This is a genomic window from Brachybacterium sp. Marseille-Q7125 (assembly GCF_023062615.1).
Taxonomy (GTDB): Bacteria; Actinomycetota; Actinomycetes; order Actinomycetales; family Dermabacteraceae; genus Brachybacterium.
In genome coordinates this window covers 1-53,054 of sequence record NZ_JALLAL010000017.1, presented here as the reverse complement: position 1 = coordinate 53,054, position 53,054 = coordinate 1, and the positions used below count along the sequence as shown (strand labels likewise).

The following is a 53,054-nucleotide window of genomic DNA, read 5'->3' as shown; positions in this document are numbered from 1 at the left end:
CACCACAACACGGCCGATTGGAAGCAACACCCATCGCACATGCTCTCAGAGCATGTGCAACCCACTATCCCCGCAGGTCAGGACGAGGAAAGCGGCCTCTCCGTACACACATTTTGTCCTATAACCCACCCTTGACGCCCTCATCTGTGAAGAGCCCCCATAGCCGTGCACCGAGACGAGCGTGCCCTTGCCCAGCAGATCCTGGATCAGTCCCCTCCTCATCGGGGATCGCCCACAGGGTGCCGAGATCCGGGATCAGCACGGCGTAGCCCCGCTCAGCAAGAGCCTCCCCGAGATAGGTCATGCCCTGGTCGTAGCGGATCTCCTCGGTGCCCTCGGGGCATGTCGAGGGGCCGGCGCACGAGGCCAGCGCGGAAGAGGAGAGCAGGGTGAGCATGAGGGTCCGTCGACGCATACCCCGAGTGTGTGACCCGCAGGTAACCACAGGCGTCCGCCGATGGTCGGGTCCTCGATGCGCGCTCGATCACAGCGCGGGGTGCACCAGTTGCCCGGGCAGCTCGCTCACGCGGTCCCGAGCGCTGCATCGACCAGCGGCGCCCCCAGCAATCCCAGGAACGGCCCGGCCAGCAGCACGGGCCCGACGGCAAAGCGCACCCCCGCACGCCGCGTGGCGACCAGGACCACCGTCCCCGCGAGCCCGGCCAGCAGCATGATCCCCAGCATCCCGGCGATGAGCTGCTGCCCGCCGAACGCCGCGGTCATCGCCACCACGGCCGGGAGAGTCTTCGCATCCCCCATGCCCAGCAGAGGCGGAGCCACGAGCGCGATGAGGATCGCCCCGGCCCCCACCAGCAGCGCAAGCACCGCCGCGACCTTCAGGTCCTGCCGCACAGATGGGACCAGCAGCGCGAGCAGCCCCAGGCACACGGTGAGGCTCAGCGTGAGCGAGGCGACCAGCGGATTGGGCAGGCGATGCTCGCGCCCGTCGGCCCATGCGAGCAGTACGGCATGCGGCAGGTACACCACCAGCAGCACTCCGTACAGGGCCAGATCCGCAGCACTCACCCCGCCATTGCACCAGAGACCGCCGTCGCGGCGCGCGTCAGCCACCGATCCTGTGGATAACCCGGGCCATGGAAGAATCACCGCCATGCTGCACGTCCTCTTCCATGAGCCGGCGATCGCCGGGAACACTGGCAATGCGATCCGTTTGGCCGCGGTCACCGGGGCGCACCTGCACCTCATCGAGCCGCTCGGCTTCGACTTCGAGGACGCGAAGCTGCGCCGCGCCGGCCTGGACTACCACGACCTCGCCGACCTGCAGATTCACCCCGATCTGGACGCTGCCCTCGCGGCTCTCCCGGGGGCGCGGGTCTTCGCCTTTACCACCCACACCGGCACCGGCTTCCACGAGATCAGCTACCGCGAACATGATGTGCTGCTGTTCGGCACCGAACCCACCGGCCTGCCGCCGTACGCGCTTGAGCATCCGCGGATCACGAGCCAGGTGCGCATCCCCATGCTTCCGGCCCGCCGCTCCCTGAACCTCGCCAATGCCGCCTCCATCGCGGTGTACGAGGCCTGGCGACAGCTCGGCTATACCGGGGCGCAGCGATGAGTCCCCGCCGCCCGGCCCAGCCCCGGCGCGGCCGCCCCGGTCTGCCGTCCCGGCTCGAGCGGCGCAACGCCCTGTTCCAGCAGTGGCAGGCGCTGCTCGGCAACCGCACCAAACGTACCCGCAGCGGGGAGATGCTGATCCAGGGTGTGCGTCCCCTCACCCAGGCCATCGCCAACGGCATCGAGATCCGGGCCCTGCTGAGCGATGGGCGGGAGAATCCCTCGACCTGGGCGCAGCAGCTGCTGGCCGACCCTCCCGGGCCCGTGGTGCAGGTGGCGCCCGAGCTCATGGCGGAGCTGGGGGAGCGGGAGGAGGGTGCCCCGGAGCTGCTGGCCATCGCGGCGCTGCCCGCCGATGACCTCACCCGGCTGGATGCCGCCGGTCCCGATGGGGTCGTGGTCGTGTTCGATCGGCCGACGGGGCCGGGAAACATCGGCTCCCTGGTCCGCAGCGCGGATGCGCTCGGTGCGCAGGGGGTCATCATCACTGGGCATGCCGCCGATCCGTGGGATCCCGCAGCGATCCGCGCGAGCACTGGCTCGATGTTCGCGCTGCCCGTGCTGCGCCTCGCCTCCCACCGGGACGTCATCGACTGGGTGCAGCAGCGCCGCGCCGCCGGGGAGGAGCGGCGCATCATCGGGCTCGATGAGGCCGGCGGTCACCTGCTCGCGGACACTGACCTCACCGGTGGACTCGTGCTCGTCGTCGGCAACGAGACGGTGGGCATGAGCAGCGCCTGGCGGGAGGCGTGCGATGTGATCGCCGAGATCCCGATGCAGGGCTCTGCTTCCTCGCTGAACGCCGCGGCGGCCGGGTCGATCGCGCTGTACGAAATCGACCGGCAGCGCCGCAAGGCCTAACCCGCCTGTCAGCTCACAGGGTCGAGGTGACGCGGATGATCCGTCGGCGCATCCACACCTTCCGCCCGCCGCCCAGGTACACCCGGGTGCGGGCATGCTCCCAGCGGCCGTACTCCGACTGCTCGGCGAGTTCCGCCCGGACCTGTCCCACACTCGCGCCGCGCGGCACCGTGATGATCTGGAACTCGTAGTCCTCGGGGCGGCGGCCCTTCTCGAGCGGCAGATCCCGCCAGCCCCGCGGATCGGGCACATGCTGGATCCCGGCCACGAGCTCGGTGCGCGGTGTGATCATCGGCTCCTCCTGGCGGCGCTGACCTGCACGGTATGGCTCCGCACCGTACAGGATCCCGCCCCGGCGCTCCCAGCCATCCCGCGATGGATTCGTGACCTGCCGCGAGCCCTTCCCCTGTTCAATTCGGGGATGGACGCGGTACGGTCAGCGCATGAACACGGATCCTCGCTCCGCCCTCGCTGCGCTGATCGCTGCCCTGGAACGTCACTACGAGGCCGCTGCCGCCTCGCGCGGTGACGACGATCCCGCCCTGGATGCCGCCACCGAGCGGCTGACCACGGCGTTCGATGCCTACGACGACGCACTGTTCGACGAGTTCGACATCGCCACGCCGCTGATCGTCTTCGACGGCGATGATGAGGACGATGACGACGACTTCGATGACTTCGACGAGTTCGACGACGATGACGACTACGACGATGATGACGAGGACTACGACGACGAGGACCATGACGACGACCGCTGAGTCGTCATCGCATCCGCGGGATATCCACGGACCCTTCACCCTCTGAACTCCGCGCGGCGCCGGGCATGCAGCCCGGCGCCGCGTAGTCTGTTCCGGGCCCCGGAGCACCGGGTGCCCTGCTGATGCAACAGGAGTGCCATGTCCTTCCTCGAGGCCGTCATCCTGGGTCTGGTCCAGGGCCTGACGGAATTTCTGCCCATCTCTTCCAGCGCTCACGTGCGCGTGGTGGGGGAGCTGCTGAACCCCGGCCAGGATCCCGGCGCTGCATTCACCGCGATCATCCAGCTGGGCACCGAGACGGCGGTGCTGATCTACTTCTGGAAGGACATCACCCGCATCATCGGCCGCTGGTTCCGTGCCCTCGCGGGCAAGCTGCCGCATTCGGACCCCGATGTCCGCATGGGCTGGCTGGTGATCATCGGCTCGATCCCCATCGGCGTGCTGGGCCTGCTGTTCGAGGACCAGATCGACCACTCCCTGCGCAACCTCTACATCACCGCGACGATGCTCATCGTCTTCGGCCTGCTGCTGGGACTCGCGGACCGGATCGCCCCGCAGCGCAAGGAGCTGAGGGAGCTGAACATCCGTGACGGCATCCTGTTCGGTCTCGCCCAGGCCCTCGCCCTGATCCCCGGGGTCTCCCGCTCCGGCGGCACCATCACCGCCGGTCTGCTCATGGGCTACACCCGGCAGGCCGCCGCCCGCTACGCCTTCCTGCTGGCGATCCCCGCGGTGTTCGCCTCCGGCCTCTACAAAGCTGTGAAGGATGTGCCGGTGCTGTTCACGGCCGATGGGCGGGCGGCCGCTGCCGCTGCCGGGGAGCCGTCCCTCATGGCGATCATCGTCGCGACCGTGATCGCCTTCGCAGTGGGCTACGCCGTGATCGTCTGGTTCATGCGCCTCATCGAGAACCGCTCCTACCGCGTGTTCGTCATCTACCGCGTCGTGGCGGGCCTGGTGCTGCTGGCCCTGCTGGGAGCCGGGGCGGTCGACCCTCTGGCCGGTGCCTGAGACACCTGGCAGGAAGCGCCTGAGCGAAGGCGCTGCTCTGATGGGCTAGGTCGCTGCCGCGGCGAAGTCACGGCTCGCCCTCAGTCCCCGCCCGTATGATCGATGGGTGCACTCCTGGAATGCCCCTGCCTGGACCCCTCTGCCCGCCTCCGGCCTGCCGCTGCGCCTGTTCGACACCCGCAGCGGCCGCATTGCGCCGGTGGTGCCGCAGCAGGAGGGGCATGCTCGCCTCTACGTCTGCGGGATCACGCCGTATGACGCCACCCACCTGGGTCATGCCGCGACGTATCACGCCGCCGATCTCATGCACCGCGCCCTCGCGGACACTGGGCATCGGGTCACGACCGCCCAGAACGTGACCGACGTCGATGACCCGCTGCTCGAGCGGGCCGCGCGTGATGACGTGGACTGGCGTGAGCTCGCCGCCTCTCAGGTGGCGCTGTTCGCCGAGGACATGGAGGCGCTGCGGGTGCTGCCGCCGCACACCTTCCGCTCCGTGAGCGAGGCGATGGAAGAGATCATCGCGGCGGTCACTGCCCTCGTGGAGCGTGGGCGCGCCTATCGCGTCGAGAACGACGATGTGGTCGATGCGGACTGGTATCTGGATCTTTCGCAGGACGGCGCTCTGGGGGACGTATCGGGCTGGAGTGAGGAGCAGATGCTCGAGGTCTTCGCCGAGCGCGGCGGGGATCCGGAGCGGCCCGGGAAGCGGGGGCGCTTCGATCCGCTGCTGTGGCGCGCCGCCCGGCCCGCAGAACCCGCCTGGGACGCACCGATGCTCGGCCGCGGCCGCCCCGGCTGGCACGTGGAGTGTGTGTGCATCGCCGACCAGGGACTGGGTCTGCCCTTCGACATCCAGGCCGGGGGCAGCGATCTCATCTTCCCCCATCACGACCTGTCCGCCGCGCATGCGGTGGCGCTCGGTCGGCCCTTCGCCGTCGCCTATGCGCATGCCGGGATGGTCGCCTACGAGGGCGAGAAGATGAGCAAGTCGCTGGGCAATCTCGTGTTCGTCCACCGTCTGGTGCGTGACGGGGTGGAGCCGATGGCGATCCGTCTGGTGCTCATGGCCCACCACTACCGCTCGGACTGGGCCTGGTCCGACGCCGAGCTCGACACTGCCCGGCAGCGCCTGGAGACCTACCGCGCCGCGGCGCGCCGGGGCGGGCGGCACCAGGCCGTGGTGGAGGCCCTGCGGGCGTCCCTGCGCCAGGACCTCGACACCCCGCAGGCGCTGGCAGTCCTCGACGCCTGGGCCGCCGGGGAGGAACCGCCGACGCTCGAGCTGGGGCCGGATGCTCCCGCGGATGTCGCGGCAGCGGCCGATGCGCTGTTCGGTCTTGATCTGACGTGAGCTGAGCACCTGAGCGCCCGGGCGCTTGGCTGCCGGGGTCGCTCAACTGCCCGGGCAGCTCAGCCGTCCTCGCGGCGACGGCGCAGGAACTGCTCGAACTCCTTGGCGATCGCATCGCCGCTGGCCTCCGGCAGCTCGGCCGCATCCTGCGCCTGCTCCAGGCGCCGCACATAGTCGGCGATGTCCTCATCGGTGCGGGCCAGCTCATCCACGCCCCGCTCCCACGCCTCGGCATCTTCCACCAGCTCCTCGAGCGGGATCGGCGCCCCGATGTGCTCCTGCACCTGGCGCAGCAACGACAGCACCGCCTTCGGGGAGGTGTTCTGCGAGACGTAGTGGGGGACCTGCACCCACATGCTCGTCGTGCGCAGGCCCGCGGCCGCCGTGCGGCGGGCGAGGATCGTCGGCACCCCCACCGGGCCCTCGTACAGGCTGCTCTCCTCCACCTGCTGCGCCGGCACCGGTTCGACCAGCGTGGAGGTGGGCAACGGGCGGCTGTGCGGGGCATCGGCCAGCAGCGCCCCGAGCGAGACCACGGAGCTCACATCGAGGATCTGCAGCTGCTCGAGCACTTCATCGCAGAAGCGCTTCCACCGCAGCGACGGCTCGGGCCCGCACACGGTGATGATCTCCTGACCGCGCGGCGGGGTGATCAGCCGCAGCTGCGTATCCGGCCAATCCACCACGCGCCGGGAGTCCTCGGTGGTGCGGATCTCCGGCCGATTGACCTGAAAATCGATGAACTCCTCAGCATCCACCGCTCCGGCCGGGCGCGAAGGCCACACCTCCAGCAGGTGATCGATCACACCGGTGGCGGCCTCACCGGCGTCATTCCAGCCGGAGAACGCGGTGATGGCGATACGACTCATCGACCCATCATAGGCCGGGTGGCTTGAGCGGCGCCGCGGCGCTCTGCGCAGGTGGGGCCCGTATCCTGCCTCCGGCGCAGACCGTGCCAGGACCGCGATGATTCCGTGATCGCCCAAGCAGCGTCGATCACTGCAGCCACAACCGTGAGGAGGTGCCGATGCGAGGCCGTGCCCTGCGCCTGGGCTCCCTACCGCCGCTGCGCGTCAGCCCCGGCACCGTGATCATGGTGCTCGTGCTGGCGGTGCTCATGTACCCGGCGCTCGAGCGCGTCTCCGAGACCCCCTCTCGCGCGATCCTGCTGGCCATCGGGGTGGGAGGTTTCCTCGTCCTGTCAGTACTGGTGCATGAGGCCGCGCACGCCCTCATTGCCCGAGCCTTTGGCGCCCGCGTCGACCACATCGCACTGACGCTGTGGGGCGGGCACACCCAATACCGCGGCGGACCGCGCGGTGGACTGGGCTCGATCCTCATCTCTCTCGCGGGCCCGGTGAGCAATCTGCTGCTGGCCGCTCTGACGTTCGCGATCACCGGACTGGTCGCCGTCCCGGGGACAGCGACGGCACTGTTCTGGGGCTTCTGCTCCTGGCTGAACCTGGCGCTGGCCCTGTTCAATCTGCTGCCCGGGCTGCCGATGGACGGCGGGCGCGCCCTCGAAGCTCTGCTGGGCAGCATCCTGCGCCGCCCGACCGTCGGCACCCGGGTCACCGCGTGGATCGGCCGCGGTCTCGCGATCGCCGTCGTCCTGGTGCCGTTGTGGCGCGCCGCCCGCGGACACGCCTCGATGACCGGACAGCTGCTGACCATCGTGTGGGCTGTGCTCATCGCCTCCCTGCTGTGGTCCGGGGCTTCGCGCGCCCTGGAGGGCGCCCGCGTCCAGGAACGTGCCGAGCGCTTGGACGCTGGCGACCTGCTGCGCTCGATGCTGATCTGCGCGCCGCAGACCCCGCTCGGCCAGCTGCCCGCCCAGGTTGATCCCGAGCAGGTGCTGGTGGTGGACCTCGCCCCGGATCCGGCGGCACCCGGCAGCCTCGGGCGCGCCTACCGCCTCGATGCCGGGGCTCTCGCGGCGGTGCCCGCGCCGCGCCGCGAGGCGACCGCGGTCAGCGCTATCGCCATGCCGATCGGGCCCGTGCGTTCCCTGCCCGGAGACCTTGCCGGTGATGCGCTGCTGTCCGCGATGCTGGATGCGCCCGCCCCCGTGTACCTCGTGCGGGAGGCCGACGGGTCGGTCCGCGGTGTGATCATGAGCGCGGATGTCAACGCCCGCCTGCGCGGACGGTGAACACCGGGCGGTCTCACCCCGGCGCAGACCTATGCTGGAGAGTATGACTGATCAGCCGCAGCCCGACGGGGCTCCTGCTCCCGCCCCCCGTGCCCCGCGCCGCGGCCTGGATCGCACCGGCCCCTTCGCCCTCGGGGACAAGGTGCAGCTGTCCGACGCGAAGAACCGCCTGCACACCATCACCCTCAAACCCGGCGGCCGCTTCCACACCCACCGCGGCGTGATCCTGCACGAGCAGCTGATCGGCGCCGAGGACGGTGTGGTCATCGAGGACAACCACGGCACCCGCTACCAGGCGCTGCGCCCCCTGTACAGCGACTACATGCTCTCCATGCCGCGCGGCGCCGCGATCATCTACCCCAAGGACTCCGCGCAGATCCTCATGTGGGCCGATATCTTCCCCGGTGCGCGCGTGCTCGAAGCCGGGGTGGGCTCCGGCGGGCTCACCACCGCGCTGCTGCGCGCTGTCGGCCCCGAGGGCAGCGTCCACTCGATCGAACGGCGCGAAGATTTCGCCGAGGTGGCCCGCGAGAACGTCGAGACCTATTTCGGCGGGGACCACCCTGCCTGGCAGTTGAGCGTCGGCGATTTCCAGGACATCGCTCCGACGCTCAGCCCCGGCACGCCCGCTGTGGACCGCGTGGTGCTGGACATGCTGGCCCCCTGGGAATGCGTAGATGCCGCCGCCGAGGTACTGGTGTCCGGTGGCGTGTTCCTCGCCTACGTCGCGACCGTCACCCAGCTGTCCCGCACCGCCGAGGCCCTGCGCGACCACGGCGAGTTCACCGAGCCCTTTGCCTGGGAGTCCTTCGTGCGGCCATGGCACCTCGAAGGTCTCGCCGTGCGGCCCGAGCACCGCATGAATGCCCACACCGGCTTCCTGCTGACCGCCCGCCGTACCGCGCATGGCACTCCGGCGCTGCGCCGCATCACCCGTCCCGCCCCCGGGTCCCGGGATGAGGCGGAGCTGAACCACCCCGACAACGACGGCTTCGGCGGCTCCACGAACGAGTGGACCCCGCAGGACCTGGGGGAGCGGGGCGTCGCCCCGCGCAAGATCAAACGGGCCCTGCGGGACATCCGCCAGGGCCGGGACCGCTGAGCCGCGTGCCAGCACCGCCCCGGACCCCGTCGATCCCCACCCAGCCGATGAAGGAGGAGACATGGCGATGAAGACCTACGCGGAGATGACCGCGGAGCTCGAGCAGCTCGCCGCCCACAATGACCGGCTGATCTCCTCGCTGCGCTCCGCCCGCACCCAGATCGTCGAGCTCAAGGCCGACCTCGAACGCGTCGGCGATCCACCGAACTCCTACGCCACCTTCCTGCGCCGCTGTGAGGGCACCACCATCGACGTGCTCCACAACGGGCGCCGCCTGCGCGTAGCGACCGCCGCGCAACTGGACCTCGAGGCCCTCACCCCCGGCGCCGAGCTGCGGCTGAACGAGGCCCTCGCCGCGATCGAGGCGGTGCCCGCGGCCGATGCCGGGAACGTGGTCACGGTCCTGGAATCCCTCGCCGATGAGCGCGTGATCGTCGCTGTCGCCCCCGATGACAACCGCCTGCTGCGCCGCGCCGGCGGCCTCGGGTCCGAGCCCCTGCACCCGGGCGACCACGTCCTGGTAGATCTGCGCGCGCAGCTCGTACTCGAACGGATCGAGCGCGCCGAGATCACCGACCTCGTCCTCGAGCAGGTGCCGGAAGTGACCTTCGAGCAGATCGGCGGGCTCGGCCCACAGATCGAGGCGATCCGCGACGCCGTGGAGCTGCCGTTTTTGCAGCAGGACCTCTACCGCACCTACGGCCTGCGACCCCCACAGGGCGTGCTGCTGTACGGCCCGCCCGGCTGCGGCAAGACCATGATCGCCAAAGCGGTCGCGCATGAGCTGGTGCTGCGCAGCGCCGAGGTGCGGGGTATCAGCACCGAGGAGGCACTCGCGAACTCCGCCTTCCTCAACGTGAAGGGCCCCGAGCTGCTGAACAAGTACGTCGGAGAGACCGAGCGTTCGATCCGCCTGGTGTTCGAACGGGCCCGCGAGAAGGCCGCCGCCGATCACCCCGTCGTCATCTTCTTCGATGAGATGGAGGCGCTGTTCCGCACCCGCGGCACAGGGCTCTCGAGCGATGTGGAGACCACGATCGTGCCGCAGCTGCTGGCGGAGATCGACGGTGTCGAAGGCCTGGACAATGTCATCGTCATCGGTGCCTCCAACCGCGAGGACATGATCGATCCGGCGATCCTGCGGCCCGGCCGCCTGGATGTGAAGATCCGCGTGCGCCGCCCTGATGCGCAGGCCGCCCGCGAGATCTTGGGTCTGTACCTCGATGATCAGGTGCCGGTGCGTGAGGACCGCGAGGCGCTGCTGGACCTCGCCGTACAGGAGATCTACGCCGAGGATCCCTCGACGGCGTTCGTGCGCATCGACTTCTCCGATGGCAGCCACGAGACCCTGCATTTCCACGACGTGGTCTCCGGGGCGACGCTGCGCAACATCGTCGACCGCGCGAAGAAGCTCGCCGTCAAGGACCAGATCGCCACCGGGGAGGTCGGTGTCGGCGCCGCGCATCTGCATGCCGCCATCCGCGCCGAGTTCGAGGAGAACGAGGACATGCCCGCCTCCGGGCAGGCTGAGGACTGGGCGCGCGTGAGCGGCCTCGGTGGACGGCGCCGCATCGAGGCGATCGTGCCGCTGACCGCCCGGGACCTCAGCAGCGAGGAGGAGAGGACCGCATGACCAGCCCCGCCAGCCCGGACCGTGACCCGTCGGCCCCCCGCCTCACCACCGAGCGGGTGATGGGTATCGAGACGGAGTTCGGGATCCTCCACGCCGACCTTGAGGAGCGGGCCCAGGCCGGCACCGGCAGCTCGATCCTGCTGTCCCACCTCGTGGTGGGTGCCTACGCCCTGCTCGATGAGAACGAGGGGGAGCGCGGGCGGCGGGTCCGCTGGGACTACGGGGATGAGACGCCGCTGCGGGATGCCCGCGGCTTCGAGCTCGAGCGCGCCGCCGCCCACCCCAGTCAGCTCACCGACGAGGTGCATGACGCCCACGTCCCCAGCATCGAGCTGGACCTGCCGCTGCAGGGCCCGGAGATCCCGCCGGACGGTGATGACCAGGAGATCCTCGCCTGGGCGACGCAGCGCTCGATCGGCAACTCGGTGCTCACCTCCGGGGCCCGCTGGTACGTGGACCACGCCCACCCCGAGTACTCCGCCCCCGAGGTGCTGCGCGCCCGCGAAGCGGTCATCGCGGATCGGGCCGGGGAGGAGATCGCGCGGCGCGCCATGAACATCCTCGCCCGCACCGACGGGGTGCCCGCCGTGGCGCTGTACAAGAACAACACCGATGGCAAGGGCGCCTCCTACGGCACCCACGAGAACTACCTGCTGGACCGCGCTGTGCCCTTCGAGGACGTGGTCGCTGCGCTGCTGCCGTTCCTGGTCACCCGCCAGATCCTGGTGGGCGCCGGCCGGGTGGGCATCGGGCTGCGCGGCGAACAGCCCGGTTTCCAGATCTCCTCCCGCGCTGACTTCATGGAGGCCGAGGTGGGGCTGGAGACCACCCTGAATCGGCCCATCGTGAACACGCGCGATGAACCCCACGCCGACGCCGAGCGCTTCCGCCGCCTGCACGTGATCATCGGGGACGCCAATCAGCTCGAGGAATCGACCTTCCTCAAGCTCGGCATCACCTCCCTGCTGCTCGCCGCCCTTGAGGCCCAGCACCGCAGTGGCACCCGCATCCTCCCGGACCTCACCCTCGCCGACACGGTCCAGGCCGTGCGCGATATCAGCCACGACCCCAGCCTCACCACCACAGTGCCGCTGGCCGACGGGCGCGAGCTCACCGCCCTCCAGATCCAGCGCGCCCACCTCGAGGCGATCCGCGCAGCCGCCGACCTCGACGACGCCGAGACCGCGCAGGTCCTCACCGCATGGGGCGAGATCCTCGATCTGCTCGAACGCGACCCGATGCTGGCGGCCGGCCGCGTGGAATGGGTGACGCTGCTGCAGCTGCTCGAGCGCTACCGCGCCCGCCACAGCCTGGGCTGGGAGGATCCGCGCCTGGCGATGATGGCCCTGCAGTTCTCTGACCTGCGGCCCAGCACTGGCCTGTTCGGCAGACTGCGGGCCGCCGGCGCGGTGCCCACCCTGGTCAGCGAGCAGGAGGTGCAGCAGGCGATCACCACGCCGCCCGCGAGCACCCGCGCCCACCTGCGCGGCGCCCTCGTCGCCGCGCACCGGGCCGATGTGCCCTCCGCCGGCTGGGATGTCATCACGCTGCGCGGCAGCGAGGGCAGCATGCGGCTGCGGCTCGCCGATCCGCGCCTGGGCTCACAGCAGTGGTGCTCCCACCACGGCATCGACCCCGCCGCCCCCATCGATGAGACGCTCGCGGCGCTGCAGCGCGCCGTGAGCACCGACTGACCACCCGCTACGCACCCCAGGAGGAGCGATGTCCCAGCAGTCCCTGAACGCCCCCGGGCCCGGCGACGACGAGAACCCCGGCGAGGAGAACCTCACCGGCGGCCAGACCTTCGCCTCCGCGCAAGCGGCTGATGACCTGCTCGATGAGATCGACTCGGTGCTCGAGGCGAATGCCGAGTCCTTCGTGCGCTCCTTCGTGCAGAAGGGCGGGGAGTGAGCCCGTGAAACGCCGCGTGGGAGGACTGGAGACCGAATTCGGTCTGGTGTGCGTGCGCGCCGACGGCACGCGCGCCCTCGAGCCCGAAGAGGCCGCCCGGGAGCTGTTCCGGCCGGTCGTCGCGATGGGCCGCTCCTCCAACGTGTTCCTGAAGAACGCCGCCCGTCTCTACCTGGATGTGGGCTCCCACCCCGAATACGCGACCGCCGAATGCGATGACTGGTGGGAGCTGGTCGCCCAGGACCGCGCCGGGGAGCAGATCTTCGCCGACCTCACCGCTCAAGCCAATGACCGCCTGGCCGAGGCCGGGCACGATGCTCGCATCCACCTGCTGAAGAACAATGTGGACTCCGAGGGAAACGCCTTCGGCTCCCATGAGAACTACCTCGTGGACCGCCGCGGCGAGTTCACCCGCCTGCCCCGATTCCTGGTGCCGTTTCTCGTGACCCGCCAGATCGTCACCGGTGCCGGTGGTGTCGTGACCGATGACGGCATCGGCGATAAGGACAGTGGCGACAAGAACCGTGGTGACAAGACAGGCGCCGACGCAGCAGCTGGGGCAGCGCGCTTCGTGTTCTCCCGTCGCAGCGACCACATGTGGGAGGCAGTCTCCTCGGCCACCACTCGCACCCGTCCCATCATCAACACCCGCGATGAACCTCACGGCGATCCGAGCCGGTTCCGCCGCCTGCACGTCATCGTCGGCGACTCCACGATGAGCGAGGTCTCCACCCACCTGCGCTTCGCGACCACCGACCTGGTGCTGCGTGCTATCGAATCCGGACGCGCCCTGCCGGACGTCGTCCTCGCCGATGACATTGCGGCGATCCGGGCCGTCGCCCGCGACCTCACCGGCAGCACCCCGCTGCCGCGTGAGGACGGCGGCACCACCACCGCGCTCGAGATCCAGCAGCGCTGGCTGGACCACGTCAGCGACCTCGCCGAGGACGAGACCGAACGCGAAACCCTCGAGACCTGGCAGAAGGCCCTGGATGCCGTCCGCACCGGGGACCGCACCTGGGCCGCGCAGCACCTCGACTGGGCGATCAAGGAGCGACTGTTCACCCAGGTCACCGAGCGACGCGGCACGGACATGTCCGATCCGGCGCTTGAACGCCTGGACCTCGCCTACCACGATCTGGATCCCGAGCGGGGCCTGTTCGACTCCTTGCGCCGCCGCGGCCTCGCACCCACGGTGCTGAGCGCCGAGCAGATCCAGCGAGCCCGCACCACCGCACCGACCACCACCCGCGCCCACCTGCGCGGCCAGGTGGTCACCGCCGCCCAGGAGCACGACGTGGACCACGCCGTGGACTGGACCACCATGCGCCTCACCCGTCCTGGGGCGATGCCCGTGCAGATCCTCGACCCCTTCACCACCACCTCCGCGGATGTCGAGGCGCTGATCGCCGAGATCCGCGCCCAGGGCGCCACAGCGGATCCGCCGCCCTTCGCCTAAGGGCCGCGCCACATCCAGCGCGCACCCTGCACCCGACCCGTACCCTGGTTCCGACCCCGACCCGGGGACTCGATCTGAAAGGCCTGCCCTCCGTGACCTCACCCCTGCGCCGTCGCACCCTGCTGACCACCGCCCTTGCCGCGACCGCCGCCATCGGCCTGGCCGCCTGCGACGAGAACGGCTCTGGTCCCTCCGACGCCGGAGGCGCCTCCGACGGCGGCGGCGAGCGTCCCCTGGACAGCGTCAGCATCAGCGAGGATCTCGGCGCTGAGCCGACGCTCGAGTTCGAGGCTCCGCTGTCCATCACCGCCCCGCAGGCCGAGGTCATCGCTGAAGGCGACGGGGATGTCATCGCCGAGGGCGACACGATCATCTGGCACCAGATGTATGTGGATGCCTCCTCTGGAGAGACCCTCGAATCCTGGTGGCAGGGCGCTCCCGCGGGCGGCCTCACGGTGCAGGCCGAGGCGCTCGGCCCGGATGCCTTCGAGTTCTTCACCGCGCTGCCGGTGGGCTCCCGCTTCGCGATGGCGGGCTGGCAGCAGGGAGGCGACGGCCAGCGCTATGCCCTGATCCAGGTGGCCGATGTGCAGCGCGTCGTCTCACCGCTGCGTGCCGAGGGTGAGCCCGGCGAGCCCTCGGGTGATTTCCCCGCCGTGACCCTCGGCGAGGATGGCGCACCGAGCCTCGAGGGTGCACCGGAAGGGGAGCCGCCCGCGGAGACGGTGCGGGAGGTCCTCATCACCGGCAACGGCGAGAAGACCCGCAAAGGCGACTACCTGGTCATGCAGTACACCGGCTGGAAGTGGTCTGACGGCAGCCAGTTCGACTCGTCGTGGGAGCGCGGTGCTCCGTTCTCCTTCGTCCAGGGGCAGGGCCGGGTGATTCCCGGCTGGGACGAGAACCTGACGGGCCTTCCGATCGGCAGCCAGGTCATGCTCGTCATCCCTCCCGCGGACGCCTACGGGGAGGACCCCGAGAAAAACGAGCTCGGCGGTGAGACCCTCATCTTCGTCGTCGACGTGCTGGACGCCGAGCCCGTGAAGGCCTGACCACCCCCTTTTTCTGATCTGATCGACCACCCCGAACCACCGCTCATAGGAGGAGCATCATGACCGATCGCAGCAAGCCCGAGGTCGCCCGCCCCGAGTCCGAGACCCCCACTGAGCTCGTCAGCATCGACGAGATTCTCGGGGAGGGCGAGGAGGCCGGCCGCGGCGACATCGTGGACGTGCACTACGTGGGCGTCTCCCACTCCACCGGCAAGCAGTTCGACGCCTCCTGGGACCGCGGCGAGCCGCTGCGCTTCCAGCTGGGCGTGGGCCAGGTCATCGCCGGCTGGGACCAGGGCGTTCAGGGTATGAAGGTGGGCGGCCGCCGTCGTCTCGAGATCCCCGCCTCTCTCGCCTATGGCGAGCAGGGCGCCCCGCCGGTGATCGCCCCCGGTGAGGCCCTCGTGTTCGTGTGCGACCTGGTGGCGGTGCACAAGCGCTGAGCACCACGCCTTCCGCCGCGGCGGCGGGGGAGCCGGATGAGGCCCAGCAGGGTCTGTTCGCGCCCCCCGCCGTCGCTGTTCCCGACCCGCCCGCGGAGCACCCCGGGCGGGCCCGTGGTCTGCGCACCACCGCAGGATTCGATGTGGTCGCCGAGCGTCCGGTGGCGAGCGTCCGCCTGATCGGAGTGCTGCCGCATCTGGATCGGCCCTTCGAGTACGCCGTCACCCCGGCGACCGCCGCGGCGGAGGCCGGGATGCGGGTGCGGGTGCGGTTCTCGGGGAAGGACACCGAGGGCATTGTGCTGGGTCGGCACGCGGAGCCGACGACCGACCGGGCGCTTGCGCCGCTGGCCCGACTGGTCTCCGATGATGTGGTGGTGCCGCCCGCGATGATGCGGGTGTGCGAGGAGATCGCTGAGCGCTGCGCCGGCACCGTCGGGGATGTGCTGCGCCTCGCGCTGCCGCCGCGGCATGCCCGCGCCGAGAAGGCCGACCGCACGGCCGCGGAGAAAGCCGCAGAGAAAGCTGCGGAAGAGGCCGATCAGGCACAGGACGAGCAGGCACAGGACGAACAGGCACAGGACGAACAGGCCGAAGATCCCGCCGACGCCCCCGCAGCGGACACACCCCCGTCGGCCCCCCGACGTCCCGGTGACCGGTATCCGGGGCTTGCCGCCCTGCTCTCCCGGGCGGGGAGCCCCGAGGGCCCGGTGCCCCGCGCCCACCTGATCCTCGATGCTGCAGACCCCTGGACGATCGTCGCCGCCGATGCGATCGCGGACCTCGGTCCGGACCGCGGCGCCCTCGTCATCGCCCCCGATGGGCGGGACGTCGCGCGCCTAGCCCGCGTCCTCACCGCACGCGGCATCGACCACGAGATCCTCGCCGGTGCCGAAGGACCCGAAAAGCGCTACCGCACCTTCCGCCGCATCCTGCGCGGCGCCACCCGGGTGGTGCTCGGCAACCGCTCCGCAGCCTTCGCCCCCGTCCAGGACCTCGCCCTCATCATCTGCGTGGATGAGGCCGATGACCTGCTCGAGGAGCCGCGCGCCCCCTACCCGCACACCCGCACCGTGCTGCAGTGCCGCTCCGCCGAAGAGCGCAGCGCCCTGCTGTTCCTCTCGGCGGGCCTGTCCGTGCCGCTGCGAGCCCTGGCCGATGCCGGCTACCTCGCTGCCCTGGAGCCCATTCCAGCGCCGATCACCCAGGTGCGCCCGCGGATCGTCGCGATGGACGAATACCTGCGTGAGCGCGAAGGCCCCTCGGGCCGCTCCCGCATGCCGCAGGAGGCGCTGCGGGTGCTGCGTCGGGGCCTCGCCCACGGGCCGGTGCTCGTGCAGGTGCCGCGCTCCGGGTACATCCCCGCGATCTCCTGCACCTTCTGCGGCACGCGCGCCCGCTGCCCCACCTGCTCGGCCCCACTGTCCCTGCGCGGGCGCGGCGGCCCCCTGCACTGCGCGGTCTGCGGGAAGCGCGAGGACGGCTACCGCTGCCCCGAATGTGACCGGCCCGAGGTCCGAGCAGTGGTCATCGGATCCACCCGCACCGCCGAAGAGCTGCACCGCGCCTTCCCCCACGCGGAGCTCGTCGTGGCCGGTGGCGCCCATGGGCCGCTCGAGGATGCTGCGGTGCCCGAGCACGGCATCGTCGTCGCCACCCCCGGGGCAGAACCCGACCCGGCAGGCGGATACGCCGCTGCGCTGCTGCTGGATGCCGATGCGATGCTCGCCCGCGCCGCCTTCGACGCGGATGTCGAGGCCGTGCGGCGGTGGCGCAACGCGATCGCGCTCGTGCGGCCCGCCGAGCAGGACGGGGAGGTGCTCATCGTCGGAACCTCCACGCTCCCGGCGATCCGCGAGCTCGTCGCCCATCGTTCGCGCGTCTTCATCGACCGGGTGCTCGAGGATCGCCGCGACCTGGACCTGCCGCCCTTCTCTCGGGTCGCCGAAGTGGTGGGGGAGCGGGAGACCTGCCGGCGCTTCGTGGATGCCCTCGACCTGCCCGGAGGCACCGACGTGTTCGGGCCCGTGGACCTCGAACGCCCCGAGGATGCGGGCCGCGCCCGCGCTGTGCTGCGGATCGCCCCGGAGCGGGCGCGGGAGCTCGCGGCAGTGCTGCGTGCCGCGGTCGCCGCCCGCAGCGCCCGCAAGGACCGCGGGTCCCTCCGGGTGCGCCTGGATCCGCCCGACGTGTTCTGACCTCCGCGCCCGTAGACTCAGGGCATCATGCGTGTTCTCTTCGCCGGCACCCCCGAGGTGGCCCTCCCGTCCCTGCAGGCCCTCCTGGACTCCCCGCACGAGGTGGTGGGAGTGCTCACCCGCGCCGATGCCCCCTCCGGACGGGGCCGGAAGTTGCGGCCCTCCCCGGTCAAGCAGCTCGCCCTGGACGCGGGCCTGCCGGTCCTCACCCCGGCGACGCTGCGCGATGACACGGTGCTCGGCCAGCTGCGGGAGTTCGCGCCAGAAGCCGCACCCGTGGTCGCCTACGGGAACCTCGTCCCACCCGCCGCGCTCAGCATCCCCACCCACGGCTGGGTGAATCTGCATTTCTCGCTGCTGCCCGCCTGGCGCGGTGCCGCGCCCGCGCAGCGGGCTGTGCTTTCCGGTGAGCGACACACCGGGATCAGCGTGTTCCGTCTCGCGGAGGGCCTGGACACCGGGGATCTCATCAGGGCCGCTCCGGCGGTGATCGGCGAGCATGAGACCTCCGGGCAGCTGCTCGAGCGTCTCGCGCGCGAGGGTGCGCCGCTGCTGCTGGAAGCCCTCGACGCCCTCGCCGCCGGCACTGCCACCTTCACCGAACAGGACCACGCCGCCGCTACGCACGCCGCGAAGCTCACCCCGGCCGAGGCCCGCATCGACTGGACCCGACCCGCCGAGCAGGTGGGCGCCCATATCCGCGGTATGAGCCCCGACCCCGGTGCGTGGACGCTGCTGGACGGGGCGCGCACCCGCATCCTCGGCACCGAGCCGCTGCCCCCGCAGCTTCCCGAGGTGGAGCTGCCCCCGGGACGCCTCCATGCGATGAAGAAGCACCTGCTGGTCGGCACCGGGACCGGGCCGATCGCGATCTCGATCATCGCCCCGCCTGGGAAGAAGGCGATGCGCGGCGCCGACTGGGCGCGCGGCGCGAACCTCAGCCCTGAGACCACCTTCGCCCCTGCCGAGGAGGACGCATGAGCGCGGACCGACAGCATCGCCGCGGCGGCTCCTCGCGTCAGGGCCGCGACGCCAAGGGCCGCCAGCGCTCCGGCTCTCGGGGCCGCGGTGGCCCCCGGCAGGGCTGGTCCGCCTCGCGTCCCTCGGAGCGGGCCCGCCGCGCCACCCCATCGCGGGAGGTCGCCCTCGAAGGGCTGCGCCTGGTCCGCGAGGAGGATTCCTACGCCAACCTCGTCCTGCCGCGCCTGCTGCGCTCGGCCCGCCTCAGCGGCCGCGATGCCGCCTTCGCGACCGAGCTGTTCTATGGCTCCCTCCGCGCCCAGGGACGGCTCGATGCGATCCTCGCCGCCTGCGTGGACCGTCCCCTGGAGAAGGTGGAACCGGCGCTGCTGGACGTGCTGCGCCTGGGCGCCCATCAGCTGGTGGAGATGAGCGTCGCCCCGCATGCGGCGACCAGCGAGACGGTGGCCCTCGCCCGTGCCGCCGTCGGGGCGGGGGCGGCGAGCTTCGTCAACGCCGTCCTGCGCCGAGTGGGCGAGCGGACCCTCGAGGAGTGGCTCGCGGCGGTCGCACCGTCGCGCGAGAAGGACCTCATCGGCCACCTGTCGATCGTCCACTCCCATCCGCGCTGGGTGGTGCGGGCTCTGCGCGATGCTCTGCTCGGTCACGGCCGGGATGTCGCCGAGCTTGAGGAGCTGCTGGCCGCTCAGAATCGCGCGCCTGCCGTGGCTCTCGTGATGCGGCCGGGGCTGACGGACCTCGACGAGATGATCGACGAGGGCGCCACCGCGGGCCGCTGGTCGATCTTCGCCGCCTCCTGGCCCTCGGGCGACCCCGGCGGCACGGATGTCCTCAAGCAGGGCCGGGCCGCCGTCCAGGACGAGGGCAGCCAGCTCGTGGCGCTCGCTCTCGCGCTCGGCGCCGATGACCTCGTGCTCGCCGATGACGCCCGCTGGCTGGATCTGTGTGCCGGCCCCGGCGGCAAGACCGCCCTGCTCGGCGGGCTCACCATCGGCCATGACGCGCAGCTGCTGGCCGTGGAGCTGCAGGAGCACCGCACCGAGCTGGTGGACCGCGCCGTCGCGACCCTCCGCGAGGCCGGCGCCGAGATCACTACCCGCACCGCCGACGGCACGACCATCGGCACCGAGCTGCCCGCGACGTTCTCCCGGGTGCTTGCCGATGTGCCCTGCTCGGGCCTCGGTGCGCTGCGGCGACGGCCCGAGGCCCGCTGGCGCCGCCAGCCCGGGGACATCGGGCACCTGTCGACCGTGCAGCGTGATCTGCTGGCCTCGGCCCTGGATGCCGCGGCGCCCGGCGGTGTCGTCGCCTACGTGACCTGCTCCCCGCACCTGGCGGAGACCCGGTTCATCGTCGAGGAAGCGCTCAAGCGCCGCGATGATGTGGAGCAGCTCGATGCGCGCGAGGCCCTGCGCGCCGGGGTGCTGCCGGAGCGCGCCGCGCAGATCGACCTGGGGGAGGGGCCGGCCGTGCAGCTGTGGCCCCATGTGCACGGCACTGATGCGATGTATCTCGCGCTGCTGCGCAAGCACGGCGGCGGCACCGACACCACCGCCCGTGAGGGCACCGACGATGGGAAGGACCAGTCATGACGACCGCCTACTCGACCGCCAGCCACTACATCCACCCGTCGATCCTCAACTGCGACTTCATGAGCATCGGCACCGAGATCGACAAGATCTCCAGTGCTGATGCCGTGCACGTGGATGTCATGGACAACCACTTCGTCCCGAACCTCACCTTCGGCCCCTCGATGGTCGAGCAGATCGTCGAGCGCAGCACCATCGGCATCGATGCTCACCTGATGATCGAAGACGCCGATCGGGAGGCCCCCGCCTACGCCGAAGCCGGCGCCAGCTCGGTCACCTTCCACCTCGAGGCCTCCCGCGCCCCGGTGAAGCTCGCCCGCGATCTGCGCCGTAAGAACGTCCAGGTGGGTGTGGGGCTGCGCCCCGCCACCGCGGTCGAGCCGATCCTCGACATCATCGGCGAGTTCGACATGCTGCTGATCATGACCGTCGAGCCCGGATTCGGCGGGCAGAGCTTCCTGGAGACGATGCTGCCGAAGATCCGACGGGCCCGGCAGGCGATCTCCGAGGCGAACCTCGAGGTGTCGATCCAGGTGGATGGTGGGGTCAGCCGCGAGACGATCGAGCGCTGCGCTGAGGCGGGCGCCAACGTGTTCGTCGCAGGCTCGGCGATCTACCGCGCCCAGGATGCGGCGGAGGAGATCGCGGCGCTGCGCGAGCTCGCTGCCGCCCACCGCCCGCACTGAACCCGCCGGCCCGATCCCCTCGCACTGATTCCCGCGGCACGGACGTCCTGGCGGAGCCCGCGCCGGATCGTCGAACGGGCCACGACCAGCGCGTCCGTTCTTCTGCCCGCTCCGGTTCGAGTATGGTTGAGCGGTCACACATCGTGACGTGCTCCGGGGTCGGTGAAAGTCCGAGCCGGCGGTGATAGTCCGCGACCCGCTACGGCGGTGGAGCCGGTGGAACTCCGGCACCGACAGTCAAAGCCTGGATGAGAGGCGCACGTCCTTGATGCCGACGTGCGCGCCCTGACACGCCCGTCGTCCATGAAGGAAACCTTTTTCCCCGGAGCCACTGCTTCCACGGGAGAAAGGACCGTCATGGAATTTCTGCAGTGGCTCTTCGACGCGAAGATCGAATTCGCCGGAGGACAGTTCCTCATGCTCCGCGAGGTACTGGGCAATGTCTTCGGCCTGCTGAGCGCACTGGGCGGCATGCGCCGCAAGATCTGGGCCTGGCCGGTGGGCATCATCGGCAACGTCCTGCTGCTGACCGTGTTCCTGGGCAGCCTGTTCGGCGACGCCTCCCACGTGGACCTGCTGGGGCAGGCCGGGCGCCAGGTCATGTTCATCGCCACCAGCGTCTACGGCTGGGTGCGCTGGCACCGCACCAAGGAATCCGGGGCCGGGACCGCGGTCGAACCCGAATGGGCGTCCTGGGGCACCAGGGCGCTGCTGATCGCCGCGATGGTCGGCGGCACCGCCGCGCTCACCCCTCTGTTCCGCGCGCTCGGCTCCTATGAGCCGGTGTGGGCCGATGCCTGGATCTTCATGGGCAGCCTGCTGGCCACCTACGGCATGGCCAAGGGCTGGGTCGAGTTCTGGTTGATCTGGGTGGCGGTGGACATCGTCGGCGTGCCCCTGCTGCTGTCCGCTGGCTACTACGCAAGCGCCTTCATGTACCTGTTTTACGGGGTGTTCACCTTGACGGGATTCTTCGTGTGGTGGCGCGTGCGTCGCCGCCGCGAGGACGCTCCCGAGGAGACCGTCAGCGTCGAGACCGCTCATCTGGACCCCACGGTGCAGCGCCGCTGAGCGGTCCATCCCGCAGCCCGGGACCCAGGGACGCGCTACCTGTCGTGGCGCGTACCCTGGCCGGGTGAAGGATTTCGAGAGCCTGTACGCCGAGCTCGCCGAGAAGGCCCGCACCCGCCCCGAGGGATCGGGCACCGTCGCGGAGCTCGATGCCGGGGTGCACCACATAGGCAAGAAGATCGTCGAGGAGGCCGCCGAGGTGTGGATGGCCTGCGAGCACGAGTCGAAGGACGCCGCCGCGATGGAGATCAGCCAGCTGCTGTATCACCTCCAGGTGATGATGCTGGCCACCGACATCACCCTCGAGGACGTCTACCGACACCTGTGAGCACCGGGCCCCCGGCCCTGAAGCCCTGAAGCCCTGAAGCCCTGAAGCCCTGAAGCATCGTGCCCGCGCCCAGCCCGCGGCGCGTCCCTGCCGCCTCTGATCTGTCCCGCCGAGCCATCCACCGCCTGCGCGGTGAAGGAGGAACCGATGCTGCGCATCGCCGTCCCGAACAAGGGAGCCCTGTCCGAACCCGCCGCCGAGCTGCTGCAGGAGGCCGGATACCGCCGCCGCGGCATGGCCAAGGAGCTCGTGGTGGTCGATGAGGAGAACGGCGTGGAGCTGTTCCATCTGCGCCCCCGGGACATCGCCGTGTACGTCGGCTCCGGCACCGTGGATGTGGGCATCACCGGGCAGGACATGCTGCGCGACTCCCGCACCCCGGCCCGCGAGATCCTCGAGCTCGGCTTCTCTCGCTCGACCTTCCGCTTCGCCGCTCCCGCCGGTACCCACCGCGATGTCACCGACCTCGCCGGTGCCCGCATCGCCACCAGCTACGAGTCGCTCGTCGCCGACCACCTGGCCGAGCACGGCGTCGAGGCCCAGGTGGTGCACCTCGACGGTGCGGTGGAATCCGCGATCCGCCTCGGCGTCGCCGATGTCATCGCCGATGTCGTCGAGACCGGCACGACCCTGCGTCAGGCGGGTCTCGAGCCCTTCGGCGCGCCGATCATGACCAGCCAGGCGGTGCTGTTCTCCCGCCCCGGCATGGAGCTCGACGAGCAGGGCCAGCATGCCCTGGAGGTGCTCGAACGGCGCATCCGCGGTGTGCTCGTCGCCCGCGAGTACGTGATGCTCGACTACGACATCCCCACTGCCCAGCTCGAGCGCGCCGTGGAGATCACCCCGGGGCTGCAGTCCCCGACGGTCTCCCCGCTGCACGGTGGCGAGTGGTCCGCGGTACGCGCCATGGTGGATCGGCGCTCTGCGCACCGCATGATGGATGACCTCTACGAGGTCGGGGCCCGCGCGATCCTGGTGACCGCGATCCAGGCCTGCCGCATCTGAGATGTCCATCAGCTCCCGCCAGCTCGGCCCCGAGCTTCCTGAGCGCACCGCGACGGTGGTGATCCGCCCGCGGGCGGTGCGCGTGGCGGCCTATGTGACGGCGGTGATCGTGCTGGGCGGGATGATCGCCGGGGCCGTGCTCATCACGTCCTTCCAGCTGGGCGGCCGCCTGGCGCTGGTGATGATCGGGCTGCTGCTGGCGCTGCTGTGCCACCTGTACGCCTCGGTGCGCGTGGTGGCGCGGCCCGAGCACCTCGAGATCCGCAACCTCATGCGCTCCCGCACGCTGGACTGGCCGGAGGTGCTGGGGATCAGCTTCCCGATGGGGGATCCGTGGGCGCATCTGGATCTCGCCGATGGGCGCACACACCCGGTGCAGGCGATCCAGCGCTATGACGGCCAGCGTGCGATCGCCGATGCACGTCTGCTGCGCGATCTCGCGCGTGACCGCGGCGAGGCGCCGGGCGGCTGAGCCGCTCAGTCGTCCGGATCGGCGTCCAGCAGCTGCGCCGCGCAGCGCCCGGCGAGCGCCGCGTAGAGGAAGGACGAGGAGTCCTCGGCGAGGGTGCGGCCCATCGACGTCATCCGCACCGGCATCTCCTCGAGCGCGTCCCGCAGCCCCTTGGCGTCGATCTCGACCATCTCGTGCAGGATCCCGCGCTTCTGCGCCGGCTTGATAATCGATGATTTCACCTGTTTCCGCACACACTCATGGAACTTGTTGTACCGCGAGTAGGTGCGGGGGAGCAGGGGCAGACGCACCGGAGCCAGGAGCGCCTGCCCATAGGTGGTCGCTGAGTGGTGGGACAGCTCCCGGTGCCGCGTGCGCTCATCGGCCTCCGAGACCCGCAGGGTCGCCACCGGGCATCCGCCGAGCACCGCGGCGGCATGCACCGCCTCGGCGATCTGCACCCCCGAGAATCCCCAACCGGTGCCGGTGCCGAGATTCCCTGGGCCCTGGATGACGATCGCAATATCGGCGCCGACGACGTGCTTGGCGCCCAGCAGCGCAGAATGCACGGTGACCGCCTCGTAATCGCCACCAAAGGACTGTCCGGCGCTGATCGTGGCAGCCAGCAGATTGGCCTTGCGCAGACGCGCGGCGCTGCGGGAATAGGCGGCCGGCAGTGCCGCGGCATCGGTGTGGATGTAGGCGATGCGCGCCGAACGCTTCTGGCGGCGGATCCCGGCGATGATCGCGGGCAGAGAGGAGTGCAGATCCGCGACCACGACGGGCATGGCCTCCAGGCCCTTGGCGTCGCGCAGGGTCTCGTAGTGCTCGCTCGCGGGGTCATCGAGCGCATCGACGAGCGTCTGCATCGGCGTGTATCGAGCCTTGACCATGTGCCCGTCGACCGCCTCCGCCTCGGGGAGGGCCTCGGGGCGGGCCACCACGAGGGCATCCCCACCGGTCCCGAGCTCACGACGCAGCGCATTGGTGTTCAGCAGCACCAGCTCACCAACCTCCGGCGTTCCGGTCAGCTCAGGGTAGGCCAGGGCACGCACCGTCTCCCGTGTCCCGTCGGCCTCGCCCTCGAGCTCGACCTCGAGCTGGACGGCGCCCGCCCAGGAGGCCAGCTCAGCGCGGACGTGTCCTCGTTCCCATCGCAGCATGCCCACCAGCCTAGGCCGGACCGTGCCGCGACCCGGCGCCCGCACCTGCGACATCACATCACGCTCGCGACCGCAGCTGACCCGGTGCCCTAGTCTGGCGGCGTGGCTTCGAAGAGTGTGGAGAGACTGCTCAACGTCATCATGACGATCGGCTCGCGGCGCCGAATCGACCGCAGCAAACTGTTCGCCGTGATCCCCGCCTATGCCGAGGCAACCTCCGACCAGGCGGCGGAGCGCATGTTCGAGCGCGACAAGGCAGCGATCCTCGCGCTCGGCCTGCCGCTGATCACCGAGAAGGATGTGCTGGACGAGAACATCGTCTACTACCGAATCGACTCGCCCGCCGGGGGAGCGGTGCTGGACCTCAGCACCGCGGAATACACGGTGCTGCTGGCCGCGAGCCGCGCCTGGGACGATGCGACCGCCGGCGGTGCCGCCCGCCGGGTGCGCGCGAAACTGCTGAGCCTGGGTCATGACGCCGACCCGGATCTGCTGCGCCGCACCCCGCGCGGGGCGGTGGAATCCTTGCCCGTGCTGAGCCCGCTGCTGGAGGCCGTGGTCACGGGGCGGTCGGTGCGATTCCGCTACCGTCCCGCGACGGGCGAGCCTGCGGACAGGCACGTCGAGCCGTGGGTGGTGGGCGTCCACCACGGCCACTGGTACCTGCACGGCTTCGACCGCGAGCGCTCGGCGCCGCGCTCCTTCCGAGCCTCGCGCATCGAATCCTTCCCCGTGCTCGGCAGCGCTGCGACGGCAGAGCGCCCGGCCGATCTCGACCTCGGGGAGGTCCTCACCACGATGCTGGACAGCGATGATCGCGCCGGTGCCCGGGTGCGGCTCGAGCCGTACAAGGCACTCGCGCTGCGGGACCGCGCCGGTGCCGGACTTGAGGAGCCCGAGGTGCAGCTGCCGCAGATGCCGCGCCCCGCGGCCCGCCGCCTCATCCTCGCCGAAGCCCGCTGGGCGAAGCTGCTCGAGCCCGCCGCGTGGCGCACCGAGATCGCCCAGGTGCTGAGCGACATCCGCGACCGCCACGCGGCCGCACCGGACCTCGCCCCGCTGGAGACGGCCGAAGCCCGGCCTGCGGTGCGGATCCGCAGCACGCAGCAGAGCGGCGATCATCTCTCGCGCCTGATCTCCACCGCCTCCTCCGTGATGCGCCGCGGCGAGGTGGATCTCGAGCAACTCGCCGAAGAGCTCGGCATCACTCCCGCGGAGCTCATCAAAGACCTCGAGGTGCTGTTCGTCTGCGGCGACATGGGCACCGGCTGGGAGGACTTCATCGAAACGGAGTACGAACACGGCATCGTGCGCGTGCGCAACGCCGAGCCGCTGCGCCGAGCTCTGCGGCTGTCTGCCGTGGAGACCACCGCCCTGCTGGCAGGGCTCGCGGCCCTCGAACCCGCGGCCGGGGAGGCCGAGGAGACCGTCGCCTCCGCGCGGCAGAAGCTCCTGGATGCCCTCGCCGCGGGCAGCGATCCCTCCGACGCCTCCGTAGCGCCCACGGCCCAGGAGCTCGCGGAAGCCGCTGCCGCCGATGAGTCCGCCGCCCGCACCGCCGATCGTGCCGAGACGGTGCTCTCTGCGGTGCAGGGGGCGCTGCGTGCCGACGAGGGCAGCGAGGAGGCACACCTCGTGATCCGCTATTCCTCCGCCGATCGGGCGGGCACGAGCGTGCGCCGCATCCGACCGCTCGCGATCGAGACCGATGGCACCCGCTCCTACCTGCGGGCCTACTGCGAGCTCGCCGAGGCGGAGCGCGCCTTCCGCCTGGATCGCGTGGTGGAGGTGCTGGATGCCGATGCGCCGATGCACCGCCCCGCAGGGTCTGCAGGCCCCGTGCTGTCCGGCCGGGTGCAGGACGGCGCCTGGCTGCGCCTGGAGGCACCGGCCCGCTGGATCGCTGAATCCTTCGACGCCACCGAACTGCGCGATGGAGCCGACGGGGTGACGTACGCGCATCTGCCTGCGCCCGTCCGAGCCTCCCTCGTCGATGCGGTGCTGGAGGCCGCCGGGGCGGCGGAGGTGCTCACGCCGCGTGATCTGAGAGACACGATCGTGACTGTGGCGCGGGACGCCGCTGCACGGCACGACACCTGAGAGCGGCTACCCTGGGACGGCCCGCTCCAGGTGGAGCGGTTCGTCGATGCGACGGCCCGAACGGCGCTCGCTCCGCTGTGGAATGATAGGGGGCGCCCGTGCCGCCGATGCGGCGCTGTCGAAAGGTACTTCAATGGGATTCATGCGTAACCCCTGGGCGATCGTGCTGCTGATCGTCCTGGTGATCCTCCTGTTCGGGGCGAACAAGCTGCCGGGCCTGGCTCGCAACATGGGCCAGTCGATGCGCATCTTCAAGAGCGAGGTCGAGGAGATGCGCGGGGAAGATCGAGACCGTGACGACGAGGACGCGGCCGATGACCGTGACCGTCGCTATGACGATCGTGATCGCGACCGGCGCTATGACGACCGGGACCGCGACCGTCGCCACGATGATCGTGATCGCCGCTACGACGACCGTGAGCGGGATCGTCGCGACCGCTACGAGGACCGCGAGTACGACCCGCGCGACGGCGAGGACGAGCGCGAGCGGCTGCGCGTCCGCGAGGACGACGACTCCTACCGCCGCGACTGAGCACTCGATCGACGATGTGCTGGCGGGGTCCGGGCGGCTGACCGCTCGGACCCCGCAGCGTGTGAGGAGGCGATTCCGTGGCGGATGAGACACGGGACCGGGGCCGCAGCGCCCCGGCCAAGCCGGCGAAGAAGCCGCGCAAGGACCCCGAGGGGCGCATGTCCCTCGGCGAGCACCTGACCGAGCTGCGCAACCGTCTGATGATCTGCGCGGTGACGGTGCTGGTGCTCGCCATCGTGGGCTGGTTCCTGTTCCCGTGGGTGTGGGACGTGCTGCAGCGGCCCTTCATCATCGCCTCCCGCAAGGGGTACAACGCGGCGTTGAACTTCCAGGGAGCCGGCACCGGTCTGAACGTCCGCCTGCAGCTGGCCGCGTACATGGGGCTGATCCTCTCCTCCCCGATGATCATGCTGCAGACCTGGCTGTTCGTCATGCCCGGGCTGCACAAGAACGAGCGCCGCTACGCGCTGGGGTTCTTCGGCGCCGCAATCCCGCTGTTTTTCCTGGGCTGCGCGGCTGGGTACTGGGCGGTGAACCAGCTGATCCCGGTCCTGCTGAGCTTCACTCCGCAGGAGGATCAGGTCGAGCAGCTGATCCGCTACGACGAGTATCTGGCGCTGCTGGTCAAGACCATGCTCGCCTTCGGCATCGCCTTCGTCATCCCGGTGGTGATGGTGGTGCTGAACCTCATGGGCCTGATTCGGGGGCGGACCATGCTCAAGGGCTGGCGCTGGATCATCTTCATCAGCTTCCTGTTCACCGCCGTCATGGTGCCCACTCCGGAGCCGCTCACCCTCATCGCCATGTCCGGCTCGATCGCCTCGCTGTTCTTCGGCGCGATCGTCATCGCGATGCTCAACGACCGACGGCGCGACAAGAGGGAGGGCACCTCCCAGGACGTGGACCGCGCCAGCCGGATCGATGACGCCCCCGCCCCGATCGAACGCGCCAAGCGTCTGGACGAGATCGACGAGGACGCCGAGGAGCGCCGGTGAGCCGCCTGCGGGTGGGCCTGCTGACCAACCCCGCTGCCGCCCACGGTGCCGGACGCCGCACTGGTCGGCAGGTCGCCCAGCTGCTGCGCCTGGCCGGACTGTCCGTCGTGGACCTCTCCGGACCCTCCGCCCATGTAGCCCGCGCCCGCGAGGAGGACGTGCGCGACACCCTCACGGCGCTGGTCGTGATCGGCGGGGACGGCACCGTGGCGCTCGGCGCAGAGATCGTGGCCGGCACACCGGTGCGGCTCGGCATCGTTCCGGCCGGATCCGGCAATGACTTCGCCCGCGCCCTCGACATCCCGATCAACGACCCGGAGGAGGCCACGCGCATCCTCCTGCACGCCCTCTCGCGCCCCGCGGTGCGAATCGACGCGATCGAGGTGCTCGCCACCGGGGAGCACGCCCTGCCGCACCGCTCTCTCGCGCTCGGCAACGTGAACCTGGGCTTCGATGCCCTCGTCAACGCACGCGCGAACAGCGCCCGCCACCGCACCATGCGCTACACCACGGCGGTGCTGCGCGAGCTGCCGGCCTTCCGCCCGCTGCCGTTCTGGATCGAGATCGACGGCGGCGAGCGCCAAGAGCTCGACGCCTCGATCCTCACCCTGTGCAACACCGGTGTGTTCGGCGGCGGCATGCGCATGGCACCGGAAGCTCGGGTGGACGATGGGCAGCTCGAGCTCGCGGCCGTCACGGACATCAGCCGCACCCGGCTGCTGCGGTTCTTCCCCCGCGTCTTCCGCGGCACCCACACTGAGCTGGACGAGGTGCAGATCCAGCCGGTCCGCCAGATCACCGTGGGCATCCGCTCCGGCCGGGGCCTGCGCGCCTATGCCGACGGTGAGCCGCGCTCAGTCCTGCCCATCACCGCGCGGATCCTGCCCGGTGCGGTGCGGCTGCTCGCCCAGCTGCCGCAGGATCCCGCCGGGGGGAGCACGACCGGAGGTGAGGCATGACCTCGCCAGCCGAACGCTACGCCCAGTGGGCCGCCCAGCAGCAGCACGAACGCTCCGAGCTGGCCACCTTCACCGCCCGCTACCCCTTCGAGCTGGATGACTTCCAGCTCGCGGCGGGACGCGCACTCGAGTCCGGCAGCTCGGTGCTCGTCGCCGCACCGACCGGAGCGGGCAAGACCGTCGTCGGCGAGTTCGCGGTGCACCTGGCGCTGGCCGCAGGTCGCAAGGTCTTCTACACCGCCCCCATCAAGGCGCTGTCCAACCAGAAGTTCGGGGAGCTCGTGGAGTGGCTCGGCGCCGACCGGGTGGGTCTGCTGACCGGAGACACCTCGGTGCGGCCGGACGCCGAGGTGGTCGTGATGACCACCGAGGTGCTGCGCAACATGCTCTACGCGGACTCGCAGCTGCTGGACGGGCTCGGCTTCGTGGTCATGGACGAGGTCCACTACCTCGCCGACCGGCTGCGCGGACCGGTGTGGGAGGAGGTCATCATCCACCTGGACCGCGAGGTGCAGCTCGTCTCGCTGTCCGCGACCGTCTCCAACGCCGAGGAGTTCGGGGCGTGGCTGCAGGAGGTGCGCGGCAGCACCGAGATCATCGTTTCCGAGACCCGTCCGGTGCCGCTGTGGCAGCACGTCGTCGTGCGCGATGAGCTGCTGGACCTGTTCGTCGATGCCGACGGGGACGCCGTGGTCTCCCATGGCCCCGGCGCTGCGGCGCACCGCGAGGTCAACCCGCAGATCGAACGCATCACGTCCTTCTCCCTGCCAGTCGATGAGCGCCGCGGCGGGCATCGCGGTCGAGGGCACCGGGACCGCAAGGGCACGAGCGGACGGCACCGCCCCCGCGGCTCGGCGCAACGTCGAGGCCGCGGCGGGCGCGGTCCGCGCGAGGAGCACCGGGATCACCGGGGGCAAGGCCGACGGGGGAGTGAGGATCCGCGCCGTCACCACCGCGGGGGCGGCCGCGGTCCCGGCGGGGGAGTGCGCCCGCCCCGTCGGACCGATGTGGTGGAGCTGCTGGATGACCATGGGCTGCTGCCCGCCATCATGTTCATCTTCTCCCGCGCCGGCTGTGACGGTGCGGTCCAGCAGTGCGCCCGCGCGCACCTGCGCCTCACCGATGACACTGAGCGCCGTCAGATTCGCGCTGCGCTGGACGAAGAGCTCGCGCAGATCGGCGTGGAGGATGAGGACGTGCTGGGCATCGCCGCGTTCCGGCGCGCGGCCCTCGACGGCTATGCGGCGCATCACGCCGGGATGCTCCCGCTGCTGAAAACGGTCGTCGAGCAGCTGTTCTCCCGCGGGCTTATCAAGGTGGTGTTCGCCACCGAAACGCTGGCGCTCGGGATCAACATGCCCGCCCGCTCGGTGGTGCTCGAGAAGCTCGTGAAGTTCAACGGCGTGGAGCACGCGGACCTCACCCCGGGGGAGTACACGCAGCTGACCGGACGGGCCGGACGTCGCGGCATCGACACCGAGGGCCATGCGGTGGTCCTCGCGGGCCCGCGCTTCGACGCGCAGGCTGTTGCCTCCCTCGCCTCGCGCCGCACCTATCCGCTGCGCTCCGCGTTCCGGCCCACCCCGAACATGACGGTGAACCTGCTGGACCGCTTCGACCTCGCCCGCGCCCGGGAGACCCTCGAGACCAGCTTCGCCCAGTTCCAGGCCGACCGCTCCGTGGTGGGGCTGGCCCGCCGGGCCCGGGAGCTCGAGGACACGGCCCACGACTATCAGCAGGCGATCACCTGCGAGCGCGGAGACCTGCTGGAGTATGCGCAGCTGCAGGAGCAGATCTCCGCCCGTGAGAAGAGCCTCTCCCAGGCCCGGGCCGCGAAGGACCGTGACCGTACCCGCAGCATCCTCGGAGATCTGCGGCGCGGGGAGATCATCGCCCTGCCCGGTGGGAAACGCCGCGGCTACGCTGTCGTCCTCGACGTGGACCGTGCTGTCCTCGGCGGTCCTCAGGTGGAGCTGCTGGACACCGAGGGCAGACGCCGCACCATCCGCCCTGGCGATGTGCCCTCCGCCCCCGCCGTCATCGACACGATGCGGGTGCCGCGTCCGGAGACCCTCTCGAAGGGCAAGGTCCGCAAGGACACTGCCGCGGCGCTGCGCCAGCGCCTGTCCGGCCAGGAGGAGGATGCCCGTGCCGCGGTGCGTCGCCGAGCGCGGCGCAGTCCCTCCACCGCGGCGACGGATGCCCAGCTCATCGCCCTGCGTGAGCAGCTGGCTGCGCATCCCTGCGCGGCCTGCCCGGACCTGGATTCACATCTGCGCTGGGTGGGGCGTTGGCGTCGCACCCGCCGGGAGCTCGAGGGTGTACAGCATCGCATCAGCGGACGCACCAGCACCCTCGCCCGTGCTTTCGACCGACTCACCGCCCTGCTGCTCGAGCTCGGCTACCTCACGGAGGAATCCGGCGCCGACGCGGGAAGTACGCGCGAGCTGTATCCCACAGACAGCGGTATGCGGCTGCGCCGCCTGTTCAGCGACCGTGACCTGCTGATCGCCCAGTGCCTCGAGCACGGCGCCTGGACGGGGCTGGACGCCGCGGGCCTGGCCGCTGTGGTTTCCGCTGCGGTGCATGAGTCCCGGCGGGATGACCGTGCCCCCGAGCTGATCCCCGATCCAGCCGTGGACGCCGCTCTGGAGGCCTCGACACGTCTGGCCACGGCGCTGCAGGCCGCCGAGGCGCGGCACGGCATCGACCCGACCGATGCCCCCGATCCGGCGCTCGCGGCGATCGTCCACCGCTGGGCCCGCGGCAGCCATCTCGCGGCGGCGCTCGATGGCAGTGATCTGCCGCCCGGTGACTTCGTGCGCCACTGTCGGCAGGTCATCGATCTGCTGGATCAGCTGACCGCCGATCCGGTGCTGGGCCAGACGGCGCACCGAGCGATCCGGGCGGTGCGTCGCGGACTCGTGGCCCAAGAGATTGACCGATGAGCAAGCTCCCAGGTGACCGCGAGAAGCTGAGCGGTGTGAGCACCACTGACCTCGCCCCGGACCAGCCGACCGCCCAGCTGTACACCGGCATCGTGCTGTACAGCACCGTCGATCCTGAAGCGGACGCGATGCTGATCGCGGACGGCATGATCGCGTGGACCGGCACCGCGGATTCCGCCGCGGTGCTGCATCCGGACATCCCGCGCATCGACGCCACCGGATGCCTGGTCACTCCCGGGTTCGTCGATGCCGCCGCCACGGCCGACGGCTCCCTCCCCGCACCCCCGCAGGAGCAGGCCGCCGCGGCCCGCGGCATCGTGCTGCGCCTGCCCGGCCCGGCCGGAACCCGTGACGGTGTCCGGGTGATCGTGCCGGGCGATGAGCCGGTCCCGTACCGGGACTATGTGCGCGACGGGATCCCCTTCACCTTCGGCTCCGGCGGCGCCCCTCAGGCGCAGGACCCCTGGAGCTGGGTGCGTGCTGCTGCGCATGATCCCGACCCTGACCAGCGGGTGGGTGACCGTGCCGCCTTCCTCGCCGCCACCCGCGGCGGGCAGCGCGCCGCCGGGCACCGTCACCCCGGGGACCTGCGCACCGGCCTTCCCGCGACCTTCGTGGTGTGGGAGCCGTGGGACCTCACGGTCCGCTCCGAGGCCGCAGGCGTGGACACCTGGTCCACCGATCCGCGCTCACGCACGCCACTGCTGCCGGATCTGGACCAGGGCAGCCCCCGTGCGCTGCGCACGGTGATCGACGGTCGCATCGTGCACGACAGCCTGCCGAAGGCTGAGACATGAGCCGCAGCTCAGCCCGCGCCACCGCCCCGCGGCCCCCCGCCCGGCAGCGCGGCCACGCTGCTGCGCGCGATGAGTTCACCCCGACGCCCTGGCCGGCCGCACTGCTCATGGGGGTGCTCGGCGGACTGTGTGCCGTGCTGGCCTTCCCGCCCTACGACCTGTGGATGCTGCTGCCCATCGCGCTCGCCCTGCTGCTCGGCGGGCTGCTGGTGCGTTCCGCGCTCCTCGCGGTCTTCGTATCGCTGCTGTGGGGGCTGGCGTTCTTCGTGCCGCTCACCGAATGGGCGAGTACCTACGCGGGAGCCATGCCGTGGCTGGCGCTCGGCACCGTGCAGGCGCTGTACATCGTCCTGTTCGGAGGGCTCGCCCGCACGGTGATGGTCCGGCGGGGTCTGGGCCCGAGCACCCTGATGATCGTGGCTGGGCTGTGGGTGGCGGTGGAGAGCCTGCGCTCGCATTGGCCCTGGGGTGGACTGCCGTGGGGGGCGAGCGGCTTCGCCCTGTCGAGCTCTCCGCTGCTGAACCTCGCCCCCTGGGTGGGGATGGCGGGACTCGCCTTCGCCGTCGCCGTCATCGGCCAGCTGCTGCTGCTGGGCGTGCTGGCGCTGCTGGGGCGGCGCCGCACTGGCCTGGTCGGTTTCGCCGGGGTGTGGCCCTGCGCCGCCGCGGTCGCCCTGGTGCTACTGACCCTCGTGGTGCCGCATCCCGTGAACCGGGCTCCATCCGAGCGTCCCTCGATGACGATCGCCGCGATCCAGGGCTCGATGGGAGAGATCGACCCGGTCTCCTACGCCATGCCCGACGACGTGTTCGACAACCATCTGGAGATCACCCACCAGACGCTCGCGACAGCACAGCAGCAGGACATGGACCTGGACCTCGTGGTGTGGCCGGAGGATTCCACGGGCTGGGACCCGCGCCAAGATCCGCTGATGGCAGAGCAGCTCACCGCCATTGCCCGGGAGGCCGACGCCCCCTTGCTGGTCGGCACCCAAGCCGCCGTCGACGACAACCACCGACTGAACCAGGCGGTGCTGTTCGCCCCCGATGGCAGCATTCCCTACACCTACTCCAAGCGCCACCCCGTGCCGTTCGGCGAGTACATCCCGCAGCGGGAGCTGTTCCGCAAGATCACCGACAAAGTGGACCTGGTGTCCATGGACATGCTCCCCGGTGAGGAGGTCGGAGACATGGATCTGACAGCGCTCGGACTGGGGGAGGACACCGCCGGGGTGCTGATCTGCTTCGAGATCGCCTACGACAACCTCGTGCACGACGTCGTCGACGACGGTGCCGAGGTGATCATCGTGCAATCCAACAACGCGCTGTTCGGACACTCTCATGAGGCGATCCAGCAGCTCGCCGAAGCCAAGGTGATGGCCGTGATGTCCGGCCGCTCCGTCGTGCATATCTCCACCGTCGGCCACTCCGCGATCTTCAGCCCCGAGGGACGCCGGATCGATGTCGTGGACCACTGGGAACAGGGGGCGCTGCTGGCCGATGTGCCGCTGCGCACCGCCACCACGCCCGCGGTGGCCGCCGGGCCGTGGATCGCCGTGGGGCTCAGCGCGCTGGGGCTGCTGGGCCTGTTCGCGTCGCTTGCCTCACCGCACCGTGCCCTCGCGCGCACCTCCCGTTCTTCCCGCTCGCCCCGCACCTCGAAAGATCGTCGATGAGAGTTCGTCCCTCGAATCACCCGCCGCTCCCGCTGCTGGTGGTGATCCCCACCTATGACGAGATCGAGGCGCTGCCCGGCACCCTCGAGCGTCTGCGCGCCGCCGTGCCCGCCGCGCACGTCCTCGTGGTCGATGACGCCTCGCCCGATGGAACCGGGCAGTGGGCCCAGCAGCAAGCGCAGACCGATCCGGCGGTGCATGTGCTGCACCGCGAGGGCAAGCAAGGGCTCGGCCCCGCCTACCTCGCCGGCTTCGCATGGGGGCTCGAGCGCGGCTATGCCCTGCTCGCCGAGATGGACGCAGACGCCTCCCATCGGCCCGAACAGCTGCCGGGCTTGGTGGAGGCGGTGCGGCGCGGCGCGGATCTGGCGATCGGCTCCCGCTGGGTGCCCTGCGGGCAGGTCCATCACTGGCCGCTGCACCGCCTGCTGCTCTCCCGCGGGGCGAACACCTATGTGCGGCTCTGGCTGGGGATCGGGGTGGCCGATGCGACCGCCGGCTTCCGCGTGTTCCGCGCTGAGCTGCTGCAGCGCCTGATGGACCAGACCATCGCCTCGCAGGGCTACTGCTTCCAGGTGGATATGACCCGGCGGGCGCGTGAGCTCGGGGCGCTGATCACCGAAGTGCCGATCGACTTCGATGAGCGCACCGAGGGGGCCAGCAAGATGAGCGGCGACATCGTGCGCGAAGCGCTGGTGAAGGTCACCGCCTGGGGGCTCGCCCGCCGCACCCAGCAGCTTCGCGGACTGCTGCGCTAGCCTGAACGGGTCCGCAGCCGACGGGCAGACCGCGCAGGACCAGCTGGAGGAGACACGCCCATGACCGGAGCACCGCACGCGGGCGAACGCCGCTCGCGCTGGAGCACGCTGGTGCCGCTGGGGGTCGTGCTGGTGGGCCTTTCCGAGCTCGCGATCCTCGTGGCGATCGGCATCAACACCAGTCTGTGGTGGGCCGTGCTGGTCGTCGTGGTGGGCTGGATCATCGGCGTGGCGCTTGTGGTCGCCGCCGGGCAACAGTCCTTCATCCGTCTGCGCTCCCTGGTGCGCGCCGTGCGCGGCCGCGGGGATGTGCACAAGCATCTGTCCCGCCCGGCCTTCACACTGCTGGCGGCACTGCTGTTCTTCTTCCCCGGTCTGCTGACGGATTTTGCCGGGCTGCTGCTGCTCATCACCCCGGTGCAGCGCCGAGCGGTGAAGGCAATGGGGCTCGGCAGCGGCTCCGCGGGGGCGAACCATGTGCTCTTCCGGCGCACCACTCGCAGCGGCGGAGTGATCGACGGGGAGATCATCATCGACAGCGAGCCGCGGCGGCCCGAGGACCCGGGACCGGCTACGCCGCCCACTATCACCCAGGGCTGAGAGGCGCGGGCCCAGGGCTGACAGGTCCGCGACCGCGCCGCCTGTCGCCGCACAGCAGAACGCCCCGTGCCCGGAGATCGGGGAACGGGGCGTGTGCGCGGGCGTGCGAGCCTGCACCTGCCGGTCGCGGCGGGCGGGCTCGCGCGCGGGGGATAGGTCAGAGGTCGCGGCGCTGGTGCAGCTTTCCGGCGCGCAGCAGCTCGAGGCGCTGATCCAGCAGCACCTGCAGATCCTCCTCGCTGCGCCGCTCCAGCAGCATGTCCCAGTGCGTGCGCACCGGCTTGCCGGGCTTCTCCTCCGGCTTCTCGTGGTCACGCAGCACAGCGGTCGCGCCGCAGCGGCACTCCCACACCGCGGGAACATCGGCTTCCACGGAGAAGGGCAGCACGATGGCGTGTCCGTTGGGGCAGTCGTAGACGGCCTCCTGGCGGGGGGCGGCGAGGACTCCCTCGTCGGTCTCCATGGAGAGGGAGCCCAGTCGGGTGCCTCGCAGGCTGCGGCTGTTCATGCGGTTCTCGCTTCCTGCCGGGATGGGGTAGGGCGCGGCGGGCCCGTTATCGGTCAAAGGGTCGACGTGGTGAGCGCGTCGACGTGATCTCAGGATCGACGAGGTCTTCACCTCGCGATGATCGGTGCGGTGCGCAGGGCGCGGACCTCACCGATCCAGTACAACGGCGCGCGAGCCAGAATTGTTCCCAGTGTCCCAGACATCGGGCGCACCGCCGCAGGGCGGACGCTCCAAGACCTCAGGCAGTGGCTTCGAGCACGCGGATCACGAGCTCTCAGACACCCTCCCCAGCATCGCAGCGAGCGTATCGACGCGGTTGGTGATAATACCATCCACGCCCATGACCAGCAGGTCCTGCATAGTCTGGGGGTCATCGACCGTCCAGGCATGCACCTCGCAGTCGGCCCGGTGAGCGGCGGCGACGTTCGCGGGGGTGATGATGGGCACCCCCTGGTAGGTGAGCGGCACCTGGAGAGCGCCATAGGGGGCCAGCAGCCGACGGATCACGCCCTGCGGCGCTTCGACGGCGCGAGCCGCAAGGAACGCGGCGATCGTCCGGCGCCCGGGCGAGCGCTGCACCCGGATACCGGTCGCAGCCTCAAGCGTCGCAGCGGTCCGTCGGCCCACCACGTCATCGAAGGCCGCGATGCACACCCGATCGGCGCTGCGGGTGCGGGAGATCGCGGCGACCGCGGGCCCGATCGCCGAGGGAGCCTTGATGTCAATGTTCACCGGGACGTCGGCGAAGGTTCCCAGGACGTCCTCCAGCATGGCCAGACGCTCTCCGCCGTGCAGCGTGATCGCCCCCGCTTCCTGGGCGGCCAGATCGTCGATGCGGCGGGGATCGGCGGCGATGCGCTGCAGATCGGCGTCATGCACCGCCAGGGCGAGGCCGTCGGCGGTCGCTCGGGTGTCGGTCTCCAAAAGGTCCGCGCCGGCTGCGATCGCGGCGGCGAAGGCGTCCAGGGTGTTCTCCGTGGCCTCGAGCGCCAGACCGCGGTGGGCGATGCAGCGCGGGCGCGGTCCGGGCAGGAAGCGGGAGCCGCGCGGGCGGTGGTCAGAGCGTGTGCTGATCGATGAGGGCATCCTCTTCCTCCTCGTCATGGCCGCGGCGGCGGGTTCGAGCGGCGCTGCGCGGGCGATGGTCGACGCGGTGCGGCGTCGGATCAGGGTTCGTCTCGGTGCGCAGGTCCTGGATCTGCCGACGGGTGCGGTAGATCCAGGCCGCCGGAAAGAACAGGGCGAACACCCACCATTGCACGGCATAGGACAGGTGGGGCCCCAGCCCGGTGTCCGGCCGCGGCAGGGGGATGGGCCGCTCCCCGGCGGGGTCTTCGGCATCGAGCTCTCCGTAAGCGCCGGTGATCATCGCCGCATCTAAGGGAGGCAGGATCGGCTCGATCTGCTGCGGGGAGACGGAGTGCGCCTGTCCCTCGGGCCGCTCTCGGTCCAGCACCGGTTCGGGAGGGCGCAGCCGCACGGTGATCGTGACCGTGTCCTCGGGCACCGCAGCGGGCTGGGCGGGCACCTGCCCGTCGCCGTCCTGGGGCACCCATCCCCGCACGACGAGCAGCGCGGTGCCGTCCTCCGCGGTGAAGGGAGCCAGCTGCCAGTAGCCGACGTCTCCCGCGAGGGTCCGGTTGCGCACGTACAGGATGCACTCCGGGTCGGTGCAGTAGCTGCCGCGCAGGGTGATGGGTGTCCATTCCGCATCCGGCGGGAGGGAGGCATCCGGAGTGGGAAGGATGCTCTCGCGGTCCACCGGTGCTGCGTCGTAATGGGACGCGACGAGATCGGCGTGCGCTCGGCGGTCCTCATATCGGCCGAACTGCCACCGGCCGAGCATCACACACACGCCGGCCAGGATCAGCACGATCAGCAGCCACAGCAGCGTGTCACGGCTGAGGAGCACGCGACGGGCGGGGGAGCGGGTCATCCGTCCCCGCGGATCGCAGCGGTCAGGACATCGGCCAGGAAGCCATCAGCGGGTGTGAGGGAACCGGTGAGGTGTCCGGCGGCACGCTTTTCGAGCACCCCCAGCAGGTCCTCGACCGCGAAGTTCACGAGCATCACGAACATCACTGCGGTCGCGGCGGCGATGAGGAAGCCCAGCACGGTCACCGCGATCGTGACGCCGAGCCGCACCCGGGGACGATCGGGGCGCGGGGTCGGCGCCGGGAACCCGTAGTCCTCGTTCCCCGGGTGATTCTCCGTCCACATACCCGGGTTCAGGACGGCGACGGGGTACTGCTCGACGCGCGGACGCGGCCGCGCGCCGCTGGCAGGGACATCCTCGGACGCCTGCAGCGGCGCGGGGCCGCCCGCGCGATCCTCACGGGTCCAGAGCCTCCACCCGGCCGGGACCGGGCCCCACCGTTGATCCGGCACGAAGTCTGTCGGGGGGATCCAGCCGTCGTGCGGTGGTTCCGGCCAGTTCGGCGGGGGGTTGAAGCTCCGGGTGACGGTCACTTGGGGATCTTCCAGGTGTAGTCGTCGCTGTAGGTCGTGTAGTTCAGCGTCAACCCGCCGGCCCGCTTCACATCGAACAGCACTCGCATCGTGTACTCATCCCCGGCCTTCAGATCGAACGGAGCGCCTGACGCCCCGCCGTCCTTGAGCGAGAAGGTGGCGGTGGCGGGATTGATATCGCCGCCGTAGGGAGTCTTCACCGTCAGCTGATGCGAATTGTTGCTCATCTCCCCGTCCTCGACGGTGAGCTTCGCGGTCACCACGAGGTACTCGTCGCCGTTCTGGGGTTCCTCGACGGTGTCGGTGTACTCACCGGGCAGCTTCGAGGCCGGCAGCCACTCCATCTCGATGGCGATCTTCCCGGAGCCGTCCATGCCCGCCACCGCCTTCTCCTCAGCGTCACCGCTGATCGTCGGGGTATTGGTGGGAGTCGGCGTCTCCTCCTCATCCTCCGTCGGGGTCTCATCCTCCGTCGGGGTCTCATCCTCCGTCGGGGTCTCGTCCTCGGAGGGAGTCTCCTCGACGGTCGTGGTGGGATCTCCGCCCTCGGTTTCGCCACCACCGCGGTTGAGGAACACCAGGCCGCCCACGACGATGAGCAGCAGCGCGAGCAGTGCTGCAAGGATGCAGCCCAGCCACCAGAAACGCTGCAGGAAGCTCTTCTGCTGGCCCTGACCGGGAGCAGTGGAGGCCGTCCAGGACCCACTGCTCCCCGCACCAGCCGGAGAGGCGGTGCCGTAATCGGAGTACTCGCCGGCAGAGCCCTTTCCGGGGTAATCCGCGGCAGACCCCTGGCCGTAGCCCGGCGCGGGAGAGGCCTGGCCGTACCCCTGTGCGGGGGAGGCCTGGCCGTACCCCTGTGCGGGGGAGGCCTGACCGTATGCCGGATCCTGCCCATAGCCCGGCGCGGAAGAGGCCTGGCCATAACCCTGTGCGGGGGAGGCCTGACCGTATGCCGGATCCTGACCGTAGCCCGGTGCGGGGGAGGCCTGGCCGTAGGCCTGATCCTGACTGTAGCCGGCGCTCTGTCCTTCGCCCTGTGCGCCGTGAGCAGCCGCCCCGGCGGCTCCTGCGGCACCCGCGACACCGGCCGCTCCAGCTGCACCGACCCCGTCGGTCGCTTCCGAGGAGGCATCGGCACCCTGCACACCACCGGCAGACTGATCCGCCGGAAGGCCGGTCTCGTAAGGGGCCTGCTGGGCGAGATCCGTCTCGAGGTCAGGGCCCTCATACTGGGCGGTCTCGGGCGCGGCCGCGGAGCTCTGATCGTCGGCGGGCTGCGCCGCCGCCGCGGACTGCTCCCCGGAGTGCGCGACGTGCGTTGCGTCGTCCTCGCCCTGCATCGAGGGCTCGCCCTGCAGTGGGGCAGGCTGCTCGCCGGAGTGCGCGACGTGCGTTGCGTCGTCCTCGCCCTGCATCGAGGCCTCGCTCTGCAGTGGGGCAGGCTGCTCGCCGGAGTGCGCGACGTGCGTTGCGTCGTCATCGGCAGCAGCGCTCTGCCCGCTGCTCTCCCCGCTCTCGGCCGGGTCCGCCGCAGCGGACGCATCGCTGGCAGACGTATCGGAGGGCCCCGCAGTATCGGCGGCCGGTCCCTGCGGCGCAGATTCCTCGACCCAGAAGTTCCAGCCCTCGGGCGCAGGACCCCAGGACGGATCCGGCTGCCACCCCGGAGGCGGGCTCCAGTTCGCATCCTTGATCGGCCAGTTCGGCGGCGGATTGAAGCGGTAAGCCATCAGCGGGCACCTTCCTGCTGTGCGGGCAGCCGGGTTCCCCCCAAGCGAGACCCGACCCTGTTCTGGCCGTATCGTAGTGCACACCCCTGGCCTGATGACGCGGCGCTCACACAGCAACCACCGCACATACGCCGAGCACATCGCGTCGCCGCAGCCAGCTACCCGCCCCGCCGTGAAGGAGAACCGATGAGTGAGACCACCACCCCCCGCAGCGTGCTGATCACTGGGGGCAACCGCGGCATCGGCAGGGCGATCGCCGAGGAGCTCCTGCGTCGCGGCGACAAGGTGGCCGTCACCTCCCGCTCCGGCCAGGGCGGCCCCGACGGTGCGCTGACGCTCGCTGCTGATGTCACCGACGGCGAAAGCCTGGACCGCGCGGTCAGCGCTGCGGAAGCGGAGCACGGCCCCATCGAGGTGCTCGTCGCCAATGCGGGAATCACCGATGACCAGCTGCTGCTGCGCATGAGCGATGACTCCTTCGAGAGGGTGCTGGACACCAACCTCACCGGCGCGTTCCGCAGCATCAAGCGGGTGACGAAGTCGATGATGCGCAAGAAGCACGGACGGATCGTGCTCATCAGCTCCGTCGTCGGGCTGTATGGCTCGCCCGGCCAGGTCAACTACGCCGCCTCGAAGTCCGGTCTGATCGGCATGGCGCGGGCGATCACGCGCGAGCTCGGTTCGCGCGGCATCACCGCGAACGTCGTCGCCCCCGGCTACATCGACACCGAGATGACCCGCTCCCTGCCCGAAGACCTGCAGGAAAGCTACCGCAAGGCCATCCCCGCCGAGCGTTTCGCGGATCCCGCGGAGGTGGCGCGCGTGGTCGCATTCCTCGCCAGCGATGATGCGGCATACATCTCCGGCGCCGTCATCCCCGTGGACGGCGGCTTGGGCATGGGACACTGATCCCGCCCCCGCGGCCCGTCCCCCTGGCGGGCCCGATTCCTCGACCGACCCGAAGGCGTGAACCAGCCCCCATGGCATCCTCCGACCCCGACCCCCGTCTGCTGCTGCTGATGCGACATGGCAAGGCGGAGAGCGGCTCCGGAACCACTGACCACGAGCGTGAGCTCGCCGACCGCGGCATCACCCAGGCGCATCTGGTGGGGGAGTACCTCGACGCGCAGGGAGTGCAGGTCTCCCGTGTTCTGGTCTCCACAGCGACCCGCACCCAGCAGACCTGGGACGCGGTGCGCGCGAAGATGCCGGAGTTCACCGGCGAGGTCAGCTACCACGAGGAGATCTACGGCGGCGGCACCGATGACCTGCTGGATCTTCTCCGAGCGGTGGACGATGAGCATCAGGTGCTCATGGTCATCGGCCATGAACCGGTGATCTCCACTCTCAGCGATCAGCTGGCCGATGAGGACTCGGATGCGGGCTCTGCCGCGCAGGCCCGCATCGGCATGCCCACCGGGGGCATGGCTGTGCTCACCGGGGAGATGCCGCAGTGGTCGCAGCTGGGTGAGGAGACCCTCACGCTGCACACCATCGTGCGGCCCTGACCTCAGCGGCCCGCGGCCGCCTCGAGATACGGCCAGGCATCCAGCAGCGAGGGCCCTGCGAGCGACACATCGGCCACCTCGCGCAGCGCGGGCTTGGCCCGGAAGGCGATGCCAGTCCCGGCCGCGCGCAGCATCTCTCGGTCGTTCGCGCCGTCTCCGAGGGCGACCACTCGCTGCGGGGCCAGGCCGTAGCGCTCCCGTAGCTGCTCCAGGGTGCGGCGCTTGACCGCGCCATCCACGATGTCCCCGGCGACCCGTCCGGTCAGGCGCCCCTCCGTGACCTCGAAGCGGTGGGCACGCACATGGTCGATCCCCGCCTGTGCTGCGAGCTCATCAATCGCCTCGTGGAAGCCGCCGGAGACCAGTGCGGTCACCCAGCCGGCGGCGCGGGCGCGGGCGAACAGCTCGAGCACCCCGGGGGTGGGGACCAGGCTGGCGCGCACCTCCTCGAGCACCGCGGCATCCAACCCTTCCAGCAGGGCCACGCGCTCACGCAGCGAGGCGGCGAAGTCCAGCTCTCCGCGCATCGCGGCGGTGGTGATCGCCTCCACCTGGTCCCGCACTCCGGCGTGATCGGCCACCAGCTCGATGACCTCCTGGGTCAGGAAGGTGGAGTCGACGTCGCTGATCAGCAGGCCCGTCGGGGGCTGGGAAGTGGAACGCACCGCGGCTGTCACGGGGTGATGACGGTGCCCTTGCCGAGCACGGTGATGCCGGACTCGGTGACCACCCAGCCGCGGGCCCGGTCCTCCTCGGGATCCAGGCCGATCTGCGTGCGCGGCGGCACCACAACGTTCTTGTCGATGATCGCGCGATGGATCTGGCTGTGGCGCCCCACGATCACGCCATCCATGAGCACCGAATCCGAGACGTTGGACCAGGAGTTCACGCGCACCCCGGGGGAGAGCACGGAGCTGGAGACCTGCGCCCCGGAGACCACGACACCAGGGGAGATGAAGGAGTCCACCGCGGAGCCGACGCGCCCCGGCCCGGCATGCACGAACTTCGCCGGCGGGACATTGCGGTGACCGGTGAACGTCGGCCAGTCGGCGTTGTAGAGGTTGAACACTGGGTGCACCGAGATGAGGTCCATGTGGGCGTCATAGAACGCATCCAGGGTGCCCACATCGCGCCAGTAGTCGCGGTCACGGTCCGTGGAGCCCGGCACATCGTTGCGGATGAAGTCGTACACCGCAGCATCGCCACGGTCCACAAAGGCCGGCACGATGTCTCCGCCCATGTCGTGCCGGGAGGAGTCATCCTGCGCATCGGCGGTCACCGCATCCATGAGTGCCTGGGCGGTGAAGATGTAGTTGCCCATCGAGGCGAGGATCGCGGAGGGGTCATCGGCCAGGCCCTCGGTCTGGGTGGGCTTCTCCACGAACGCCTTGATGGTGGTGGGATCCGACGGGTCGGTCTCGATCACCCCGAACTGGTCGGACAGCTCGATGGGCTGGCGGATCGCGGCGACCGAACAGGACTTCCCGGACTCGATATGCGCATCGAGCATCTGGGAGAAGTCCATGCGGTAGATGTTGTCGGCCCCGACAACCACCACGTAGTCGGGCTTCTCGTCATCGATGAGGTTCAGGGACTGGGCGATCGCGTCGGCGCTGCCGCGGTACCAGTGCTTGCCCATGCGCTGCTGGGCGGGCACCGGTGCCACATAGTTGCCCAGCAGGGAGCTCATTCGCCAGGTCTGGGCGATGTGCTTGTCCAGCGAATGGGACTTGTACTGGGTCAGCACCACGATTTTCAGGTAGCCGGAGTTGACGATGTTCGACAGGGCGAAGTCGATCAGCCGGTAGATGCCGCCGAAGGGCACGGCCGGCTTGGCTCGGTCGACGGTCAGCGGCATCAGCCGCTTCCCCTCGCCGCCGGCGAGGACGATGGCAAGAACCTTGGGGGAGGACATGATGCGAGGATAGTCCAGCGGTGGCGTCCATCACGCTGCGGGGGTCCCGCCCGATCGCCGCGACCGGACGCCCCGCCCCATGCCCGGGCCGGAAGAGGAAGGATGCAGTCCATGCGCGTCGATCTGCTGACAAAGGAGTACCCGCCGGAGGTGTATGGGGGTGCCGGCGTTCACGTCGCCGAGCTCACCGCTGTGCTGCGTCGGCACATCGAGGTGCAGGTGCGGGCCTTCGGCGCCGATCGCACCGAGGAGGACACCACCTCGTACCGCACCCCCGCGGAGTTGGAGGGTGCCAATGCTGCACTCAGCACCCTGGGCACCGATCTGCTGATGGCCCAGGACTGCGAGGGGGCGGATCTGGTCCACTCCCACACCTGGTACGCGAACTTCGCCGGGCACGTCGCCTCCACCCTGCACGGCATGCCGCATGTGCTCTCCGCTCACTCGCTCGAGCCGCTGCGGCCGTGGAAGGCCGAGCAGTTGGGCGGCGGCTATCGCCTCAGCTCCTTCGCCGAGAGGACCGCGTACGAGCATGCCGCCGGGGTCATCGCCGTCTCCGGGGGCATGCGTGAGGACATTCTGCGCTCCTACCCGATGGTGGACCCGGACCGGGTGCATGTGGTCCACAACGGCATCGACCTCGAGCAGTGGGCGCCAAATCCGGAGACGACGGCGCTGACCAGCCGCGGCATCGATCCGCAGGCGCCGATGATCGTGTTCGTCGGCCGGATCACCCGACAGAAGGGCCTGCCGTACTTCCTGCGCGCCGTGCGGGAGCTGCCGGAGGACTATCAGGTGGTGCTGTGCGCCGGCGCCCCGGATACGCCCGAGATCGCCCGCGAGGTGGATGAGCTGGTCACCGAGCTGCAGAGCAGCCGGCAGGGCCTGCATCTGATCACCGAGATGCTGCCCCGCCAGGAGCTCACCCAGATCCTCACGCATGCGACCACGTTCGTGTGCCCGAGCGTGTACGAGCCGCTGGGGATTGTGAACCTCGAAGCGATGGCCTGCGGCACCCCGGTGGTCGCCTCCGCCACCGGCGGGATCCCCGAAGTGGTGGCCGACGGTGAGACCGGCTACCTGGTGACCCTCGAGCAGCTGAGCGATGGCACCGGCACGCCGGTGGACCCCGATCGTTTCGTGACGGATCTGCGTGATGCACTGGTGCGCATGGTCTCCGATCCCGAGCGGGCGGCACAGATGGGCGAGGCCTCCCGGCGCCGGGCCGCAGAGCGTTTCTCGTGGACCTCGATCGCCGAGCGCACCCTGGAGGTGTACCGCCAGGTGCTCGCCGGCTGAGCCTCCGCATTCCCGCCCCGTGCGCTGAGGGCGGGCTCAGCGCGGATCCGACGCAGCGTGCTGCGGCAGGATCGGGACGGCCAGCGGCGGGATCGGGACGGCCAGCTCAGGCCGGGTCGATCGCACTGAGCTGCTCTACCGCCTCCACCAGGGCGACGCGGGCGGCGTCGTGCAGCTCATCGAGCAGCCCCCGTCGGGTGAGCGCCTCGGCCAGGTGCACCGTATGACCGTGCCCTTCCTCGATCTCGGCGCGCGAGAGCAGCAGGGTGCGAGCGGCGAGGATGAGCAGATGCGCGGTCGGCAGGTCGATGTCTTTGGGCAGGCCGGTCGCGATCCAGGTGGCGGGGATGCGCGAGGGCTCCACCGGCTCCTCCGGCACCAGGTCCACATCGGTGCTGCCCTCGGCGGTGCGCCGCAGGGCGTGCAGCAGCTCTTCACGGGCTCCGCCCGACACCGGCGGGGCCATCTGCGCGCCGACCGGGGCGGGGGTGCGGGCCCAGGTCACGGCGGTGACGGGGCGTCCCTGATGTTCCCCGGGGGAGAGGATCGGCACGAGCGTGTGGTCGGCGATGCCCGCGGCGGTCACCACGATCGCCTGCTCGGCCTCGAGCGCGGCCGGCACCACCTCGGGTGGTCCGACGAGGCCCGCGAGGCGCCCGGGCACCGGCAGGACGAGCCGCAGCTGCACCAGCGGCAGCTGCTTGAGGGACACCATCCAGTCGAAGAGGTCCTCGCCGTGCCCGCTGGGTCCGGAACGGTCCGCCCCGAAGCTCAGCTGCGCAGCGTCATCGGGCCCGATGGCACCGCGCAGGTACTGGGCGGTCCACAGCATGAGCACCGCCGCCCGGGGCAGGACGACGAGATCGCGTCCGGCATTCGGGGCGGTCACGTCGCCCCCTCGCCTTCGGTCGTCGGCTCTGCGTGTTCGGTCGTCGGCTCCGACTCGCCTGCGGCGACGAACCGTGCGCTGCGCTCTGCGACATCGACATCCTCGAGCCGCACCCGCACGACCTGCCCCATCTGCGCATCCAGCGGCACCCAGGCGGTCACCGGCGGGTCGATGAGCTGAACCTCCACGCGGGTGGGGGCGCCGCCATTCCCGTCCGAGTTCGTGCTGGCCTCGCGCCGTTCGATCACCGCCGCGGGGAACGTCTCGCCCACCCACGCGCGCAGGGCGAGCATCTCCACCAGGTCGATGGCCTCGCGTTCGAGCTGGCCGACGCGCGATCCGGCGGACTGCATCGCTTCGGGGATCTCCGCGAGCGCAGCGAGGAGCTCGGCAGGCGGGGTGGTGCCGGTGAGGTGGTGGTGGCAGATCAGCAGCACGAAGCGGTCCACCAGGCGGCGCAGCGGGGCGGTGGTGTGCGCGTAGGGTGCCGCGATCGCCGCCTGGGCGGGATCCTCGGGGATCTGCTCGGCGCTCGTGAAGGCGTGGTAGCCAGCACCACGGAAGAGGGACGTGGCCTGGTTCAGCAGGGCAAGGTGGGAGGGGTTGCGCCAGTCCAGCGAACGCAGGTAGTCGCCGTACCGCTGCGCGGTGGACCAAGGTTCGCCCAGAGCCTCCGTCTGACGGCGGAAACGCGCCACCGCCTGCTCCTGCGCCGGAGGCATGGTACGCAGGATCCCGGCGCCGTGCTCGAGCATCACCGACGCCGCAGCCATCCCGGTCATCAGCGAGATCTGGGCGTTGGCGTCCTCGATCGGGTTGGGCTGGCGCCAGGTGAGGCGCACATGGTCCCCGTCGGCCTCCACCTCCTGCTCAGGAACGTTGAGGCTCGCCCCGCCGCGCTCGGATTCGAGCTGGGCGCGCAGCTGACCGATCTCCTGCAGCAGGAGCATCATCTCGTCAGAAGTGCCGGCATCCAGCTGCTGCTGCACCTCGTCATAGGCGAGCTTCGCGACCGAGCGGACCATAGCGCGCTCGAGCCCGACGTCCCGCACCTCTCCACGCTCATCGAGCTGCAGATCCCACACAAAGGCGGGTGTGGGCTGCTCAGGCAGCAGGGAGGACGCGCCCTCGGAGAGCACCTCGGGGTGCAGGGGGATGCGACGATCCGGCAGGTACACCGTCTCCCCGCGGCGCCGCGCCTCCGTATCGATCGGCCCGTGAAGCGGCACGAACCAGGGCACGTCCGCGATGGCGTAGAGGACGCGATAGCCGCCGGCCGTGCGCGAGAGGTGCATCGCCTGGTCCAGGTCCGTGGACGAGGCCGGGTCCAGGGTGATGAAGGGGATGTCCGTGCGATCTGCGCGATCCTCATCGGCGGCGCGTCCGGCGGCCTCTTCAGCGGCGGCGAGGACATCGGCCGGGAACTCGACGGGCATGTCGTCGGCGCGGTCGGCGATCAGTGCGTCGATGCCCGCTCGAATCTCATCGGCGGCGACGGAGCCGCGCGGGGCCTGCAGGGTGAGGGGCCGAAGGAGCACGGGGACCTCCTGGTGAGGGGCACGACGGTGCGGCCAGTGTAGGGGGACGGGCCAGCTCGGGTGCGCTGCAGAGGCCCCTCACCGTGAGGTCACGGAATGGTCACAGATGCGGCCGTTTCTGAGACATGCCTCACGAGCATGTCTAGCGTCGCACCACCCTTCCCTCTCCCCAACCCCCTGGAAGGAATCCACCCATGCCCTCCTCTCCTCGCCCCTCCCTGAGAACGCGCGTCCGCCAGTCGCTCGCCCTGGGGGCCGGTCTGCTGCTGCTGACCACCGCTCCGGCGATCGCCGCCCCGAACCACGACGGCGGGCACGGGGGACTGTCGGTCACGACGCTCTCGAGTGCACCCGAGCTGGTCACCGGCGGTGACGCGCTCGTGGAGGTGTCCTGGGACCGCACGATCCCGCACCACCAGGTGACCGTCCTGCTGGACGGGCAGGACGTCACCGATGCGTTCGACTATGACGCCGAGCGGGATGTGCTGGTGGGCCTCGTGGAAGGCATGGACACCGGCGAGCACGTCGTGGAGGCGACCGTGCCCGGCAAAGGTCGGCCCGATGCGAGCCTGACGCTCACGAACCATCCGGGGGAGGGGCCGCTGCTGAGCGGACCGCATGAGACCCCCTTCGCCTGCGAGACCGAGGAGTTCATCATCCCGGGCCTCGAGGAGCCGCTGGGACCGCCGCTGGATGAGAACTGCACGGTTGCCGATCGGGTGGACCACATCTATCTCACGACCGACAACAGCTGGGCTGAGTTCCCTGCCGACGCAACGGACTACCCCGCGGATATGGCGTACACGACCACGGCCGACGGGGTAGAGCGTCCCTTCATCATCCGCATGGCGCACGGCACCACCAACCGCTCCATCTACCAGCACACCGCCCTGCACGATCCGCTGGTCGAGGACGAGGTCACGCCGACGAACCGCCCCGACGGCTGGAACGGCAAACTCATCTACACCCTGGGCGGCGGCTGCACCGGCGGCTGGTACCGGCAGGGTCCGGGCACCGGCGGCACCCTCGATACGAACCTGCTCGGGCAGGGGTACGCCATGGCGTCCTCGTCGCTGAACGTCTTCGGCTTCAACTGCAACGACCTGCTGGCCTCCGAAAGCGCTCAGATGACCAAGGAGAAGTTCATCGAGACCTACGGCCGGGACCAGTTCACGATCGGCTTCGGCTGCTCGGGCGGCTCGTACCAGTCCCACCAGACCGCCGACAACTATCCGGGGGTGTTCGACGGCGTCGTGGTGGACTGCTCCTTCCCAGAGGTCGGGTTCGGCACCATCCACATGATCACCGACGCCCGCCTGCTGCAGCACTACTTCGAGGGCGCCGACGAGGGCGCCTGGACCGATGAGCAGAAGCGCGCGGTCACGGGCTTCGAGACACTCGCCACCATGGACAATGTCGCCGAAGGGGCGCAGCGCATCGACCCGCGGGTGTTCTGCCCGCCCACGATGCCGGAGGAGGAGCGCTACGACCCGGAGACGACCCTGACGGCGTGCGCTGCTCGGTCTACGACCACACGAAGAACATCTACGGCACCGACCCGGAGACCGGATTCGCCCTGCGTCCGCTGGACAACATCGGCATCCAGTACGGCCTGGGGGCCCTGGCCGACGGGACCATCAGCGTGGAGCAGTTCCTGAATCTCAATGAGGGCATCGGGGGCTATGACCATGACGCGAACTTCATCGCCGAGCGCACGGGGGCGGATCTGCCGGCTGTCGAGGCTGCGTACCGCACCGGCCGTCTCACCGATGGCGGGCAGGGCCTGGCCTCGACCCCGGTCATCGACTACCGCGCCTATGCCGATGACTTCGAGAACGGCGACATCCACATGCGCTACCACACCAACTCCATGCGCGAGCGGATGCGCCAGGCCAACGGCACCGCGGTCAACCACGTGAGCCTGCTGGAGGATCACCGCTACGGCGGATTCAGCAGCAACAGCCCGCTGGTGATGCACGGCATCGAGCAGATGGATGCGTGGCTGACGGGGCTGGAGCTGCCCGATGATCACACCCAGCGCCCCAGCCTCGAGGAGATCGGCGCGGCCCGTCCCGAAGCGCTGGTAGAGGGCTGCATGACGCGCGAGGAGGAACCGACGTTCCTGCCGATGGAGCTGAACCGGGATCCCGCCTCCGAGTGCGAGCAGCTCTACCCCTCGGCGAGCTTCCCGCGCGAGGTGGCCGGGGAATCGATCGCGGCGGACATCATCGCCTGCACGACCGTGGCGCCGGTGCGCGAGGACTACCCCGTGGAGTTCACCGATGAGCAGTGGGAGCGCCTGCAGCGGACCTTCCCCGAGGGCGTGTGCGACTACTCCCAGCCCGGCCGTGGCCAGGTGGAGCACGCGGGGGTGTGGCAGCGCTTCTGATCCCCGGTGTCACCCGGCGCGGCGGGTAGGCTTCTGGCCATGGCCTTCGCAGCAGCATCCCTCACCGATGTCACCGTCCGCCGCGCCGGGACGACGATCCTGGACGACGTATCCCTCACGATCGGAGAGGGGGAGCGCTGGGCGATCCTGGGCCCCAACGGCGCCGGGAAATCAACCCTGATCCAGCTACTCGCCGCCCGCATGCACCCCACTGCTGGGACCGTGGACCTGTTCGGGGAGCGCCTGGGAAAGGTCGACATCTTCGAGCTGCGACCGCTGATCGGCCTAGCCTCCCAGGAGCTCGCCGAGACCATCCCGCTGCAGGAGACCTGCGAGAACGTCGTGGTCACCGCCGGGTACGGCGTGGTGGGGCGCTGGCGCGAGCAGTACGACGAGGTGGATCTGGAGCGGGCCCGCACGCTGCTCGCCGCCTTCGGGGTGGGGGAGCTGGGCTCTCGCATGTTCGGCACCCTGTCCACCGGCGAGCGCAAGCGCGTGCTGGCCGCCCGGGCGCTCATGACCGACCCGGAGCTGCTGCTGCTCGATGAGCCGGCCGCGGGCCTGGACCTCGGCGGGCGAGAATCGCTGGTGCGCACCCTGGGACGGCTCGCGAAGGATCCCGCGACCCCGGTGACCGTGCTCGTGACGCATCACGTGGAGGAGATCCCGCCGGGCTACACCCATGCGGCGCTGCTGCGCCGCGGGCAGCTCGTGGCCGCCGGCCCGATCCAGGAGACCCTCACCTCGCAGAACCTCACCGCGACGTTCGGGCTGCCGCTCGTGGCTGAGCAGCGTGGTGAACGCTACACCGCGCGTTCGCTGTCTTTGAACTGACAGCGCATGGAGGCTGTAGAAGGCGGTCAGCTGCGTCGGCTGGGCTCGGCGGAGGATCTGGCCGATCCGGCGTTGGATGACTACCTGCGAATGACCGATGTGCGTCTGCGTTCGCGCGTGGAGGTGGAGCGCGGGCTGTTCATGGCCGAGAGCTTCGAGGTGATCTCCCGGGCGATCGACGCCGGTATGTGCCCGCGTTCCTTTCTCATGAGCGAGAAGTGGCTCGCGAAGTTCGCGCCGCTGTATGAGCGCTTCCCCGAGGTGCCTTTGTATGTGGGCGCTGAGGGGCTGCTCGAGGAGCTGACCGGCTTCCATCTGCACCGCGGGGCGCTCGCGGCGATGCAGCGGCCCGAGCTGCCCGGCGTGGCCGAGCTGCTGGAGGGGGCGCGGACCGTCGCGGTGCTCGAGGACATCGTGGACCACACGAACGTCGGGGCGATGTTCCGCTCCGCCGCGGCGCTCGGCGTGGACGCGGTGCTGGTGAGCCCGCAGTGCGCCGATCCGCTGTACCGCCGCTCGATCCGGGTGTCGATGGGCACGGTGTTCCAGGTGCCGTGGACCCGTTTCGACGCCTGGCCGCACGCCCCACGCGCGACGGGGGAGAGCGGGGCGGGCTCGTCGGCCGATGGCGTGGACCTGCTGCACGACGCCGGCTTCGACGTGCTCGCCCTGGCGCTCACCGACGGCGCGGTGCCGCTGGACCAGGCGGACCTGGGACCGGACCGGAAAGTCGCACTGGTGCTGGGCGCGGAGGGGCACGGGCTGAAGCCCGCGACGCTCACGGCGGTGGATGAGCACGTGGTGATCCCCATGGCCGGAGGCGTGGACTCGCTGAACGTCGCCGCGGCGAGCGCTGTGGTGTTCTGGCAGCGGCGGGCGATGCTGGGGGAGTGAGGCGGGCGCACGCCGCCGTTCCCTCTGCCCCCGCGCCGCTCTGCCCAACCCCTGACTCCCCACGATTGTGATGCGGCGGTGACCGATGTGGGGCGGCGCATCGGTCACCAGCGCATCAGAATCGTCAGCTCGTCTCGCGGGGCGTGAAGCCGTGGCGCTGGTAGATGTGCAGCGCCGCCGCGGAGGTGCCTTCGCCGATCCGCAGGCTGAGCGCGGGGGCTCCGGCCGCTGCGCACGCGCGCACGGCGTGGGCGACGAGCGCCGTCCCGACCCCATGCCCGCGTGCAGCGGGGGAGGCGAACAGGTCGATGATGAAGGGGCCGACGAGGTCTTCGTCCCAGATCGAGCGCTCCACCACGATGATCGCGCCGACTGCCTCACCCTCGATCCACGCGGTGGCGCACGCATCGGGCCGCAGGATCCCGTAGTCGCCTGCGAAGCTCTCCTCCATCTCGGTACGCGCCTCGGCCGGATCCGCGGCGGCGACACCGGGCGGGTAGGCGGCCAGGTACAGCGCGGCGAGAGAGTCGATATCGGCCGCTTCCAGGGGGCGCAGGTCGATGGGGGACTCCGGCAACTCTCGGGCGGCAGCGCCGGTCAGGGGCAGGGTGAGCAGATCGTTGGGCATGGTGGTCCTCCACGGGCACGGGGCGTGGTGCGCTGGAGCGCGGCACGGCGCTGAGACTATGGACCTCTCCGGTCGGCGGGCATCTGGTTTTCGCGCCCCGGGGCACGCCAGCCCCGACACCCCCAACTTTGCTGGCCCCATAATCCTGCCAACAACTTGACACGGTGGGCTTGTGGGCTTGCCCGCAAGTTGTTGACGGTTGATCAAGCTGCTTGGGCTTGATCTGCGTGTTCTTCGGTTTTGGCCTGGTCGCGTTTGATGGCGTTCTCGAACGCGACCGGGCTGGTGTAGTCGAGGCT

51 protein-coding genes, 1 pseudogene and 1 riboswitch are annotated in these 53,054 nt (G+C 70.4%); of the genes and pseudogenes, 37 read left to right on the top strand and 15 right to left on the bottom strand.

The window, feature by feature from the left end:
• Positions 1-118: 118 nt before the first annotated feature.
• Both MU407_RS06285 and MU407_RS06280 read right to left on the bottom strand, forming a co-directional pair.
• The gene (locus MU407_RS06285; protein WP_246956221.1) at positions 119-415 is read right to left on the bottom strand and encodes a hypothetical protein; all 297 of its coding nucleotides are present in this window, start codon (positions 413-415) and stop codon (positions 119-121) included.
• A gap of 107 nt (positions 416-522) precedes the next feature.
• Positions 523-1,071 (bottom strand): hypothetical protein, encoded by a 549-nt coding sequence (locus MU407_RS06280; protein ID WP_246956219.1) that lies wholly within the window; start codon positions 1,069-1,071, stop codon positions 523-525.
• 40 nt (positions 1,072-1,111) lie between these two features.
• On the opposite strand from MU407_RS06280, the gene MU407_RS06275 reads away from it, so the two are divergent.
• Both MU407_RS06275 and MU407_RS06270 read left to right on the top strand, forming a co-directional pair.
• On the top strand, positions 1,112-1,579 hold the full coding sequence (locus MU407_RS06275) for a tRNA (cytidine(34)-2'-O)-methyltransferase (RefSeq protein ID WP_102236291.1): 468 nt from the start codon (positions 1,112-1,114) through the stop codon (positions 1,577-1,579).
• A complete protein-coding gene (locus tag MU407_RS06270; protein ID WP_246956217.1) occupies positions 1,576-2,439 on the top strand; it encodes a TrmH family RNA methyltransferase in 864 nt (287 codons plus the stop codon). The genes MU407_RS06275 and MU407_RS06270 overlap by 4 nt, the downstream gene beginning before the upstream one ends.
• 13 nt (positions 2,440-2,452) lie before the next feature.
• Here the strand turns inward: MU407_RS06270 and MU407_RS06265 are convergent, their stop codons facing one another.
• Positions 2,453-2,731 (bottom strand): DUF5703 family protein, encoded by a 279-nt coding sequence (locus MU407_RS06265; RefSeq protein WP_102236289.1) that lies wholly within the window; start codon positions 2,729-2,731, stop codon positions 2,453-2,455.
• Between the two features lie 151 nt (positions 2,732-2,882).
• Here MU407_RS06265 and MU407_RS06260 point away from each other — a divergent pair, with 151 nt between their 5' ends.
• The 3 genes from MU407_RS06260 to mshC all read left to right on the top strand — a co-directional run bounded on the left by MU407_RS06260 (position 2,883) and on the right by mshC (position 5,562).
• Complete coding sequence (locus tag MU407_RS06260) at positions 2,883-3,197, top strand: DNA primase (protein WP_102236288.1); 315 nt, start codon at positions 2,883-2,885, stop codon at positions 3,195-3,197.
• Between the two features lie 138 nt (positions 3,198-3,335).
• Positions 3,336-4,208 (top strand): undecaprenyl-diphosphate phosphatase, encoded by an 873-nt coding sequence (locus tag MU407_RS06255; protein ID WP_246956215.1) that lies wholly within the window; start codon positions 3,336-3,338, stop codon positions 4,206-4,208.
• Positions 4,209-4,314: 106 nt separating this feature from the next.
• Positions 4,315-5,562, top strand: coding sequence for a cysteine--1-D-myo-inosityl 2-amino-2-deoxy-alpha-D-glucopyranoside ligase (mshC, locus tag MU407_RS06250; protein ID WP_246956213.1), 1,248 nt, complete (start codon positions 4,315-4,317; stop codon positions 5,560-5,562).
• Positions 5,563-5,621: 59 nt separating this feature from the next.
• Here mshC and MU407_RS06245 read toward each other — a convergent pair whose 3' ends face one another.
• Positions 5,622-6,431: a PAC2 family protein gene (locus MU407_RS06245; protein WP_246956211.1), complete on the bottom strand. Its 810-nt coding sequence runs from the start codon at positions 6,429-6,431 to the stop codon at positions 5,622-5,624.
• Between the two features lie 158 nt (positions 6,432-6,589).
• Here MU407_RS06245 and MU407_RS06240 point away from each other — a divergent pair, with 158 nt between their 5' ends.
• From MU407_RS06240 to MU407_RS06165, 16 genes are all read left to right on the top strand, one after another.
• Positions 6,590-7,714, top strand: coding sequence for a M50 family metallopeptidase (locus tag MU407_RS06240; protein ID WP_246956209.1), 1,125 nt, complete (start codon positions 6,590-6,592; stop codon positions 7,712-7,714).
• A gap of 43 nt (positions 7,715-7,757) precedes the next feature.
• Complete coding sequence (locus MU407_RS06235; RefSeq protein ID WP_246956207.1) at positions 7,758-8,816, top strand: tRNA (adenine-N1)-methyltransferase; 1,059 nt, start codon at positions 7,758-7,760, stop codon at positions 8,814-8,816.
• A gap of 61 nt (positions 8,817-8,877) precedes the next feature.
• Positions 8,878-10,449, top strand: coding sequence for a proteasome ATPase (gene arc, locus MU407_RS06230; RefSeq protein WP_246956205.1), 1,572 nt, complete (start codon positions 8,878-8,880; stop codon positions 10,447-10,449).
• Complete coding sequence (dop, locus tag MU407_RS06225; RefSeq protein WP_246956203.1) at positions 10,446-12,143, top strand: depupylase/deamidase Dop; 1,698 nt, start codon at positions 10,446-10,448, stop codon at positions 12,141-12,143. The genes arc and dop overlap by 4 nt, the downstream gene beginning before the upstream one ends.
• Before the next feature lie 28 nt (positions 12,144-12,171).
• Positions 12,172-12,360 carry a ubiquitin-like protein Pup gene (locus MU407_RS06220; protein ID WP_102236281.1) on the top strand — a complete coding sequence of 63 codons (189 nt, stop codon included), beginning with the start codon at positions 12,172-12,174 and terminating at the stop codon, positions 12,358-12,360.
• A 4-nt stretch (positions 12,361-12,364) separates the two neighbouring features.
• Positions 12,365-13,819, top strand: coding sequence for a Pup--protein ligase (pafA, locus tag MU407_RS06215; RefSeq protein ID WP_246956201.1), 1,455 nt, complete (start codon positions 12,365-12,367; stop codon positions 13,817-13,819).
• 92 nt (positions 13,820-13,911) lie between these two features.
• Positions 13,912-14,871: an FKBP-type peptidyl-prolyl cis-trans isomerase gene (locus MU407_RS06210; RefSeq protein WP_246956199.1), complete on the top strand. Its 960-nt coding sequence runs from the start codon at positions 13,912-13,914 to the stop codon at positions 14,869-14,871.
• 59 nt (positions 14,872-14,930) lie between these two features.
• A complete protein-coding gene (locus MU407_RS06205; protein WP_102236278.1) occupies positions 14,931-15,314 on the top strand; it encodes an FKBP-type peptidyl-prolyl cis-trans isomerase in 384 nt (127 codons plus the stop codon).
• Between the two features lie 143 nt (positions 15,315-15,457).
• Complete coding sequence (locus tag MU407_RS06200; RefSeq protein ID WP_246956197.1) at positions 15,458-17,512, top strand: primosomal protein N'; 2,055 nt, start codon at positions 15,458-15,460, stop codon at positions 17,510-17,512.
• A gap of 27 nt (positions 17,513-17,539) precedes the next feature.
• Positions 17,540-18,493 (top strand): methionyl-tRNA formyltransferase, encoded by a 954-nt coding sequence (fmt, locus tag MU407_RS06195; RefSeq protein WP_102236277.1) that lies wholly within the window; start codon positions 17,540-17,542, stop codon positions 18,491-18,493.
• On the top strand, positions 18,490-20,085 hold the full coding sequence (locus tag MU407_RS06190; protein ID WP_246956195.1) for a transcription antitermination factor NusB: 1,596 nt from the start codon (positions 18,490-18,492) through the stop codon (positions 20,083-20,085). Before fmt ends, MU407_RS06190 begins: the two co-directional genes overlap by 4 nt.
• Positions 20,082-20,768, top strand: a complete 687-nt coding sequence (rpe, locus tag MU407_RS06185) for a ribulose-phosphate 3-epimerase (protein WP_102236275.1) — start codon at positions 20,082-20,084, stop codon at positions 20,766-20,768. The genes MU407_RS06190 and rpe overlap by 4 nt, the downstream gene beginning before the upstream one ends.
• Positions 20,769-20,913: 145 nt before the next feature.
• Positions 20,914-21,032: riboswitch (FMN riboswitch) on the top strand.
• A 93-nt stretch (positions 21,033-21,125) separates the two neighbouring features.
• Positions 21,126-21,839, top strand: coding sequence for a nicotinamide riboside transporter PnuC (gene pnuC / locus MU407_RS06180; RefSeq protein ID WP_102236274.1), 714 nt, complete (start codon positions 21,126-21,128; stop codon positions 21,837-21,839).
• Positions 21,840-21,903: 64 nt separating this feature from the next.
• Positions 21,904-22,167, top strand: a complete 264-nt coding sequence (locus MU407_RS06175) for a phosphoribosyl-ATP diphosphatase (RefSeq protein ID WP_102236273.1) — start codon at positions 21,904-21,906, stop codon at positions 22,165-22,167.
• 147 nt (positions 22,168-22,314) lie between these two features.
• Positions 22,315-23,172, top strand: a complete 858-nt coding sequence (hisG, locus tag MU407_RS06170; protein WP_102236272.1) for an ATP phosphoribosyltransferase — start codon at positions 22,315-22,317, stop codon at positions 23,170-23,172.
• Between the two features lies 1 nt (position 23,173).
• On the top strand, positions 23,174-23,644 hold the full coding sequence (locus MU407_RS06165) for a PH domain-containing protein (protein ID WP_246956193.1): 471 nt from the start codon (positions 23,174-23,176) through the stop codon (positions 23,642-23,644).
• A gap of 5 nt (positions 23,645-23,649) precedes the next feature.
• Here MU407_RS06165 and MU407_RS06160 read toward each other — a convergent pair whose 3' ends face one another.
• The gene (locus MU407_RS06160) at positions 23,650-24,786 is read right to left on the bottom strand and encodes a DUF3866 family protein (protein WP_246956191.1); all 1,137 of its coding nucleotides are present in this window, start codon (positions 24,784-24,786) and stop codon (positions 23,650-23,652) included.
• A 102-nt stretch (positions 24,787-24,888) separates the two neighbouring features.
• Between MU407_RS06160 and MU407_RS06155 the strand changes: the two genes are divergently transcribed.
• The 9 genes from MU407_RS06155 to MU407_RS06115 all read left to right on the top strand — a co-directional run bounded on the left by MU407_RS06155 (position 24,889) and on the right by MU407_RS06115 (position 36,151).
• Positions 24,889-26,886: a WYL domain-containing protein gene (locus tag MU407_RS06155; protein ID WP_246956189.1), complete on the top strand. Its 1,998-nt coding sequence runs from the start codon at positions 24,889-24,891 to the stop codon at positions 26,884-26,886.
• A gap of 142 nt (positions 26,887-27,028) precedes the next feature.
• Positions 27,029-27,418 carry a Sec-independent protein translocase subunit TatA gene (tatA, locus tag MU407_RS06150; RefSeq protein WP_348648015.1) on the top strand — a complete coding sequence of 130 codons (390 nt, stop codon included), beginning with the start codon at positions 27,029-27,031 and terminating at the stop codon, positions 27,416-27,418.
• A gap of 77 nt (positions 27,419-27,495) precedes the next feature.
• Entirely contained in the window at positions 27,496-28,413 is a 918-nt protein-coding gene (gene tatC / locus MU407_RS06145; RefSeq protein WP_246956185.1) for a twin-arginine translocase subunit TatC, read from the top strand.
• Positions 28,410-29,372, top strand: coding sequence for a diacylglycerol kinase family protein (locus tag MU407_RS06140; RefSeq protein WP_246956183.1), 963 nt, complete (start codon positions 28,410-28,412; stop codon positions 29,370-29,372). Before tatC ends, MU407_RS06140 begins: the two co-directional genes overlap by 4 nt.
• The gene (locus MU407_RS06135) at positions 29,369-32,320 is read left to right on the top strand and encodes a DEAD/DEAH box helicase (RefSeq protein ID WP_246956181.1); all 2,952 of its coding nucleotides are present in this window, start codon (positions 29,369-29,371) and stop codon (positions 32,318-32,320) included. Before MU407_RS06140 ends, MU407_RS06135 begins: the two co-directional genes overlap by 4 nt.
• Positions 32,317-33,117, top strand: coding sequence for a hypothetical protein (locus MU407_RS06130; RefSeq protein ID WP_246956179.1), 801 nt, complete (start codon positions 32,317-32,319; stop codon positions 33,115-33,117). The genes MU407_RS06135 and MU407_RS06130 overlap by 4 nt, the downstream gene beginning before the upstream one ends.
• Complete coding sequence (gene lnt / locus MU407_RS06125; RefSeq protein ID WP_246956177.1) at positions 33,114-34,793, top strand: apolipoprotein N-acyltransferase; 1,680 nt, start codon at positions 33,114-33,116, stop codon at positions 34,791-34,793. Before MU407_RS06130 ends, lnt begins: the two co-directional genes overlap by 4 nt.
• Entirely contained in the window at positions 34,790-35,551 is a 762-nt protein-coding gene (locus MU407_RS06120; RefSeq protein WP_246956175.1) for a polyprenol monophosphomannose synthase, read from the top strand. Before lnt ends, MU407_RS06120 begins: the two co-directional genes overlap by 4 nt.
• Positions 35,552-35,611: 60 nt before the next feature.
• Positions 35,612-36,151, top strand: coding sequence for an FxsA family protein (locus tag MU407_RS06115; RefSeq protein WP_246956173.1), 540 nt, complete (start codon positions 35,612-35,614; stop codon positions 36,149-36,151).
• Between the two features lie 157 nt (positions 36,152-36,308).
• Here MU407_RS06115 and MU407_RS06110 read toward each other — a convergent pair whose 3' ends face one another.
• The 5 genes from MU407_RS06110 to MU407_RS06090 form a co-directional block, all read right to left on the bottom strand.
• Positions 36,309-36,659 (bottom strand): RNA polymerase-binding protein RbpA, encoded by a 351-nt coding sequence (locus MU407_RS06110; protein WP_102236261.1) that lies wholly within the window; start codon positions 36,657-36,659, stop codon positions 36,309-36,311.
• Between the two features lie 264 nt (positions 36,660-36,923).
• Complete coding sequence (locus tag MU407_RS06105; RefSeq protein WP_246956171.1) at positions 36,924-37,745, bottom strand: glycerophosphodiester phosphodiesterase family protein; 822 nt, start codon at positions 37,743-37,745, stop codon at positions 36,924-36,926.
• The gene (locus tag MU407_RS06100; RefSeq protein WP_246956169.1) at positions 37,717-38,595 is read right to left on the bottom strand and encodes an SURF1 family protein; all 879 of its coding nucleotides are present in this window, start codon (positions 38,593-38,595) and stop codon (positions 37,717-37,719) included. Before MU407_RS06100 ends, MU407_RS06105 begins: the two co-directional genes overlap by 29 nt.
• On the bottom strand, positions 38,592-39,128 hold the full coding sequence (locus tag MU407_RS06095; RefSeq protein ID WP_246956167.1) for a hypothetical protein: 537 nt from the start codon (positions 39,126-39,128) through the stop codon (positions 38,592-38,594). Before MU407_RS06095 ends, MU407_RS06100 begins: the two co-directional genes overlap by 4 nt.
• A complete protein-coding gene (locus MU407_RS06090; RefSeq protein ID WP_246956165.1) occupies positions 39,125-40,861 on the bottom strand; it encodes a hypothetical protein in 1,737 nt (578 codons plus the stop codon). The genes MU407_RS06095 and MU407_RS06090 overlap by 4 nt, the downstream gene beginning before the upstream one ends.
• A gap of 186 nt (positions 40,862-41,047) precedes the next feature.
• On the opposite strand from MU407_RS06090, the gene MU407_RS06085 reads away from it, so the two are divergent.
• Both MU407_RS06085 and sixA read left to right on the top strand, forming a co-directional pair.
• Positions 41,048-41,770 (top strand): beta-ketoacyl-ACP reductase, encoded by a 723-nt coding sequence (locus MU407_RS06085; protein ID WP_246956163.1) that lies wholly within the window; start codon positions 41,048-41,050, stop codon positions 41,768-41,770.
• 71 nt (positions 41,771-41,841) lie between these two features.
• Entirely contained in the window at positions 41,842-42,369 is a 528-nt protein-coding gene (gene sixA, locus MU407_RS06080) for a phosphohistidine phosphatase SixA (protein ID WP_246956161.1), read from the top strand.
• A gap of 2 nt (positions 42,370-42,371) precedes the next feature.
• Here the strand turns inward: sixA and serB are convergent, their stop codons facing one another.
• Together serB and glgC are read right to left on the bottom strand one after the other, a co-directional pair.
• Positions 42,372-43,034, bottom strand: a complete 663-nt coding sequence (serB, locus tag MU407_RS06075) for a phosphoserine phosphatase SerB (protein ID WP_246956159.1) — start codon at positions 43,032-43,034, stop codon at positions 42,372-42,374.
• Between the two features lie 8 nt (positions 43,035-43,042).
• Positions 43,043-44,284 carry a glucose-1-phosphate adenylyltransferase gene (glgC, locus tag MU407_RS06070; protein WP_102236254.1) on the bottom strand — a complete coding sequence of 414 codons (1,242 nt, stop codon included), beginning with the start codon at positions 44,282-44,284 and terminating at the stop codon, positions 43,043-43,045.
• 111 nt (positions 44,285-44,395) lie between these two features.
• On the opposite strand from glgC, the gene glgA reads away from it, so the two are divergent.
• Positions 44,396-45,583 (top strand): glycogen synthase, encoded by a 1,188-nt coding sequence (glgA, locus tag MU407_RS06065; RefSeq protein ID WP_246956157.1) that lies wholly within the window; start codon positions 44,396-44,398, stop codon positions 45,581-45,583.
• Between the two features lie 106 nt (positions 45,584-45,689).
• Here glgA and MU407_RS06060 read toward each other — a convergent pair whose 3' ends face one another.
• Positions 45,690-46,472 carry a hypothetical protein gene (locus MU407_RS06060; RefSeq protein ID WP_246956155.1) on the bottom strand — a complete coding sequence of 261 codons (783 nt, stop codon included), beginning with the start codon at positions 46,470-46,472 and terminating at the stop codon, positions 45,690-45,692.
• Positions 46,469-48,010, bottom strand: a complete 1,542-nt coding sequence (locus tag MU407_RS06055; protein WP_246956153.1) for an RNB domain-containing ribonuclease — start codon at positions 48,008-48,010, stop codon at positions 46,469-46,471. Before MU407_RS06055 ends, MU407_RS06060 begins: the two co-directional genes overlap by 4 nt.
• A gap of 194 nt (positions 48,011-48,204) precedes the next feature.
• On the opposite strand from MU407_RS06055, the pseudogene MU407_RS06050 reads away from it, so the two are divergent.
• The 4 genes and pseudogenes from MU407_RS06050 to MU407_RS06035 all read left to right on the top strand — a co-directional run.
• Positions 48,205-49,482, top strand: a pseudogene (locus MU407_RS06050) (DUF6351 family protein); the annotation flags it as partial.
• 38 nt (positions 49,483-49,520) lie between these two features.
• Complete coding sequence (locus tag MU407_RS06045) at positions 49,521-50,399, top strand: DUF6351 family protein (protein WP_246956151.1); 879 nt, start codon at positions 49,521-49,523, stop codon at positions 50,397-50,399.
• A gap of 39 nt (positions 50,400-50,438) precedes the next feature.
• A complete protein-coding gene (locus MU407_RS06040; RefSeq protein WP_102236250.1) occupies positions 50,439-51,233 on the top strand; it encodes an ABC transporter ATP-binding protein in 795 nt (264 codons plus the stop codon).
• 6 nt (positions 51,234-51,239) lie between these two features.
• Positions 51,240-52,127 carry an RNA methyltransferase gene (locus tag MU407_RS06035; RefSeq protein WP_246956149.1) on the top strand — a complete coding sequence of 296 codons (888 nt, stop codon included), beginning with the start codon at positions 51,240-51,242 and terminating at the stop codon, positions 52,125-52,127.
• Between the two features lie 124 nt (positions 52,128-52,251).
• Here MU407_RS06035 and MU407_RS06030 read toward each other — a convergent pair whose 3' ends face one another.
• On the bottom strand, positions 52,252-52,755 hold the full coding sequence (locus MU407_RS06030; RefSeq protein WP_246956147.1) for a GNAT family N-acetyltransferase: 504 nt from the start codon (positions 52,753-52,755) through the stop codon (positions 52,252-52,254).
• Positions 52,756-53,054 lie beyond the last annotated feature (299 nt).

Excerpts from the sequence above, each read along its gene's own strand:
- MU407_RS06205 (WP_102236278.1), top strand. The coding sequence starts at position 14,931 with ATGACCGATCGCAGCAAGCCCGAGGTCGCCCGCCCCGAGTCCGAGACC.
- MU407_RS06030 (WP_246956147.1), bottom strand. The coding sequence starts at position 52,755 with ATGCCCAACGATCTGCTCACCCTGCCCCTGACCGGCGCTGCCGCCCGA.
- MU407_RS06265 (WP_102236289.1), bottom strand. The coding sequence starts at position 2,731 with ATGATCACACCGCGCACCGAGCTCGTGGCCGGGATCCAGCATGTGCCC.
- arc (WP_246956205.1), top strand. The coding sequence starts at position 8,878 with ATGGCGATGAAGACCTACGCGGAGATGACCGCGGAGCTCGAGCAGCTC.
- MU407_RS06165 (WP_246956193.1), top strand. The coding sequence starts at position 23,174 with ATGTCCATCAGCTCCCGCCAGCTCGGCCCCGAGCTTCCTGAGCGCACC.
- MU407_RS06115 (WP_246956173.1), top strand. The coding sequence starts at position 35,612 with ATGACCGGAGCACCGCACGCGGGCGAACGCCGCTCGCGCTGGAGCACG.
- hisG (WP_102236272.1), top strand. The coding sequence starts at position 22,315 with ATGCTGCGCATCGCCGTCCCGAACAAGGGAGCCCTGTCCGAACCCGCC.
- MU407_RS06275 (WP_102236291.1), top strand. The coding sequence starts at position 1,112 with ATGCTGCACGTCCTCTTCCATGAGCCGGCGATCGCCGGGAACACTGGC.
- glgC (WP_102236254.1), bottom strand. The coding sequence starts at position 44,284 with ATGTCCTCCCCCAAGGTTCTTGCCATCGTCCTCGCCGGCGGCGAGGGG.
- MU407_RS06085 (WP_246956163.1), top strand. The coding sequence starts at position 41,048 with ATGAGTGAGACCACCACCCCCCGCAGCGTGCTGATCACTGGGGGCAAC.
- MU407_RS06120 (WP_246956175.1), top strand. The coding sequence starts at position 34,790 with ATGAGAGTTCGTCCCTCGAATCACCCGCCGCTCCCGCTGCTGGTGGTG.
- MU407_RS06135 (WP_246956181.1), top strand. The coding sequence starts at position 29,369 with ATGACCTCGCCAGCCGAACGCTACGCCCAGTGGGCCGCCCAGCAGCAG.
- fmt (WP_102236277.1), top strand. The coding sequence starts at position 17,540 with ATGCGTGTTCTCTTCGCCGGCACCCCCGAGGTGGCCCTCCCGTCCCTG.
- MU407_RS06260 (WP_102236288.1), top strand. The coding sequence starts at position 2,883 with ATGAACACGGATCCTCGCTCCGCCCTCGCTGCGCTGATCGCTGCCCTG.
- MU407_RS06235 (WP_246956207.1), top strand. The coding sequence starts at position 7,758 with ATGACTGATCAGCCGCAGCCCGACGGGGCTCCTGCTCCCGCCCCCCGT.
- MU407_RS06245 (WP_246956211.1), bottom strand. The coding sequence starts at position 6,431 with ATGAGTCGTATCGCCATCACCGCGTTCTCCGGCTGGAATGACGCCGGT.
- MU407_RS06105 (WP_246956171.1), bottom strand. The coding sequence starts at position 37,745 with ATGCCCTCATCGATCAGCACACGCTCTGACCACCGCCCGCGCGGCTCC.
- glgA (WP_246956157.1), top strand. The coding sequence starts at position 44,396 with ATGCGCGTCGATCTGCTGACAAAGGAGTACCCGCCGGAGGTGTATGGG.
- pnuC (WP_102236274.1), top strand. The coding sequence starts at position 21,126 with ATGGAATTTCTGCAGTGGCTCTTCGACGCGAAGATCGAATTCGCCGGA.
- MU407_RS06100 (WP_246956169.1), bottom strand. The coding sequence starts at position 38,595 with ATGACCCGCTCCCCCGCCCGTCGCGTGCTCCTCAGCCGTGACACGCTG.
- MU407_RS06090 (WP_246956165.1), bottom strand. The coding sequence starts at position 40,861 with ATGGCTTACCGCTTCAATCCGCCGCCGAACTGGCCGATCAAGGATGCG.
- MU407_RS06110 (WP_102236261.1), bottom strand. The coding sequence starts at position 36,659 with ATGAACAGCCGCAGCCTGCGAGGCACCCGACTGGGCTCCCTCTCCATG.
- MU407_RS06255 (WP_246956215.1), top strand. The coding sequence starts at position 3,336 with ATGTCCTTCCTCGAGGCCGTCATCCTGGGTCTGGTCCAGGGCCTGACG.
- tatA (WP_348648015.1), top strand. The coding sequence starts at position 27,029 with ATGCGTAACCCCTGGGCGATCGTGCTGCTGATCGTCCTGGTGATCCTC.
- MU407_RS06240 (WP_246956209.1), top strand. The coding sequence starts at position 6,590 with ATGCGAGGCCGTGCCCTGCGCCTGGGCTCCCTACCGCCGCTGCGCGTC.
- MU407_RS06190 (WP_246956195.1), top strand. The coding sequence starts at position 18,490 with ATGAGCGCGGACCGACAGCATCGCCGCGGCGGCTCCTCGCGTCAGGGC.
- MU407_RS06285 (WP_246956221.1), bottom strand. The coding sequence starts at position 415 with ATGCGTCGACGGACCCTCATGCTCACCCTGCTCTCCTCTTCCGCGCTG.
- MU407_RS06040 (WP_102236250.1), top strand. The coding sequence starts at position 50,439 with ATGGCCTTCGCAGCAGCATCCCTCACCGATGTCACCGTCCGCCGCGCC.
- MU407_RS06130 (WP_246956179.1), top strand. The coding sequence starts at position 32,317 with ATGAGCAAGCTCCCAGGTGACCGCGAGAAGCTGAGCGGTGTGAGCACC.
- MU407_RS06220 (WP_102236281.1), top strand. The coding sequence starts at position 12,172 with ATGTCCCAGCAGTCCCTGAACGCCCCCGGGCCCGGCGACGACGAGAAC.
- MU407_RS06035 (WP_246956149.1), top strand. The coding sequence starts at position 51,240 with ATGGAGGCTGTAGAAGGCGGTCAGCTGCGTCGGCTGGGCTCGGCGGAG.
- sixA (WP_246956161.1), top strand. The coding sequence starts at position 41,842 with ATGGCATCCTCCGACCCCGACCCCCGTCTGCTGCTGCTGATGCGACAT.
- MU407_RS06270 (WP_246956217.1), top strand. The coding sequence starts at position 1,576 with ATGAGTCCCCGCCGCCCGGCCCAGCCCCGGCGCGGCCGCCCCGGTCTG.
- MU407_RS06160 (WP_246956191.1), bottom strand. The coding sequence starts at position 24,786 with ATGCTGCGATGGGAACGAGGACACGTCCGCGCTGAGCTGGCCTCCTGG.
- dop (WP_246956203.1), top strand. The coding sequence starts at position 10,446 with ATGACCAGCCCCGCCAGCCCGGACCGTGACCCGTCGGCCCCCCGCCTC.
- lnt (WP_246956177.1), top strand. The coding sequence starts at position 33,114 with ATGAGCCGCAGCTCAGCCCGCGCCACCGCCCCGCGGCCCCCCGCCCGG.
- rpe (WP_102236275.1), top strand. The coding sequence starts at position 20,082 with ATGACGACCGCCTACTCGACCGCCAGCCACTACATCCACCCGTCGATC.